53 protein-coding genes are annotated in these 55,750 nt (G+C 53.4%); 32 read left to right on the top strand and 21 right to left on the bottom strand.

From position 1 onward, the window contains the following. Nucleotides 1-378: 378 nt before the first annotated feature. Nucleotides 379-2,037, bottom strand: coding sequence for a chaperonin GroEL (groL, locus tag U2W12_RS05125; RefSeq protein WP_326499592.1), 1,659 nt, complete (start codon nt 2,035-2,037; stop codon nt 379-381). Between the two features lie 51 nt (nt 2,038-2,088). Then, nucleotides 2,089-2,376: a co-chaperone GroES gene (gene groES, locus U2W12_RS05130; RefSeq protein ID WP_326499593.1), complete on the bottom strand. Its 288-nt coding sequence runs from the start codon at nt 2,374-2,376 to the stop codon at nt 2,089-2,091. Nucleotides 2,377-2,511: 135 nt separating this feature from the next. On the opposite strand from groES, the gene U2W12_RS05135 reads away from it, so the two are divergent. Further along, nucleotides 2,512-3,261 carry a molybdopterin-synthase adenylyltransferase MoeB gene (locus U2W12_RS05135; RefSeq protein ID WP_326499594.1) on the top strand — a complete coding sequence of 250 codons (750 nt, stop codon included), beginning with the start codon at nt 2,512-2,514 and terminating at the stop codon, nt 3,259-3,261. Between the two features lie 100 nt (nt 3,262-3,361). Here the strand turns inward: U2W12_RS05135 and U2W12_RS05140 are convergent, their stop codons facing one another. Continuing rightward, complete coding sequence (locus U2W12_RS05140; RefSeq protein WP_326499595.1) at nt 3,362-3,568, bottom strand: hypothetical protein; 207 nt, start codon at nt 3,566-3,568, stop codon at nt 3,362-3,364. A 353-nt stretch (nt 3,569-3,921) separates the two neighbouring features. Here U2W12_RS05140 and pqqA point away from each other — a divergent pair, with 353 nt between their 5' ends. The 4 genes from pqqA (at nt 3,922) to U2W12_RS05160 (ending at nt 6,496) form a co-directional block, all read left to right on the top strand. After that, nucleotides 3,922-3,996: a pyrroloquinoline quinone precursor peptide PqqA gene (gene pqqA, locus U2W12_RS05145; RefSeq protein WP_006892363.1), complete on the top strand. Its 75-nt coding sequence runs from the start codon at nt 3,922-3,924 to the stop codon at nt 3,994-3,996. A gap of 119 nt (nt 3,997-4,115) precedes the next feature. Next, nucleotides 4,116-5,027 carry a pyrroloquinoline quinone biosynthesis protein PqqB gene (gene pqqB / locus U2W12_RS05150; RefSeq protein WP_326499596.1) on the top strand — a complete coding sequence of 304 codons (912 nt, stop codon included), beginning with the start codon at nt 4,116-4,118 and terminating at the stop codon, nt 5,025-5,027. Between the two features lie 10 nt (nt 5,028-5,037). Next, nucleotides 5,038-5,769, top strand: a complete 732-nt coding sequence (gene pqqC, locus U2W12_RS05155) for a pyrroloquinoline-quinone synthase PqqC (RefSeq protein WP_326499597.1) — start codon at nt 5,038-5,040, stop codon at nt 5,767-5,769. Nucleotides 5,770-6,109: 340 nt separating this feature from the next. Next, a complete protein-coding gene (locus U2W12_RS05160; protein WP_326499598.1) occupies nt 6,110-6,496 on the top strand; it encodes a hypothetical protein in 387 nt (128 codons plus the stop codon). Nucleotides 6,497-6,582: 86 nt separating this feature from the next. On the opposite strand, the gene U2W12_RS05165 is transcribed toward U2W12_RS05160, so the two are convergent. The 8 genes from U2W12_RS05165 to zwf form a co-directional block, all read right to left on the bottom strand. Next, nucleotides 6,583-8,031 (bottom strand): response regulator, encoded by a 1,449-nt coding sequence (locus U2W12_RS05165; RefSeq protein ID WP_326499599.1) that lies wholly within the window; start codon nt 8,029-8,031, stop codon nt 6,583-6,585. 14 nt (nt 8,032-8,045) lie between these two features. Next, nucleotides 8,046-8,408 (bottom strand): response regulator, encoded by a 363-nt coding sequence (locus U2W12_RS05170; RefSeq protein ID WP_326499600.1) that lies wholly within the window; start codon nt 8,406-8,408, stop codon nt 8,046-8,048. A 9-nt stretch (nt 8,409-8,417) separates the two neighbouring features. Then, complete coding sequence (locus U2W12_RS05175; protein WP_326499601.1) at nt 8,418-10,355, bottom strand: MHYT domain-containing protein; 1,938 nt, start codon at nt 10,353-10,355, stop codon at nt 8,418-8,420. A gap of 33 nt (nt 10,356-10,388) precedes the next feature. Then, entirely contained in the window at nt 10,389-11,237 is an 849-nt protein-coding gene (locus U2W12_RS05180; protein ID WP_326499602.1) for a response regulator receiver protein, read from the bottom strand. Between the two features lie 10 nt (nt 11,238-11,247). Next, nucleotides 11,248-13,041, bottom strand: a complete 1,794-nt coding sequence (locus tag U2W12_RS05185; protein WP_326499603.1) for a hydrogenase maturation protein — start codon at nt 13,039-13,041, stop codon at nt 11,248-11,250. A 352-nt stretch (nt 13,042-13,393) separates the two neighbouring features. Beyond that, nucleotides 13,394-14,401, bottom strand: a complete 1,008-nt coding sequence (locus U2W12_RS05190; protein WP_326499604.1) for a GlxA family transcriptional regulator — start codon at nt 14,399-14,401, stop codon at nt 13,394-13,396. Between the two features lie 776 nt (nt 14,402-15,177). Continuing rightward, nucleotides 15,178-16,998, bottom strand: a complete 1,821-nt coding sequence (edd, locus tag U2W12_RS05195; RefSeq protein WP_326499605.1) for a phosphogluconate dehydratase — start codon at nt 16,996-16,998, stop codon at nt 15,178-15,180. Between the two features lie 150 nt (nt 16,999-17,148). Then, nucleotides 17,149-18,615: a glucose-6-phosphate dehydrogenase gene (gene zwf / locus U2W12_RS05200; RefSeq protein WP_326499606.1), complete on the bottom strand. Its 1,467-nt coding sequence runs from the start codon at nt 18,613-18,615 to the stop codon at nt 17,149-17,151. A 656-nt stretch (nt 18,616-19,271) separates the two neighbouring features. Between zwf and U2W12_RS05205 the strand changes: the two genes are divergently transcribed. The 4 genes from U2W12_RS05205 (at nt 19,272) to speD (ending at nt 21,610) form a co-directional block, all read left to right on the top strand. Then, on the top strand, nt 19,272-19,454 hold the full coding sequence (locus tag U2W12_RS05205; RefSeq protein ID WP_326499607.1) for a hypothetical protein: 183 nt from the start codon (nt 19,272-19,274) through the stop codon (nt 19,452-19,454). Nucleotides 19,455-19,638: 184 nt separating this feature from the next. Then, nucleotides 19,639-20,001 carry a hypothetical protein gene (locus U2W12_RS05210; RefSeq protein ID WP_326499608.1) on the top strand — a complete coding sequence of 121 codons (363 nt, stop codon included), beginning with the start codon at nt 19,639-19,641 and terminating at the stop codon, nt 19,999-20,001. Between the two features lie 375 nt (nt 20,002-20,376). Next, entirely contained in the window at nt 20,377-20,796 is a 420-nt protein-coding gene (locus U2W12_RS05215) for an OsmC family protein (RefSeq protein ID WP_326499609.1), read from the top strand. A gap of 4 nt (nt 20,797-20,800) precedes the next feature. Further along, nucleotides 20,801-21,610 carry an adenosylmethionine decarboxylase gene (gene speD / locus U2W12_RS05220; protein ID WP_326499610.1) on the top strand — a complete coding sequence of 270 codons (810 nt, stop codon included), beginning with the start codon at nt 20,801-20,803 and terminating at the stop codon, nt 21,608-21,610. Between the two features lie 84 nt (nt 21,611-21,694). Here speD and U2W12_RS05225 read toward each other — a convergent pair whose 3' ends face one another. Next, nucleotides 21,695-22,885 (bottom strand): (Fe-S)-binding protein, encoded by a 1,191-nt coding sequence (locus U2W12_RS05225; protein WP_326499611.1) that lies wholly within the window; start codon nt 22,883-22,885, stop codon nt 21,695-21,697. Beyond that, nucleotides 22,878-23,354: a hypothetical protein gene (locus U2W12_RS05230; protein WP_326499612.1), complete on the bottom strand. Its 477-nt coding sequence runs from the start codon at nt 23,352-23,354 to the stop codon at nt 22,878-22,880. The genes U2W12_RS05225 and U2W12_RS05230 overlap by 8 nt, the downstream gene beginning before the upstream one ends. A gap of 225 nt (nt 23,355-23,579) precedes the next feature. Between U2W12_RS05230 and U2W12_RS05235 the strand changes: the two genes are divergently transcribed. Beyond that, nucleotides 23,580-24,050, top strand: coding sequence for a hypothetical protein (locus U2W12_RS05235; protein ID WP_326499613.1), 471 nt, complete (start codon nt 23,580-23,582; stop codon nt 24,048-24,050). A 59-nt stretch (nt 24,051-24,109) separates the two neighbouring features. On the opposite strand, the gene U2W12_RS05240 is transcribed toward U2W12_RS05235, so the two are convergent. The 5 genes from U2W12_RS05240 to U2W12_RS05260 form a co-directional block, all read right to left on the bottom strand. Then, nucleotides 24,110-24,862, bottom strand: a complete 753-nt coding sequence (locus tag U2W12_RS05240) for an HAD family hydrolase (RefSeq protein WP_326499614.1) — start codon at nt 24,860-24,862, stop codon at nt 24,110-24,112. Nucleotides 24,863-24,934: 72 nt separating this feature from the next. Next, the gene (locus tag U2W12_RS05245) at nt 24,935-25,435 is read right to left on the bottom strand and encodes a pyridoxamine 5'-phosphate oxidase family protein (RefSeq protein ID WP_326499615.1); all 501 of its coding nucleotides are present in this window, start codon (nt 25,433-25,435) and stop codon (nt 24,935-24,937) included. A gap of 124 nt (nt 25,436-25,559) precedes the next feature. Further along, complete coding sequence (nth, locus tag U2W12_RS05250) at nt 25,560-26,198, bottom strand: endonuclease III (protein WP_326499616.1); 639 nt, start codon at nt 26,196-26,198, stop codon at nt 25,560-25,562. Between the two features lie 550 nt (nt 26,199-26,748). Then, on the bottom strand, nt 26,749-26,949 hold the full coding sequence (locus U2W12_RS05255) for a cold-shock protein (protein ID WP_348529887.1): 201 nt from the start codon (nt 26,947-26,949) through the stop codon (nt 26,749-26,751). 136 nt (nt 26,950-27,085) lie between these two features. Then, complete coding sequence (locus tag U2W12_RS05260) at nt 27,086-28,042, bottom strand: DMT family transporter (protein WP_326499617.1); 957 nt, start codon at nt 28,040-28,042, stop codon at nt 27,086-27,088. 152 nt (nt 28,043-28,194) lie between these two features. On the opposite strand from U2W12_RS05260, the gene U2W12_RS05265 reads away from it, so the two are divergent. Beyond that, entirely contained in the window at nt 28,195-28,557 is a 363-nt protein-coding gene (locus U2W12_RS05265; protein WP_326499618.1) for a hypothetical protein, read from the top strand. Here the strand turns inward: U2W12_RS05265 and ampD are convergent. Continuing rightward, a complete protein-coding gene (ampD, locus tag U2W12_RS05270; protein ID WP_326499619.1) occupies nt 28,538-29,131 on the bottom strand; it encodes a 1,6-anhydro-N-acetylmuramyl-L-alanine amidase AmpD in 594 nt (197 codons plus the stop codon). The genes U2W12_RS05265 and ampD overlap by 20 nt on opposite strands. 107 nt (nt 29,132-29,238) lie before the next feature. Between ampD and U2W12_RS05275 the strand changes: the two genes are divergently transcribed. The 20 genes from U2W12_RS05275 (at nt 29,239) to U2W12_RS05370 (ending at nt 50,603) form a co-directional block, all read left to right on the top strand. Continuing rightward, the gene (locus U2W12_RS05275) at nt 29,239-29,376 is read left to right on the top strand and encodes a hypothetical protein (protein ID WP_326499620.1); all 138 of its coding nucleotides are present in this window, start codon (nt 29,239-29,241) and stop codon (nt 29,374-29,376) included. Nucleotides 29,377-29,571: 195 nt separating this feature from the next. Next, entirely contained in the window at nt 29,572-30,663 is a 1,092-nt protein-coding gene (locus tag U2W12_RS05280) for a lytic murein transglycosylase (protein ID WP_326499621.1), read from the top strand. 56 nt (nt 30,664-30,719) lie between these two features. Continuing rightward, nucleotides 30,720-31,550: a carboxylating nicotinate-nucleotide diphosphorylase gene (gene nadC, locus U2W12_RS05285; RefSeq protein ID WP_326499622.1), complete on the top strand. Its 831-nt coding sequence runs from the start codon at nt 30,720-30,722 to the stop codon at nt 31,548-31,550. Beyond that, nucleotides 31,547-32,029: a flavin reductase family protein gene (locus U2W12_RS05290; protein ID WP_326499623.1), complete on the top strand. Its 483-nt coding sequence runs from the start codon at nt 31,547-31,549 to the stop codon at nt 32,027-32,029. The genes nadC and U2W12_RS05290 overlap by 4 nt, the downstream gene beginning before the upstream one ends. Before the next feature lie 99 nt (nt 32,030-32,128). Then, on the top strand, nt 32,129-32,725 hold the full coding sequence (locus U2W12_RS05295; protein ID WP_326499624.1) for a Uma2 family endonuclease: 597 nt from the start codon (nt 32,129-32,131) through the stop codon (nt 32,723-32,725). Nucleotides 32,726-32,751: 26 nt separating this feature from the next. Beyond that, on the top strand, nt 32,752-33,336 hold the full coding sequence (locus tag U2W12_RS05300) for an isochorismatase family protein (RefSeq protein WP_326499625.1): 585 nt from the start codon (nt 32,752-32,754) through the stop codon (nt 33,334-33,336). Further along, entirely contained in the window at nt 33,333-34,664 is a 1,332-nt protein-coding gene (locus tag U2W12_RS05305) for a nicotinate phosphoribosyltransferase (protein WP_326499626.1), read from the top strand. Before U2W12_RS05300 ends, U2W12_RS05305 begins: the two co-directional genes overlap by 4 nt. A 161-nt stretch (nt 34,665-34,825) precedes the next feature. After that, the gene (locus U2W12_RS05310; RefSeq protein ID WP_326499627.1) at nt 34,826-35,986 is read left to right on the top strand and encodes an ABC transporter permease; all 1,161 of its coding nucleotides are present in this window, start codon (nt 34,826-34,828) and stop codon (nt 35,984-35,986) included. Between the two features lie 2 nt (nt 35,987-35,988). Beyond that, entirely contained in the window at nt 35,989-36,696 is a 708-nt protein-coding gene (locus U2W12_RS05315) for an ABC transporter ATP-binding protein (protein ID WP_326499628.1), read from the top strand. A gap of 33 nt (nt 36,697-36,729) precedes the next feature. Continuing rightward, on the top strand, nt 36,730-37,713 hold the full coding sequence (locus U2W12_RS05320) for an HlyD family efflux transporter periplasmic adaptor subunit (protein ID WP_326499629.1): 984 nt from the start codon (nt 36,730-36,732) through the stop codon (nt 37,711-37,713). Continuing rightward, complete coding sequence (locus U2W12_RS05325) at nt 37,710-39,140, top strand: efflux transporter outer membrane subunit (RefSeq protein ID WP_326499630.1); 1,431 nt, start codon at nt 37,710-37,712, stop codon at nt 39,138-39,140. The genes U2W12_RS05320 and U2W12_RS05325 overlap by 4 nt, the downstream gene beginning before the upstream one ends. 400 nt (nt 39,141-39,540) lie before the next feature. After that, entirely contained in the window at nt 39,541-42,177 is a 2,637-nt protein-coding gene (gene gyrA / locus U2W12_RS05330) for a DNA gyrase subunit A (protein WP_326499631.1), read from the top strand. A gap of 2 nt (nt 42,178-42,179) precedes the next feature. After that, complete coding sequence (serC, locus tag U2W12_RS05335; protein ID WP_326499632.1) at nt 42,180-43,259, top strand: 3-phosphoserine/phosphohydroxythreonine transaminase; 1,080 nt, start codon at nt 42,180-42,182, stop codon at nt 43,257-43,259. Between the two features lie 24 nt (nt 43,260-43,283). Further along, entirely contained in the window at nt 43,284-44,369 is a 1,086-nt protein-coding gene (pheA, locus tag U2W12_RS05340; RefSeq protein WP_326499633.1) for a prephenate dehydratase, read from the top strand. Nucleotides 44,370-44,509: 140 nt separating this feature from the next. Further along, nucleotides 44,510-45,622, top strand: coding sequence for a histidinol-phosphate transaminase (gene hisC / locus U2W12_RS05345; protein ID WP_326499634.1), 1,113 nt, complete (start codon nt 44,510-44,512; stop codon nt 45,620-45,622). Beyond that, complete coding sequence (locus U2W12_RS05350; protein WP_326499635.1) at nt 45,615-46,490, top strand: prephenate dehydrogenase/arogenate dehydrogenase family protein; 876 nt, start codon at nt 45,615-45,617, stop codon at nt 46,488-46,490. Before hisC ends, U2W12_RS05350 begins: the two co-directional genes overlap by 8 nt. A 1-nt stretch (nt 46,491) precedes the next feature. Continuing rightward, nucleotides 46,492-47,814 carry a 3-phosphoshikimate 1-carboxyvinyltransferase gene (aroA, locus tag U2W12_RS05355; protein WP_326499636.1) on the top strand — a complete coding sequence of 441 codons (1,323 nt, stop codon included), beginning with the start codon at nt 46,492-46,494 and terminating at the stop codon, nt 47,812-47,814. Continuing rightward, entirely contained in the window at nt 47,814-48,497 is a 684-nt protein-coding gene (gene cmk, locus U2W12_RS05360; protein ID WP_326499643.1) for a (d)CMP kinase, read from the top strand. Before aroA ends, cmk begins: the two co-directional genes overlap by 1 nt. Nucleotides 48,498-48,568: 71 nt before the next feature. Continuing rightward, on the top strand, nt 48,569-50,227 hold the full coding sequence (gene rpsA / locus U2W12_RS05365) for a 30S ribosomal protein S1 (RefSeq protein WP_326499637.1): 1,659 nt from the start codon (nt 48,569-48,571) through the stop codon (nt 50,225-50,227). A gap of 70 nt (nt 50,228-50,297) precedes the next feature. Continuing rightward, on the top strand, nt 50,298-50,603 hold the full coding sequence (locus U2W12_RS05370; RefSeq protein ID WP_326499638.1) for an integration host factor subunit beta: 306 nt from the start codon (nt 50,298-50,300) through the stop codon (nt 50,601-50,603). A gap of 342 nt (nt 50,604-50,945) precedes the next feature. Here the strand turns inward: U2W12_RS05370 and U2W12_RS05375 are convergent, their stop codons facing one another. Continuing rightward, a complete protein-coding gene (locus tag U2W12_RS05375; RefSeq protein ID WP_326499639.1) occupies nt 50,946-51,425 on the bottom strand; it encodes a peptidylprolyl isomerase in 480 nt (159 codons plus the stop codon). A 104-nt stretch (nt 51,426-51,529) separates the two neighbouring features. Beyond that, nucleotides 51,530-53,191, bottom strand: coding sequence for a DUF87 domain-containing protein (locus U2W12_RS05380; protein WP_326499640.1), 1,662 nt, complete (start codon nt 53,189-53,191; stop codon nt 51,530-51,532). A gap of 639 nt (nt 53,192-53,830) precedes the next feature. Between U2W12_RS05380 and U2W12_RS05385 the strand changes: the two genes are divergently transcribed. Beyond that, nucleotides 53,831-55,531, top strand: coding sequence for an SbmA/BacA-like family transporter (locus U2W12_RS05385; RefSeq protein WP_326499641.1), 1,701 nt, complete (start codon nt 53,831-53,833; stop codon nt 55,529-55,531). The last annotated feature ends 219 nt before the right edge of the window (nt 55,532-55,750 follow it).

Genomic DNA, 55,750 nt, shown 5'->3' on the forward strand with positions numbered 1-55,750 from the left:
GCAGTTGACCTGATGGTGGGGACAAGTGAATAGCAACAAGTTCATTGGCATTTCTTGAGCTCTCTAAGTCATTGATTTGCTATTCACAGGTTGCAAACGAACTTCTCGCGAAGCACTTAATACAGATTAAAGACTACAGCGAAGTCACCCGGACATAGGCTTTAAGTTTAGACCAAATATGATTGGGCAGGATGATTCGTAATGATGTTGAAGCTTATTAGGCTGTACGGGTTAATCTATCTATTTGTGTCCATTAGCACCGCCGACAAGCGCCGATTTATCCCGTTAAGCACAAGATAGAAACAAAAAAGCCCCGGATGGACATGCGTCCAACCGGGGCTTCGAGCTTAAAGCAAAAAGGCTTTAAAGGCGGGGTGATTACATCATGCCGCCCATGCCGCCCATACCACCCATGCCGCCCATGCCGCCCATGTCCGGCACGCCGCCGGCTTTGTTGTCGGCAGGGGAGTCAGCGATCATCACTTCGGTGGTCAGCATTAGGCCTGCCACAGATGCCGCGTTTTGCAGCGCGGTGCGGGTCACTTTCGCCGGGTCCAGAATACCCATTTCGATCATGTCGCCGTATTGGCCGGTGGCCGCGTTGTAACCGAAGCTGCCCGAACCTTTTTTGACTTCGTTGAAGACGACGGATGGCTCGTCGCCAGCGTTCGAAACGATTTGTCGCAGAGGCTCTTCGATCGCGCGGCGCAGAATGTTCACGCCGACGGTTTGGTCGTGGTTGATGCCTTGCAGATTTTCCAACGCGGAAATCGCACGCACCAGCGCGGTACCTCCGCCGGCGACGACGCCTTCTTCAACCGCAGCACGGGTTGAATGCAGCGCGTCTTCGACGCGGGCTTTCTTTTCCTTCATTTCGATTTCGGTTGCCGCGCCGACTTTGATCACCGCAACGCCGCCAGCCAGTTTCGCCAGGCGTTCTTGCAGTTTTTCCTTGTCATAATCGGAGGTTGCGTCATCGGCTTGCGCGCGGATTTGCGCGACACGGCCTTTGATCTTGTCTTCGGAACCGGCGCCGTCAATGAGGGTGGTATTATCTTTGGTTACCAGGACTTTCTTCGCGGTGCCCAGCTGCGATAGTTCCGCTTTTTCGAGCGACAGACCGACTTCTTCTGCGATTACGGTGCCGCCGGTCAAAACCGCGATGTCTTCGAGCATCGCTTTACGGCGGTCGCCGAAGCCAGGGGCTTTAACCGCAGCAACTTTGACGATGCCGCGGATCGTGTTTACGACCAGAGTCGCCAGCGCTTCGCCTTCGACGTCTTCGGCAATGATCAGCAACGGACGGCCGGATTTTGCGACCGCTTCCAGGACCGGCAGCATTTCGCGGATATTAGAGATTTTCTTTTCATAAATCAGAATCAGAGGATCGTCCAGTTCGACGCTCATGCTGTCTTGTTTGTTGATGAAGTACGGAGACAGGTAACCGCGGTCGAATTGCATCCCTTCTACGACATCCAGTTGGTTATCCAGGCCTGAACCTTCTTCAACGGTAATTACGCCTTCCTTGCCGACTTTTTCCATCGCTTCGGCGATGATGTTACCGACGGATTCATCTGAGTTGGCGGAGATCGTGCCGACTTGCGCGATTGCTTTGTTGTCGGTGCATGGGGTGGCGGAGGCCACGATCGCTTCAACCGCTTTGGTCACGGCCAGATCGATGCCGCGCTTCAGATCCATCGGATTCATGCCCGCGGCAACCGCTTTCAAGCCTTCGTTGACGATCGATTGCGCCAGAACGGTTGCGGTGGTGGTGCCGTCTCCGGCGACATCGGAAGTATGAGATGCGACTTCCTTGACCATTTGTGCGCCCATATTTTCGAATTTGTCTTTCAATTCGATTTCTTTTGCAACGGATACGCCGTCTTTAGTGATGGTCGGCGCGCCGAAACTCTTGTCCAGGATCGCGTTGCGGCCTTTAGGACCCAAAGTCACTTTTACTGCGTTTGCCAAAATATTAACGCCTTTTGCCATACGGCTACGTGCGTCATCACCAAAATATACGTCTTTTGCTGCCATTTTAATTCCTGACTGATGTGTTAAATGATTATGATAATGTTACGGGGAGGCTTAGCCTAATACACCCATAATGTCGTCTTCACGCATCACGATAAGTTCCTCGCCGTCAATCTTGACTTCGTTGCCGGAATATTTGCCGAACAACACCTTGTCGCCGACCTTGACTTCCAGCCGGCGAATGTCGCCGTTTTCAAGCTGTTTGCCGGTGCCGACCGCCAGAATGACGCCTTGGCTGGGTTTTTCGGCGGCTGAACCGGGCAGCACGATGCCGCCTGCGGTTTTGGTTTCTTCCTCAACGCGTTTGACTATCACTCTGTCGTGTAACGGACGTATTTTCATCAATCTCTCCTAAAAAAATTAAAGGTTAAAAATTTATTAGCACTCGCGTTTAATGAGTGCTAATAATAAACAGGTTTTGCAGTCTGTCAAGTTCTTTGGCATCATCCCCGCTACCTTAGCCGATTCATATGACTCATGAATGACAACCAACTCTTACGCTACAGCCGTCAAATCATGCTGCCGCAGATCGATGTCGAAGGCCAGCAGCTTTTGCTTGCCGCCAAGGTGCTGGTCATCGGCGCCGGGGGGCTCGGTTCGCCCGCTTCGATTTATCTAGCCGCGGCCGGCATCGGCAATCTGACGATTTTCGATGATGACGATGTCGATTTATCCAATTTGCAGAGACAGATTGCTCACTACACCGACGATATAGGGATTGCGAAAGTTATTTCAACCCGGCAAACCTTGAACCGTTTGAATCCAGATGTAACCGTTCGGGCGGTCAAGCAACGGCTTAGCGGCGCGGAGCTTGCGGACGAAGTCGAAGCCGCCGATGTGGTTCTCGACTGCAGCGACAATTTCGCGACCCGATTTGCAATCAATCGGGCCTGCGTCCAACACGCAACGCCGTTGGTCTCGGGCGCGGCGATCCGCTTCGAGGGTCAGGTTTCTGTGTTTACGCCGGGCCGGGGAGACAGCCCTTGTTACAACTGCCTGTACCGGATGGACGGCGAGGAACCGCTCAATTGTGCAACGAACGGTGTTGTGGCGCCTATTACTGGCATTATTGGCGCGATTCAGGCGATGGAAGCGATCAAGCTGATCATCGGCATCGGCGAGGCATTGACGGGGCGCTTGTTGCTTCTGGACGGATTGACGATGGAGTTTAATACGATGAAATTGAGAAAAAACGCGAAATGCCCTGTCTGCGGTGTGGAGGGTTAAAGGGATGGCAAGCGCAAACCCGCCAGGTTTTCAAAGCCTGACGGGTTTAATTCTCAAGATTGCGTGCCTCTATCGAATAGGTCGTAAACAATGGCGATTGCTATTTGCTTCCGGCAAAGCCTTTGATCATGCCGATGACTTTTTCGGCGAAATCGTTGATCGCCGAAGGACTGTCGCCATGCGGTTCGGTTTCTCCGAAAGGTTTGCCATTGACCTGTGTAAATTTGTATATGAAATAGCCGAGCGGTGCGAAAGCCCCGGCGGCGATTATTAGCATCACCACAAACAATTCTGTAACTTCACCCATAGTGCCTCCTCATGATTTTATAGTGTGTTATATTCGCTTTTAGGTGAAATTTGATCATACTCTTTTTCCGGATGAAAAAACACCTGTAAAAATGTGACAATTGCGCGTTCTCTGCGCGGATGGGCGATTTTCCGTAAATGTCTGATCGGCAATTGAAATATGCGGTGTTATATTTTTCGTGCGCCTTGTCAATGACTTAAAAAAACACACAATTCGCCTTCGAGAACAAAGCAGAACAAGAGGCGAAGCCGGCGCTGGCAAAATGTTGCGTTAGCCCGGAGATCATCGTATACTTCGGCTTGGCTTACTTGATCAAGCTGGCATAAACACAATAACTTCTGGAGGTTACTACTATGAAATGGGAAACACCAAGCTACACGGACCTGCGTTTCGGTTTCGAAGTCACCATGTATATCTACAACCGTTAATCAGCACTTCGGTCTGGTTAGAAAAAAGGGGATCGCAAGATCCCCTTTTTTTTGCCTGATAAATCCGATTCCCTTATAGTATGCGGTATTTTTCGGTCACAGCAGGATAGTTTCGTCTCATGAAGATCAGAGTTCTCGGCGCCGGCGCCGGCGGCGGTTTTCCGCAATGGAATTGCAATTGCAACAACTGCCGCAGGATTCGCCGCGGCGAAATGAACGGCAAGGCCCGCACCCAGTCATCGATCGCTGTCAGCACCGATAGTCGTAACTGGCTGCTGATCAATGCCTCGCCCGATATTCGCGCACAACTGGAAGCGTTTCCGGCGATTCAGCCGAGAGAGGGCATACGCGATACCGGCATCCAGGCGATTTTGCTGATCGACAGCCAGATCGACCATACGACCGGCCTCTTGATGCTCAGGGAAGGCAAGCCGCTCGACATCTATTGCAGCGAGATGGTCCGGCAGGATTTGACCACCGGCTTTCCGGTATTCAACATGCTTTCGCACTACTGCACGGTCAATCATCATCCGGTGCCGACCGATGGCGGCAGTTTCACGATTCCGGGCATCGACGACCTGCGCTTTTACACGCAGGCGCTGAAAAGCAAGGCGCCGCCGTATTCGCCGCACCGCCACGATCCGCATGACGGCGACAATATCGGCCTGATCGTCGAGCAGATTTCGACCGGCAAGAAGCTGTTCTATTCGCCGGGGCTCGGCGAGATCGAACCGCATGTGCTGGCGGCGATGCAGGCGGCCGACTGCCTGATGGTCGACGGCACCTTCTGGACCGACGACGAAATGTGCGCTCAACAAATCAGCCAGAAGCGGGCGCGGCAGATCGGCCACTTGCCGCAATCGGGCGAGGGCGGCATGATCGAGGTGCTGAAAGGCGTCGGCAAGGCGCGCAAGATTCTGATCCATATCAACAATACCAATCCGATCCTGGACGAGGATTCGGCCGAGCGCAAGATCCTCGATGCGAACGGCATCGAAGTCGCCTACGACGGATTGGAAATCGATTTATAACGGAGACCCCATGAACCAGAACGAAAATCAGCCCTGGAGCCGGCAGGAATTTGAAGCCCAGTTGCGCGGCATGGAGAAGTATTATCACATTCATCATCCGTATCACATCCTGATGAATGAAGGCAAGTTGACCAAGGAGCAGATTCAGGGCTGGGTCGCGAACCGCTATTACTATCAGGTCAGCATTCCGTTGAAGGATGCGAACATCCTGGCCAATTGCCCGGATCGCGAGACCCGCGCGAAGTGGATTCAGCGCATCCTCGACCATGACGGCCATCCGGGCGATCCCGGCGGCATCGAGGCCTGGATACAACTCGGCATCGCGGTCGGTCTGAGCCGCGAGGAAATCACTTCCGAGAAATATGTGTTGCCGGGCGTGCGATTCGCGGTCGACGCCTATGTCAATTTCGCGCGCCGCGCCGAATGGCACGAGGCGGCCAGTTCGTCATTGACCGAATTGTTCGCGCCGAAGATCCATCAGCAGCGCCTCGACAACTGGCCGGAGCATTATCCCTGGGTCGAGCAGGAAGGCTACATCTATTTCCGCAAGCGCCTGACCGAAGCCCGCCGCGATGTCGAGCACGGCCTCGAGATCACTCTGGACTGGTATAAGACCCGCGAGCAGCAGGAGCGGATGGTCAAGATTCTGCAATTCAAGCTGGATGTGTTGTGGACAATGGCCGATGCGATGTATATGGCTTATGTTCACAAGATGCCGCCGTATTTCAATATAGGCGCATAAAGGGGCGCATTAGCTGTGAATGCGGGTTTGAGATGCTCGTACATTTTTTTATTATCCTTCAATTTGATAAACGCCGATCATCGCCTATCAATCGGACTATCGCAAGGTGCACGGCGTTGGACGGATGATTGACTCGCAGCTTTGCCGGTTGAACATGGCTCGGAAAGGTGAAATTAAGCCTTGCCATGAGAACTCGAGGTCACGACTGCGAGTTTTAAAATTTATGTGATAGAATAACCTACTTATATAGTCGGTTAAGTTGAGTTTGCGCTTTTGTGCTTAAAGTCTCATGTTGATGGTTATATAAAACTATTATTCTCAATTTTTTAGGTTTAAATGCATGAATTCTTTCAAAAATATCCTGGTTTCTTTGCTAATGGCGGCCGCCCTTTCTAGCGTGTCAACAGCCGCATTTTCCAAACCAGCCGGCGAAGAAGCGGTAAAGTCTGCCCTTGAAGGCACCATTTCCAGCCTTGAGCAAGCCGTGAGTTTGCTGGAACAAGGCGGAGATAGCGAGGCCATCAATAAAGCCATCGGCAAGGCGCGCCAACAACAAAAAGAGTTTCGTTTCGAGGTAACCGAGCGTCAACGTGAAAAAACCGTTAAACAATTAGTTAACGCCCAATCCGATTTTAAGAGCGGCAATGTCCAGCCGGCGGAACAAGCTTTAAGAGGTGCGTTAGCTTCTTTTCAAGAAATGAAAGCAATCTACGACAAAACGCATTAAATAGCTGCCTTGGCAGCGAGGCTGGTACCCGCCGGCACATTGAATGTGAGTTAGTGCGGATTGAATCCCATCAGGAACCGAATAGGTCAGCTTTTCGGAAAGGTGACCGTAAAGTAGGTTCCTGAACCCGGTTCGGAATCGACGGTCACTTTGCCGCGCATCGCCAGCGTGACCATGTTGTTCACGATCGCAAGACCTAAACCGGTGCCACCTCGGCTCCGACCGGTCGTAAAAAACGGCTCAAATATTTTAGCGATATGTTCGCTGTCTATACCCGCGCCATGATCGCGGACCGTCAGCATGAATATGGGTTCATTTTGCTGTTGATCGAACCCGTCGGTCACGGCGATTTCGACTTTGCCGCCATGTCCCTCAGGATAAGCATAGCGTTCGATATTTTGTAAAAAATTCAGCAGGATTTGTCTCAAATAACCCGGGTAGCCGCGCCAATTCGCGTTTTTCTGAATGCCGGAAACATCGACCGCAATATCGAGTTTGGCCTGCCGGGCGCTAAGTTTGAAAAGATCGACTGCGTCTTGTACGACTTCTGGCAAGTTGACCGTTTCCTGTTGCTCAACCATCTGATCGACCGCGATTTTTTTAAAGTTTTCGACCAGCCGATGTGCATTGTTGACATGTTTGATCATCAAAGCGGAGGAATCCAAAATGTCCTGCAGCAATTCTTCGTCTTCCGAGTCTGTTTTAAATAAGGCTTGAATCTTTGTCCGAGACAGGCGGTTCTGAATCACGCTGAGTGCCGTGCGCACGATGCCCAAAGGCGTATTGATTTCGTGCGCGACGCCAGCTACGGCCTGAGTCAAGGTGCGATGGCGATCCAATGCGGCCTCCGCCTGCATGGCCTGGCTGATCAGGTTCATTTCCTGGTCGCGTAGCCGGTTCTTCTCCAGGCTGGCGCCGATGCGGGCTTTTAATAAGGTCGAATTGAAAGGCTTGGGTAGATAGTCTTCCGCGCCCAATTCGATGCCTTTGATCACCTGGCACATTTCAGTACAGGCCGATATCAAAATGATCGGAATTGGCCGGCGTGTATTATCGGCCTTGAGCCTTGTCAGGACGGTAATGCCGTCCATTCCAGGCATGATTACATCGAGCAGGATCAGGTCGAACGCTTCGTCGGCAAGACGCGCCAAGGCACTGACACCGTTATCGGCGGTTTCTATCCGGTAACCCTGGCATTGTAAGAGCCGCGATAAAAGCTCCCGATTGTGTCGGTCATCGTCAACCACCAGAATACGTTCGTTGCCGTTTTTGTTCACCAAGGCGGTTTCAGGGATCGCGCCGGTGGCTGTTGGAGGTAAACTGCATTCGTTGCAGGTCGCATTGGCAAGAGGCGCACAGGAGAAAATGTCTTCGAGGCGTTGCGCCATGCCTTGTGCTGCGCATCTTATGACGCCGAGATCGTCGCATTGTTGTTGCCGGCCTTCGTTGCTGGCATCTTCGGCAAGCAACTCGGCATATCCGGTGATCTGGTTTAAGGCATTGAGCAAGTCATGGCGAATGTTTGGGTCGATCATCGTAGTCTGTTTCCTCATGTCACAAACAGTCGAATTTTGGTAAGGAGCCGCGTCAGGTCGATCGGTTTTGTATCGTAATCGTCACAGCCGGCATCCAGGGCCTTTTGCCGGTCTTCACCCATGGCATGTGCGGTCAACGCGATGATCGGAATGTCGCGGGTTACTGGTTCGGACTTGATCAGCGATGCAGCCTGCCAGCCGTCCATCACCGGCAGACTCATGTCCATCAGGATCAAATCGGGTAAAAGCGATCGGGCAAACTGTACGCTTTCCTCACCATTGACTGCAATCAGGACCTCGTAGCCTTTCTTAATTAGCCGCCTCGACAGCATGTCGCGGTTCAACTCGTTGTCTTCTACTAGCAGGATTTTGGGCATTTTTTGTCCTTAATAACACAAAGTCAGCGGCAGCCTGACCACAAACAGCGATCCTCTGCCGGGTTCACTGTCGATCGCGATCGTGCCGCCCATCATTTCACAAAATTTCTTCGTGATAGTTAGGCCCAAGCCTGTGCCACCGTATTTGCGCGTGGTCGAGTTGTCGGCTTGGGTAAACGCAGCAAAAACCTTGCCAACCTGGTCCTGGCTCATACCGATGCCGGTATCGCGCACCGCGAACACGATCCAGTTGTTTTCTGGCTCGGCGTCCACCGCAACGCTAAAATTGATTTCGCCCGCATGCGTGAATTTGCCGGCATTGCTGAGCAGATTCAATAGGATTTGTCTTAATTTGACAGAATCGGTTGTGATGGCCGGCACGTTTTCGGGGCAGTCGATGCAAAATGTGTTTGCGTTTTTATCGATGATCGGTCGCACGGTATTGGTCACCTCCTCAATCACCGAAAGTAAATGGACCTCTTCAAGGCACAACTCCATCTTGCCAGCTTCGATCTTGGACAAATCGAGGATTTCGTTGATGATGGCCAGCAAATGCACCGCCGAGGAATGAATTTTCAACAAATCACCGATAGATTGATTTTGTCCCGATTCTTTGGCTTCCTCGAGCAGCATCTCGCTGTAGCCGATGATCGCATTCATCGGTGTTCGTAGTTCGTGTGACATATTGGCCAGAAAGGCACTTTTGGCGCTGTTCGCTTCTTCGGCGACCGCCCGCGCCTTTTGCGCTTCAGCGATCGCTTTGGACAATTCGATTTCGGTTTGCTTGAGTTCGGTGATGTCGGTCCGGATCGCGACAGTACCGGTATTCCATACACGCCTTTCGCTGACCCGCATCCACCGGTCGCCCTTGAAATGCTCGATAAAGTTTTCCCGCGGTGTGCGGTGCCGCGCCATCCGTTCGGCCAGCCACTCTTCCTCGCAGCCGTCAGCGTCGAGAATCATCTTGGCCTGGGCAGCTCCGCGCATGATCGTTTCAAAAGACATGCCCGGTAGGATCGGTACGCCGAAGTTCATAATTTCGCGATAGCGCTGATTGCATTCGACCAGGCGGTCTTCCATGTCGAACAGGCAAAAACCGTCAGGGATGCTTTCTATGGCTTCCCGCATGCGAAAGCGGCTGACTGCTTCATCAATTGTTGCTTGCTGAATCCGGCTGTCGACGATCGTGATGAAAATCGCCAGTGAGGCAATCAATACAGAGGTGAATGACACCCAGAAAACGAGTGCGGCAGTATTTAAAGAGCTTTGTGCCCAGACTGGCGAGGTATCGCCGGCAAAAAAATAGGTTGCCGCCATACCCGAATAATGCATGCCTGAAACAGCAAAGCCCATCACCATGGCAGCGCCGATTTTAGTCCATATCGCGCCGGAGCCTTTTTTATTGCGCCCCATTATAAAGTCGATTGTCAACGCAACACCCGATAGCACCACGGCTGTCAGCACGGAAAGCGCTACCAGCTTGGGTTCGAACAACATGATTAAGCGGTGGGAGATGCCTTGCATGGCGGCCATGCCGATATAATGCATCGCGCCGATGCCGAACCCCATTAGCACGCTGGCCAAGATGATTAATTTGCTGATTTTAGAACGGCTGATGACTTCCAGCATCACGTAGCTGGATAATATGACCGGTGCGGTGGACAAGATCGTGATGGATATGTCATAGCTCACCGCAATCGGCAACTTAAGCGCTAGCATCGCGATGAAATGCATCGCCCAAACACCGCCGCCCATCGTCAATGAGCCGGCCAGCAGCCAGACTCGACGTTTATTGCCGGAATCGGCGGCGCGGATGCGCCCCGCGACGCTGAGAGCCGCATAAGACGCCAGACTGACGATCGCGATCGACAGTGCGACCAGACCTGCGTCGTAATGGGCTTCCAGTGCCAGGCTCAAGTCTCTGCCGTCGTAGAAATAATGGTTCATCGCGGCTTAGGCGGATGTTGTTACACAAATTGACTAAAGATCCGCTCGGCTCTGCCGCCAAATCATCGCGAGTTGTCTGACAAAGCCATGCATCAGGCTCACGATCAATTCGGGCGGGCTAAAACGGCTTTTAAACAAAAACGCAACCTTTGCCTGGGAAGGGCTGCCACGTACTTCGATCAGCCAGTAACCTTGATCATCCCGAATATAGCGGTCGCCCGCGGGATTCAGCGGCACGCCTTCCTCAGCGCCAAGCCGCTCCATCAATAGCATGCCACGGTCCGCATCGATTTCATCGGCAAACAGTACCTGGCCGTCAACGATCAGCCAGCGCGGCGTTTCGGCCTGTTCAGGACTGAGGCCGCCAATCGGCGAAAGTGTATAAAGTAGCTTTCTTTGTGATCCCGCAGCCTCGACCAGATTGTTCGACAATTCGATGGTCGCCAGTGCCATGCCGTAGGCGAGATATTGGCGGATGCTGCTTTTAATCAACGAATACAGCTTGTCTTCGGTTGCTTCGACCTTCGTGAAATAGCCGTTAATATCGTAGCGATCGATAACCTCGCGTTCCGGTGCGATACCCGGCTGGCCGGTGCGGATATAGATTTGGGTTAGTTTATTGCCAAGGTTGTTGCGGATAAAATCGCAGAGTTCAAGCCCTGCTCGTTCGGTTTCCATTACCACATCGAGCATGGCGACAGCTAAAGAACAGCCAACTTCAACGTCGTCATTGATCAGCCAAATCGCTTCCTGTTTACTGCACGCGGTATAAATTTTTAGCGGCAAGCCATAGACTTCGAAATTTTTCATCGCCAGCTTTGAAATCGCCAGCACATCGGGTTCATCGTCGACTAACAAAACCGGCCAGTGTTTGAAAAACATGACGGCCTCCTTAATAAGCCAAAGGTTGTCTTAATTCGCTGAGTTTGGCAGCGTCTAGACGCATATGCTTGGCCAGATAAGCCGCGGTTTCCTTCGGTCTGACTTTATGCACGAAGTTGTAGCGGGCTTCATGATAATTGACTTCGCCGCCGTAAAATTTGCCCGAAAAGTTGATTTTCATTTTCTGCAATTCGGCGGCGCGATAGGCGGCCAATGGTTTTACGCGCTCGTCCTTTTGGCGGATTTTAAGCTTTTCTTCGAGCAATCGGGGGTATTGAGGGTCCGCCGCCAAAGCTTCCGCTTTTTGGCGGATCTGCAGCAGAAATTCATCATAGTGGTCGGACAAAATCTCATCGATAAAGCCGATTGCCTTAGCCTTTTTGGTGCCGATAGGCAGCGGAGTCTCGGTCAGTTCCAGGGCCTTGACCGGCCCGACCCGCTTCGGTAGAGAATAGGTCCAGTATTCGGAGCCGTATAAACCCATCGTTTTATAATGCGGATTGAATATCACCCCTTCGCGCGCCCAGACCTTGTCGGCAGCCAGAATTGCCATCGCGCCGCCCGCGCCGCAGCCGCCCCAGACCGCGGATATGGTCAATTTGTTTTCGGTGGTCAAAATTTCATAAACGAAATCGTCGATCGCATTGATATTGCGCCAGGATTCGTTGGCCGGATTCTCTGCTGCTTCGATTGCGTTCAGATGAATGCCGTTCGACCAAAAATCGCTGCCGCCCATTAAAACAAGGACTTTAGTTTGCCGCGCCAGCGCCTGGCGGTAGGATTCGGCCAACCGTCGGCATTGCGAGGTCGACATTGCGCCGTTATGAAAATTAAAATGGAGATAGCCGACCTGATTTTTTTCGTCATACCAGATTTCCTTGAATGTTGCCTCCGTGCCCGTGAATAATGGATCGATCGGCGATTCTGGCGTGTCAATTAATACGCTGCCCAACACTTTTGCTGCCGGCAGCTTGAAATCGAAGTGTTTGTCATGCGACAGAAAGCGTTTGTAGAACGGGATTTTGACGATGTTCTTGCGCTTCAGATGCGAAATCCAGACCGCTCCATCGATCGCTGCGCGGCAGATCGCGCCATGGCGTTGCGCAATGATCGCGCCCGGCTGCCAGCCTTGCAGCATGCTTTCTTCGTGTGCGCCGTAGAGATAATATTCCTGGCCGTCTATCACATCGAGTACGCCGGGCGCACTATCGGCTGCGTTGATTTTTTTGAGGATCGTCGCGACATGGTCATGTTCCCAATCGATCCTGCGTTCATGCTGTTTCATCAAGGGTCGAAGTTCGCCGCGCACGTCGGGTTTTGAATAATCGAGCGGTTCAGGCCGGTAGCTGCCGGATTCGACGCGCTTGACGGCTAAAAGCATCGCTTTGATCGCAGCCTGGGTCAGCTCGCGTCGGTAGATCCCCGCCTTGCTGGCCGGGCGCATCGTAAAAGTCTCGCTCGCCCAGATATCGCCGGCGTCCATGTCCTCAACCGCCTGCAACACGGTGACGCCCCACTCCTGTTCCTCGTTCATGATCGCCCAGTCCAGCGACGACGGCCCCCGGTCGCCCTTGATGCCAGGATGGATAATGAAGCAATGGTTCTTGCTCCACACGTCTTCCGGTATTTTTTCCTTTAGGAACGGACAGATAATCACATCGGGTTGAAACAAGGTTACGCCTTTTCGGACATCGTCCGGACTCAATGCCAGCGTGATCGAAATGTCATGGCCCAAGGCTTCCAGCTCCACATGCGCGCGTTGGCACAAGCCGTTGTAGGATGATGAAATCAGTAAAATTCGCATAATGGCTTCTCCTCTATTTTTGTTATGGCGGGCCAGGCTTTTAGCCTGGCATCCGCTTCGTTCTTCCCGAAAGGGGGCGCGCACAAGCTAGCCCGCAAAGTCAAACGATTGATTTTCCATGGTTCCGGGCAGCGAGGCAAATTCGCTCCGCTACCGAATACGGAAAACAACCGACGCTTTAGGGGGGGCGCTAGCCCTACGGTACACAGGTATGATGAGCCTGTCCGTGCGAGATTTTTTGCTTATGAAGCGTGTCTGGGGCACTTGCATAAGCATGACGGTCGTTATGATTCGTGAGCACCTCCTCATTTGGCCTGCGAGAGTCGGTTCAGCCCGATACGTGCTGCCTGGTCTATTTAAAATTCGCCCTATACTCCTGAGGCGTAATATTCAAAAACCGTTGAAACGTACGGCGCATTTGTTCTGCGTTATTGAAACCACATTTGCCTGCAACGCTTTCCATCGGTTGATCGGAGCGCAGTATCATGTTGCGCGCCGCTTCGAGGCGAGTGCGCTCGACAAATTTTGCCGGGGTCATGCCGATTTCATGGCAAAAAACGCGCGAGAAATTTCTGGGGCTCATCGCCATGCGGTCGGCGAGTGTTTCCACGCTCAAGTCTTCCTCGGGATGGCTGGCGATCCAGGCTTGCAATTCGCGGAAATCCTTACGGTTTTTCGCCTCGTTAAATGCAAAACTGCTGAATTGCGATTGGCCTCCAGGCCGGCGCATGAAGATCAGCATGCCGCGCGCGACGCTTGCGGCAGCTTCCCAGCCCCAGTCTTCTTCGACTAGGCTCAAGGCCAAATCGATGCCGGCGGTGACGCCGCCGGATGTGTAAATACTGCCGTCGCGGACGAAGATTTTGTCAGGCAGAATCTGAACCTTCCGGTATTGCCTCGCCATTTGCTCGCAATACAGCCAGTGAGTGGTGGCTTTGCGGTTGTTCAACAATCCGCCTTCGGCCAACAAAAACGCGCCGGTGCATATCGACACCATGCGCCTGACCTTGGGCATCATGCACTGCAGCCACTGGACCAGCTTTTGATCGGTCCAGGAATCAACCGAAAATGGCGCTCCGGTCACCATCAAGGTATCGATGCCGTCAGGAACGTCGTCATAAGCAAAATCCGCGAGAATGCGCATGCCGGATGCGGTTTTGATCGGCCCCGCCTGTTCCGCGATCAGCGACAACGAATAGACCGACTCGGTTTCGGCAATTTGTCCCGCCATACGCAGTGCGTAATTCGCGAAGCAAAACACATCCATGGGTCCTGCTACGTCCACGATTTCGCAGTCCGGGTAGACCACCATCGCGATGTGGCGATGCTGCAAGATGATCGATTGTCTGGCATGAGTCATGGAAATCGTCCCCCCGTGGCTTTTGGAGTAGCTGTTAGATTGTTACTTTTTTTTGCCGGATAAAAGACAAAAATCCCGCAATTTCGGACAATCTTAAGTCGGGGGGCATTTCAAACCAAGCGCATTTTTAATCTGCGATAGTTGTTTGTATGGGCTGGAGAGAGGGCGCGGTGAAAAATTCGAGCCGGGCGGGATTATAAATCCTGCCTGGTTCCCGTTACCATTCGAGATGATACGAATAAGGGCATTCGAGGGAGTTATTTTGAAGGCCGTGTTATGCGCCTGGGCTCTTATGGATCGGAGCATGGGCATTGCCCTTCCAATGCTTTCCATCAAATGGAACAATTTTGATCGAACGGGGTTTTTCTTGTAAACACCTGAGATTGACATCTACCCCGTCGGGATTGGATCTGGGGATGGAGAATGATTTGATTCAGCAAACCTGACAAAACGTGTGCCGGGCGATACCGCTATTGAAACGATGGGCGGTGATCGCGGCTTGTCCCGACAGCAGTTTGAATTTTGAATGCGGGACGATCAGGCGAGGGAAGCCTACCATTGTGCAGATCGCGCAATTACAGTCTTCAACCTCAATGTCTCCGGTGTTTCGACTGTAAATTGAACTCTGTCGCAGTGGCAGCCGCCATGATAGATTACTGCATTCATCTCGATCGAAAAAATAATAAACGATGCGCATCGCCTGGAGTCAGGCGGGATATTCATCCCGCACGCTCCAGGTCGAATAACTTTCCTTCTCGATAGGAAGAAGGATTGTCTTAATCGTAAACGAACACGTTCGTCGCACCGGTTTCGGCGGAGGAAGCGTTCAACCGGAAGCCCGCGAACAGTTCGCGGCCCATGCCGTGATGGTGATCCTTGGCGCTGTTGACCGCGGGTTTGCGCGCATTGAACTCGTCCTTGTCGACCAGCACGTTCACTTCGCCGGTTTCGGTGTTCAAATAAATCATGTCGCCGTTGCGCACTTTCGCGAGCGGGCCTCCGTCGGCGCATTCCGGGCACATGTGGATCGCCGAAGGGATCTTGCCGGAGGCGCCGGACATCCGTCCGTCGGTGATCAAGGCGACCTTGTAGCCTTTGTCCTGCAGCAGACCCAACGGCGGAGTCAGTTTGTGCAGCTCCGGCATGCCGTTCGATTTCGGCCCCTGGAAGCGGATCACCGCGATGAAATCCTTGTCCAGTTCACCGCGTTTGAAGGCAGCCATCATGTCGTCCTGATCGTCGAACACGACGGCCGGCGCCTGCACTTCGCGGTGATCCTTGCTGACCGCGGACACCTTCGAGACGCCGCGGCCCAGATTGCCGTGCATTACATGCAGGCCGCCCGATGCGTCGAATGGCGAGGCGACGGTTCTGAGCACTTCGGGGTCGAGCGAGGCCGCTGGGCTGGGTTCCCACACCAGGTGGCCGTCTTTCAGTTTCGGCTCCTGGGTGTAGTTTTTCAGGCCCTTGCCGTTCGCGATGGTCAGAATGTCTTCATGCAGCAGGCCGTTGGCCAGGAGCTCGGCGATCAGCACGCCCATGCCGCCGGCGGCATGGAAATGGTTCACGTCCGCCGGGCCGTTCGGATAGATGCGGGTCAATAGCGGTACGATCCGCGACAGCGCATCGAAATCGTCCCAGTTGATAATGATGCCGGCCGCGCGCGCGATCGCGATCAGGTGCATCGTGTGGTTGGTCGAGCCGCCGGTCGAGAGCAGGCCGATAATTGCATTCAGAATCGCTTTCTCGTTAATCACATGGCCGATCGGGCGGAAATCGTTGCCCAGTGCGGTGAATTTGAGTACTTGCTGTGCGGCAGCCTTGGTTAGTTCGTCGCGTAGCGGCGTGTAAGGATTCACGAACGAGGAGCCGGGCAGATGCAGTCCCATGATTTCGACCATCATCTGGTTGCTGTTCGCGGTGCCGTAGAAGGTGCAGGTGCCGGGGCCGTGATAGGACTTCGATTCGGACTCGAGCAGCTCCTGGCGGGTGATCTTGCCGTCGGCGAATTTTTGCCGGGCGCGCGATTTTTCCTTGTTGGTGATGCCGCTGGTCATCGGTCCGGCCGGCACGAACACGGCCGGCAGATGGCCGAAAGTCAATGCGCCGATCAACAGGCCCGGCACGATCTTGTCGCAGACGCCGAGATACAGCGCGCCGTCGAACATGTTGTGGCTGAGGCCGACCGCGGTCGCCATCGCGATCACGTCGCGACTGAACAGTGACAATTCCATGCCGGGCTGGCCCTGGGTGATGCCGTCGCACATCGCCGGCACGCCGCCCGCGAACTGGGCGACGCCGCCGGCTTCATGGATCGCAGCTTTGATCAGCGCCGGGGCATCCTTGTATGGCTCGTGCGCGGACAGCATGTCGTTGTAGGAGGAAATGATCGCGATGTTCGCTTTTTGCGGGCCGGCCAGATCGGCTTTTTCGGCCGCGGAACAGGCTGCGAATCCGTGCGCGAGGTTGCCGCAGCCAAGCGTCAGACGGCGCGGGCCTTGTTCGACCGCCGAATCTACGCGGGCAAGATAAATCGCGCGGCTTTCGCGGCTGCGTTTGACTACGTCACGAGTGACTTTTTCAATGACTGGATGCATAGTGAGTACCTGCTGAGCGGCGATCTCTTAAAGTTCGCCAATGATAATGAATAAATCTTATGAGCTAAAAGCAAGCTGGATCGTTCCGAAAGCGGGTGGATAAGCGAAGCGCGCTGGTGCCCTGCGGCTATTCGCTCCGCGCCGCTACCCTCAGCCTTCCCAGGCCCGGCCGTCGCGGTCGAGCAGCAGATCGGAAGCAATCGGTCCCCAGGTGCCGGCTTGATACGGCTTCGGTTTTTCAGGGGATTTCGCCCAGGCGTTTTGAATCGAATCGATCCAGGTCCAGGCCTGCTCGATTTCCTCGCGGCTCAAAAACAGCGTCGGATTGCCGCGCATCGCTTCGAGCACGAGTTTTTCATAGCCGCCGAAAATTCGGCTCTTTTTGAAGGCCTCGGAAAAACTCAAATCGAGCTTGGTCTTTTGAATCTTCAGGTTTTCATCGATGCCGGGAACTTTGTTCAGCATCTCGATTTCGACGCCTTCGTTCGGTTGCAAATGAATGACCAGTTTGTTCGGCGGCAGGCGTAGATAGCTGTCCTTGAAGATGTTGTGCGGCACGCGCTTGAAATAGACCACGATTTCGGTGCGCTTGTTGTGCATGCGCTTGCCGGTGCGGAGATAAAACGGCACATCGGCCCAGCGCCAATTGTCGATATCGACCCGGATCGCGACGAAGCTTTCGGTTGTGCTGGCGGTATTCGCGCCTTCTTCCTCGAGATAGCCGGGTACCGGGCTGCGCTTCACATAACCGGCGCTATATTGGCCGCGCACGGTTTTTTCATCGACATTCTTGGCCGTGATCGGGCGCAGCGCTTTCAGCACCTTGATTTTTTCGTTGTGGATGCTTTCGGCTTCCAGGTTGGCAGGCGGCTCCATTGCAATAAAGGTCAGGATTTGCAAGAGATGATTCTGCACCATGTCGCGCAACTGACCTGTTTTGTCGAAATATTCCCAGCGTCCCTCGATGCCGATGTCCTCGGCGACGGTTATCTGAATATGATCGATCGTATTGTGGTCCCAATTGGTCGTGAAGATCGAATTCGCGAAACGCAAGGCGAGCAGATTCAGCACCGTTTCCTTGCCGAGGTAATGGTCTATTCGGTAAACCTGGTCTTCGTTGAACACCTTCGCGACTTCGTCGTTGATTTCCTTCGACGACTTCAAATTATGGCCGATCGGCTTTTCCATCACCATGCGTGCTTCGGGCGTCAAGATGCCCGACTGATCCAGTCCCTGGCAAATACTTTTGAATAAAAACGGCGCGACAGCAAAGTAATTGACCAATACCCGTTGCGTCTGGTCGATCACCTCGTGCAGGCGTTGATACTGCTCCATTTGAGTCAAATCGATTTGCAGATAGGACAGACGCTTGGCAAAACGTTTCCAGACGTCCTCGTCGAGTTTTTCATTCAAAAACTGCTGCAAACTCTTGTGCGCCACGTCGATATAGAAAGCGCTTTCGCCGGCATGACGGTCGACGCCGATGATGCGCGTATCGGGCTCGAGCAAATTGGCGTTTTCGAGGCGGTACAGCGAAATGAGCAGCTTGCGTCGGGTTAAATCGCCGAGGGCGCCATAGATGACCAGATCGCAGGGTTTGAATTTTTTGTCCTTCATTGGAGATGCATTTAACAAGTCAAGTGGGGATTAAACGAGCGGCCGTATTATCGCAGAAAACCGCCATTACCGCCGTACTCATTGCAATGCGCGCTTAAATCGCCAAGGCCGTCACGTGGGGACGCAGGCTGACTTGCAAGTCAGTTCGGGAAGTGCGAGCAGTCGATTGTCAGGGGAAAAATTGACTTTCTATAATTTCGACTCGAAATTTATTGACACGGCAGGTGACTACAACTATAGTATCGATTCACTACTATTGGAGTTGGCGATAGTTTTCGCTGTGTGGGTCGTGGCAGCATAATTGCTGAAAATTAAGATATAAATGTTTGCCTCGATAGGAAAATCGAGTCGGGATGATTCTTGGGCTGAAAACAACCCCATTATGTAGTGAGCGCCAGATCGGCGTCAATGACGCGTTGCAGCGAGATGATTCAGGAAGTATTGATCCTGGAGAGGGTCGTTTATATGCTGCAACCCCGCAAGGCTGGATGCCGGCGTAGCGCAAGGAACGCTGAGGTGATTGGGTGTACAAATGGTTGCCAAACACGGATCACCGGGATGTGATCCGATCTGCAACCAAGTCGGTTGATTGTTGAAGAAAGACGCTACAGGCGGATTTAAGGCACAATAATTATTATATTTTCGAGGTGGACAGCATGAGTAGCATAAGCGAAGAAGTACAAGTTAAAGACCGGTTCTGGATATACGTAGGTTGCGCGGTATTTGTGATCGTGACCGGCATCCTGATGGTCAAGCAGAGCGAGAACGAAAAATATGCGCCGATCAAACAAATGGCGGATGATGAAAAAGTCTCCATGAATATCCGAGTGTTGAATTAATTCTCGATACATTGTCGTTGTGCTAGCGGAAAAAACGCGCCAATTCAGGCCTGCAATGATGGAATGGATTGGTGCCTTAACGGTGTGCGACGCATTTGGCTGCATGCGCGTTTTATTGATCGGCTTCACGTTCGGTCAAGATGGAGCGCAGTTTAGCTCTTAAACATTCCGAACAGGAGAAACTATGAAACGTAATTTTACATGGCTGATCGTCGCCTTAACCGTATTTTCGGGCGGCGCTTCGGCATCCGAATATATTTTTAGGGATTTGATGGGGAACACGTTGCCTTCACCTGGCTGCGCTGTCGAGTCTGAAGCGGTCGCTAAGGCGACCAAGCCTTATAACATTAATAACTACAGCAAACGTTTTTGCCAAACTCAGGGCTACGGTTGGTATGTTTCCGAAGTCAAAGACAATGGCAAGGCTGTTTGTGAGGATTGTAAAGGCGCCGATGCGGGTAAAAAACAATGTCATGTTGAAGACGTTGTCGTGACCTGCAAGCGTCTGAAGCCAGGCACGGCGGGTCTGATTCCGGGCAAGAGCTAAGTCGCTCCGGTTTACCGGTTAATTTTTCCCGCCCGCAGTAATCGGCGCGGACTCATTTGCATTATTCCCCCTAATGTTCAATGAATTCGCGCCGATCCTTTATACCATCTCGTAAAGCCCTCGGTTTGAGTCCGCAATCGGCACAGCGGCTTGTCTTCTTGCTGGTCGAGTGGATATTTCATTCTTCTGTCATTAATCCCGGTTACCATATCAACCTGCGTTGACCGTAAACTTGACGCCTTCCGTCCCGATTCATTGCGTTATCATGTCAGGATGCGAGAGGGGATTTTTTACAAAAAAATCAACATCGAATCTCTGCCAATCCGCATTTCTGTGCTACTCTATGCGTCTTTTTTTATCGGGGAAACAAAAGCAATGAAAGCGACTGTCAAATGGGTTGACGGCGTGATGTTTGTCGGCGAATCCGGCAGCGGTCACGCGGTCGTGATGGACGGCCCCCCCGACCACGGCGGCCGGAATATGGGCTTGCGTCCTATGGAAATGTTGTTGTTGGGCGTAGGCGGTTGTTCGGCATTTGATGTTGTACAGATTCTACAAAAGGGCAAGAATGACATCGTCGATTGCGTGGCGGAACTGACTGCCGAGCGCGTCGATGCGGTGCCTGCCGTGTTTAGCAAAATCCATCTGCATTTTATCGTCAAGGGTCGCAATTTAAAAGATTCGCTCGTTGAGCGGGCGGTCAAACTGTCGGCGGAAAAATATTGCTCCGCGTCGATAATGTTAGGTAAGGCGGGGGTGGAAATCACCCATGATTTTGAAGTGATCGAGGTTTAATGCGTTGAAAAATAAGTTGCAATTACACGGCTTTAACAATCTGACAAAGTCGCTGAGTTTCAATATTTATGATGTTTGTTATGCGCCGGCCGAGCAGCAGCAGGCTTATATCGAGTATATCGACGAGGCGTATAATGCCGATCGTCTGACGCAGATTTTGAAGGATGTAGCCGACATCATCGGCGCGCAAATTCTGAATATCGCGCATCAGGATTACGATCCGCAGGGCGCGAGCGTAACGATGCTGATTTCGGAAGGCGATGTGACTCCGCCTGCGAATATGAACAGCCAGACGCCGGGTCCGTTGCCCGACACAGTATTGGCGCATCTCGATAAAAGCCATATCACGGTGCATACCTACCCCGAAAGCCATCCCGATAACGGCATCAGCACGTTCCGTGCGGACATCGATGTGTCGACCTGCGGTCGCATTTCCCCGCTGAAGGCGCTGAATTATCTGATTCACAGCTTCGAGTCGGACATCGTTATCATGGATTACCGAGTGCGTGGTTTTACGCGCGACATCACCGGCAAGAAGCATTATATCGATCACAACATCACTTCGATCCAGAACTATATCGCGAAGGATACGCAGGAACTGTATCAGATGATTGATGTGAACGTGTATCAGGAAAACATCTTCCACACCAAAATGATGTTGAAGGAGTTCGAACTGGAAAATTACCTTTTTGAAAAAGAAAGTAATTTGAATACTATGCAAAAAACGGAAATCGAAAAGAAACTGCAAACCGAAGTCACTGAGATTTTTTACGGACACAACTATCGCCGTAAGAAGATCAGGGTGGCCGATTAAGAGCTTTGGCGTTCTCATGTTCTGCGTGAGAACGCTGTCTTCCACGCCCTATCGGGGGCGCTTGTTACGGCAATTCCGTAATCGTCACCGCAATTGTTGCGCCAGCAACTCCACCGGGTGTAACACCTTCATGTTTTCTCCCCTTTCCCGCAATCCGGCCGCGATATGCAGCGAGCAGCCGATATTTGATGTAATCAGCGTGTCGGCTTGCGTGGCGATTGCCGCGTTTAGCACCTGATCAACCAGTGCATTCGCCATCTTAGGGTGTTTCAATACATAACTGCCGGCCGCTCCGCAGCAAAGCGTTGCTTTGGGCAATTCATCAATGCTCAGTTCAGGAATCTGCCGCAATAAGGCCAACGCGCCTTCTTCGTCGCGCATCACGTTTTTCAGCGAACACGGAGAATGCAGACAGACTGTGGCCGCAAGCGGGGCCAGGCGGTTCGAAAAATCGGCATTTTGGGATAAAAATCGGCTTACATCGACAATTTTTACCGCTAAATCGGCATTTTGATATTCTTTCAACTGCGCGCCGCATCCCGATGCGATTGAAACGATCGCGGTTAGATTCGGAATCGCAAAGGCGCGGCAATTCTTTTCGGCGAGTTGGCTCGCAACATCCGCATTGCCGTCATGCTGCGCGAGCGCGCCGCAGCACGTTTGTTTGGCAGGGACGTGAACATTGAATCCGGCCGCGGTCAGACATTTGATTGCCGCTTGCAACGACGATTGATCCAGCAGCGTTCCCATGCAGCCGGTGAACAGGCCGATATCGCCTTTAGCATTTCCATGTGCGGTGTAGTAGCTTTGCAAGGGCTCCACCGAGTCGCTCAGGGAGGGCAACAGTCGATTCATTGCGTCCAGATTTAGCAAGCGCAGCAGGCCGAGCCGTTGTAGCGAATGGGTTTGGTAAAAACGAAGTCCCGCCTGCGCCCAGCGGTGAAGCGTGTGATTGGCCGCGATCCGTTTGAGCAGCGCCACGGCTGGCGAAAAAGGCTGCAAGGATTGGGTTCGAGCGCGAAAACGGTCGATTAGCCGGCCATAGGGAACTTCGGCCGGACAGACTTTTTCACATGATCTGCATAACAGGCAATTGTCGATGTGGGCGAGCAATGCAGGGGTTGCGTCGAGATGGCCGTCGGCATAGGCCTGAATCAGCGCAATACGTCCGCGCGGCGATTCGTTTTCATTGCAGGTTTCTTGGTAGGTCGGGCAATGCGGCAGACACAGGCCGCATTTCACACAAAGGTCGGCATCCTGTAACAGTTCATTCACCATCTTTGCGAGCGAGCGCTTCGACGATGTTTAGATACTCCGAAGGCTTGGGGCGGTACAAAATGAATCCGAGCGCGGCCAGGCCGGTAAAGATATATAACGTATTGTACCCGTCGCCGAGCAGAAACAGCGCCACGCCCAAGAGGCCGATGTTTTCAACCAGCGCCATCGATACGGCGACAGCCGCCAGATAGCGGCGCTTTGCGGGTTTGTCTCCGGGCATCGTTTGACACAGGCGAATTTGAATGTAGCGGATCAGATTCGTCAGTGGAAAGATGATGATCGCAAGCGCATAAAACAGCGTACGATACGTGATCAGGCGCTCTTCGGGCCAATGCAATTGCCACGGTTCGCCTTGCAGGATGCAAGCTGCGACGACGGCCGCCAAGCCGGTCGCCATGATCACCATGACCGTTCGGTGAGCCATCAGATCCGAGTTGATTTGAGCATTATCGAGTTGCGGCTGCATTCATATTCCTGAACATTGATCGTGTGCCTATGATACCAGACCTTCTTGCCGTTGGCCGGTTGGCGGGGCGTATTCTGCGCATGGATTTTTTATCGGCGAGGAAAGTAGATCAAGCTTTGAGAAAGTGATAAAGTTCAGCATTTTTACAGAACGGCTTGCCAGGATTCAGCCATGGGTGGTCAGGCGCCTTCACGACTATAATAACGAAACCACGAAGATCTCAATATGAAAAACTCTACACCGAATCAAAATGCCTGGATGGCCGTCTGCGCCGGGCTTGCTCTAGCCTTCATGCTGACCGCTTGCTCGGATGACGAGGGCAAACAACCGCCGAACGCGGCCGAAGCCAAAAAGTTGCAGACAGCCGGCGATGTGCACAATCCGTTTGATCATACTCATGATGAGCCGGTCACCGATGTGCAAAAACACAAATTCGAACACGATTTCGCGGCGCAATGCGTCGAAAGGGAATTGAAAAATTCGACCGACAAAGAAGCCGATAAAGCCCGCTGGGAGCGGCCCTGCATGTGCATCGCGACCTTCATGATGAAAAACCTGACCGCCGACGAAGCCGAAAAATTTATCGACGAGCATAAAAACACCCAGTCGCTGGTGATCAAATACGAAAATGCGGCATACCATTGCTTGCAGGCGAAGCAACAGCCTAAAGAGCCGCAGTTATTTGGAAGGCAATAAGGTTTTTGAAGACTATCGCTGCTGTAGGAGGCGGGAAGCAACCCCTACAGCAAGTGCTCTCACGTTTCCAGAAAATCCTCAAGTCGTTGCAGCCTAAAAGGCTGAGTGGCCGCAAGCGTCCTGTCCTCAGGGGTGTTGTAGCCCCATAACGCGAAAATCAGTTCGACAGGATCCAGTTCAGGGTATTTGCGCACGTTCAGAAGCGTCGGCAGCCGGTCTTCGGCAAAATAAATCGTTTGCGCCGGATGACTTTGCAATAGCTCCTTCAGCACCTCGGGCTTACTCATATTGCGGTCCAGGCCGAAAATCCTCTCGTCCGCCAGTTCAATTGCATGGGCTTGCAAAATCTGTTTGACGAAACGCTCCTGCTTGGTGGTCACGACATACCAGGGGCTTCGCCGACCGAGTTTTTGCAGTTTTTCCTCGATACCGTCAAACAACGGATTCATTTCGATCCATTCGGCCAAATCGGCCTCAATCCAGCGGTCGCGGGTTGCGCCGAATCGTTTTTTCAGTTCGTCGGTGCCGACTTGCGACTCTTTCAGCAGGTTTTGGCTTTTGGCGGCGTAATCGCTGTAAATGTCGGAAACGGTCTCGCCGAGATATAACTGCCGCATTGCCAATATCGCCTCGAAGCCGGTTTCGATCAGCGGTCGAACCGCCCGGAAATGTTCGATCATGATGGGCGTAACCTCCATCGGCATATCGTTCCAGAGTTCACTGGCGGCTTTCCAGCCGGTCATCGCGGTTTCCACCGCGCTGTCGCAGATCACGCCGTCAAAATCGAGCGCATAGACAATTGAGTCATTCATGGTGATGTCAAAAATTAAAGGGATGAAGCGGCCTGCATGGGCGGGTATGAAAATGCATGGATGGTATCGGCGCTAGCCGCCGAAAGGGCGAAGGACGCCGGTTGATAAATCGATCGCATAAGCCTTGCCGAAGCCGGCGACATACTGGCCGGTTTCGGGAGTCAGTTCGAGCAGATGAAAATCGGGCAGGGTGCGTAAAAGCGCCAGCACAGTGCCGAACTTGTCTTCCAGCGCTTGCAGTCGGCGGTCATGGCCGGGCTCGCCGGGCGCAATGGCTCGGACGCGGCACTGCAACACCACGCGCGCACGCGCAAACAGATTGCGGCAGCCGGCTTCAGGTTCTATGAACAGCGCCGACGCTTTGGGATTTTGTAGCAGGTTAAGGGTATGCTTCGCCAATTCGCTGATGAAAATATAAAAATGTCCCTGCTCATCGCGCACGAAGGGCGCATAGCTGATGTCCGGTTGCAGATTGGTCGAACAGGTCGACAACAACAAGGTTTGCTGTGCGTCGATCAATTGCCGGTATGCTTCAGCCGCATGGAGCAAATCGGCGTGCTTGTTTTCGGTCATGAAGGCTGTTGCGTGGATGGGCTGCGGAAAATGCAATCATAAACGGATCGATTGCCGCTTGCCAATTGGATTTGCAAGACGCGGCGAATCCGTATTCTTGAATGCCGTTATCCATCCGTTCTGATCAGATAATGACGGTTTTTTCGCGATATTCGCACAAGTCTTTAATCACGCAGCCTGGGCATTTCGGTTTTCGGGCCGTGCAGGTATAACGTCCGTGCAGAATCAGCAAATGATGTGCATCCTTCTTGTGTTTTCCGGGCGTCCATTTATCCAGTTTTTGTTCGACTTCGAGCACGTTCTTGCCGGGCGCAAGACCGGTCCGGTTCGCGACTCTAAAGATATGCGTGTCGACCGCGATCGTCGGCTGACCGAAAGCGGTGTTCAGAATCACATTGGCGGTTTTGCGCCCGACGCCGGGAAGCGCTTCCAATGCTTCCCGTGTTTTGGGTACTTCACCGCGATGCTGGTCGAGAAGTTGCCGGCTTAGCGCGATGATGTTAGCGGCCTTGGTGTTGAATAGTCCGATCGTTTTGATGTGGTTCTTCAGTTCGTCCAAACCGAGCGCCAGAATGTCTTGCGGGGTGTTCGCGGTCCGAAACAGTTTGGCGGTGGCTTTGTTGACGCCCTTGTCGGTCGCCTGGGCAGACAGGACGACCGCGATCAATAACTCGAACGGCGTACGGTATTGCAGCTCGGTAGTCGGTTCGGGGATCGCTTCGGCTAGGCGGTCAAAAATCGCCAGTCTTTTGCTTGCATTCATGGGATTTGGCTGTGTTCGATTCTGGCGTTCGCGGGTTTTCCGTTCCATGAGTCGCAATCATCAGTCTTTCCGCTACACGGTGAGCCGCAAAATACGGTCATTGTACAGCATATCCGCGCGCCTTCTCAGCATCTGTCGAAGTGCATTGGATGTTTCCTCCGGTGCATGCGTTATTGCGCTGGCGCTATCGGTAGGCGCGAGAATTAGTTTCTTGAGGGGCAGGTGACTTTTTGGGGTGGAGTTTTCGGGGCAAGCCGAACCCGGCCCGGGAGTTTGCACTATCGATGCGCGCGCCGCTGCGCATGTCGCCAAGCGCAATGCATTGGTGGATGAGGAAACGGCCGGTCTATCGCCGTTCTTGCGGGATATTCGCTTAACGGCGCACCTGATCCATCTTTGTTCGAGACAGGAGGATCTACAGGTGTATAAAACCCTGCGGCATCGGCGCATCAGCCGATGCCGCAGGCGGCTAGCGAATCAGCGGACCGAGAGGTTGTCAAACCATAATAAAAAACCCGCCTAAGAGCTTCCTAGGCGGGTTTGATCTGGTTTAGACCGGCGTTACATTCTCGGCTTGTGGCCCTTTTTGGCCTTGAGTCACTTTCATCGTGACTTTTTGGCCTTCGCGTAACGTTTTCCGGCCGCTGCCGTTAATTGCGCTGTGGTGAACAAAAACATCCTTGCCGCCTTCCTGGGCGATGAAGCCAAAGCCCTTCTCATCATTGAACCATTTAACGGTGCCTGTAACCAGATCTGACATAAAATACTCTTCTGAAAAACCGCCAATTGTCTTGGCGCAAAACATCCGAACGGATAATCCATCCGGCTCATTCTTTGTAGAAAGCCAATAGTAGCACTAAATGCGGGAATTGGGCAGAACTATTTCACTAACGGTATCTACTAGATCGTTTGACCGCAGGCCGGTTGCCGTCGGCAGGGATATCGGCGTCCGCATGGAGCGCCTTCGTGCGGCCTCCGGGCTGGTGTTGACCGCCGTATTCGTGCAGCAACAGTGCGGAGAATATCGATAGCGCGCCGGCCAGCACATTCGGCGTGATCGGTTCGTGATTGACCGCATGGCCGAGCAGCAGCGCCAGGACCGGAGAAATCAGCGTGATCAGCGCCACGCGTGTCGCCGAGAGCTGAGTCAGCAAATAATAATACAGCACGAAACCCGCGGTCGTTGCAATCACGCCCAGGTAAACGATCGAAACGACGCTCGGCAGCGTGAAGCGCCCTGGCCATTCGCCGTCGAAAACGCCCCAGGTCAGCAAATAGGCAGGCAGCGCGACCAACAGGCCGCCTGCGACCTGAGCCAACGCCGGGACCCCGGCATCAATCCGTTTGATCCATAACGCGCTGAACGAATGCAAAAAAACGCCGAAAATGACTGCGGCGATTCCCAACACGGCGTCCCGGCCCAGCGTCAGGGCCGAGCCAAACATGATCGCGAGTCCGCCGACGCCAAGCAGATAGCTGAGCAACTTACCGAAATTTAGCTCGCGCTGCCCAAGCCAAAGGCTTGCGAGCAATGCGGTGATCAGCGGCGTGAGGCCGAACAGCACCGAAATCCAGCCGGAGGGAATAAACTGCGCGGCCCAATACACCACGACCATCGATCCGTAGATCTGAAGCGCGGCTGCCAGATATGTCAGACGGGCCTTGCGGCGCCATGTCAGGCGCTGTTTCATGATCAGCAATAATATGACGATGCAGAAGGTGCCGATTACCATGCGCCCGGTCACGCCGAACAGAAAACCGGGACCTTCGGCGCTCCATTTGATTGCCAAGGGGGTCGTGGCCCACAACAAAACAACACTGAGATAGGCGATTGCAATACGCATGAATGTAGAAAATGGTTTGTGTAATGAGTCAATGGTATGATGGACTGGAAACTTTTACCTGCATTTTACGACTAACCTGTTAGGAAACATCCTGTTCGGGCACTGCCGTAACGCATGGCCGACAGACTTAATGACTGGCTTAGGAGTTCACCATGGGCGAATCGACGACACCAAACGATGCTGAAAAGATGGCGTCTTTAAAAACGCTGACGGGGATTGTTTATTTATGTCAGGTATTGGCGTTCGGATTTGCCGGCCTGACCTTGCTGATAGGGGTCGTGATCAATTTCATGAAGCGGGACGAAGTCAAGGGAACCTGGCTCGAGTCGCATTTCGAATGGCAGATCAATACGGTGTGGATTACTTTGGCCGGATTTGCTGTGGCCGGGTTTTTGATGTTTTCCGGCATCGGCTATTTTCTTTTGTTGCCAATTATCTTGCTGCTGATTTACCGGATCGTGATCGGCTGGATGGCATGGACTGCTGAAAAACCGGTCAAGCATCTCCTTCAATAGGGCTATATTCCTGCGGCGGCTTGGCAGGGGGGGGATCCAGTAGTTGCCGCAGCTTTGCCCAATCAAACGTCGCGCCGGGATCGGTCTTGCGTCCTGGCGCAATATCGCTGTGTCCGGCGATGCGTTGTTTCGATAGTTTCGGGTAGGTTTCCAATAAGGCGGTTATCGCCGCCGCCAATTGCCGGTATTGCGCGTCGGTATAAGCGGTCGTCTCCGTCCCTTCCAGCTCAATCCCGATCGAAAACTCATTGCATCTCTCGCGTCCCTGATACGATGATGCTCCGGCGTGCCAGGCGCGTTTGTCGAAAGGCACATACTGCGTGATTTCCCCGTTGCGTTTGATCAGCAAATGCGCCGATACCTGCAATTGATGAATACTCTCGAAATACGGGTGCGCCGCCGCATCCAATCGATTGAGGAATAATTGATCTATGTAGGGGTGGCCAAACTCGCCCGGCGGCAGGCTGATGCAATGAATTACGATCAGCGAAATATCGTCAGCGCCAGGTCTGTCATCAAAATTGGGCGATTCAAGCCGGGTAACTCCGGACAGCCAGTGCCGATCGATTATCATGGGAAACTATAATGTGAAAAAAGTAAGCCGCTTGCCGCAGTTATCGCCGATCGGCTTTTCTATTATTTCTCGAAAACCGTGTCAAAGCTAGTCCAACACAACACTAAATGAACAAAAATAATGCAATTTCGGTAAGAAATCCGTGCCGCGCAAAGGGAATAGGGGCTGGCAAAACCAGGCTGCCTGAAAATAGGTTGTTGGTTGGCAAAAATGATGAAAAAATATCCATAATGATTGCCGGTTAATCGGCAGGATCGCGCCTCGGCGAGGCGCCGGGTAAAAATGGCCCCCACTAGGTTTTGGCACCCTAATTTGGCGGGAACGGACTGACCCCGGATGGAATCTAACTTTTTTTTGCGCTGAACGAAGCAAGCCGAAAAAGTCCGATATCAAACTTTTCAATCGCCTGCCTGAAAAAATTACATGCATTGAGGATCATCTTGACTACTCGAATTTTGAAGCATTTCTCTATCGCGGCATTGGCCGTGTTGTTCGCCGGCTGCGCAAGCGATGCGCATAAATCACGCGAGCAGTACAGCTATCAAGGACCGCAAGCGCCGATTGCGCCTTACCCGAACCCCGGCATGCAGCCGCCTGTCGCGCAATATCCGGCGATACCCAGCCAGCCGTCGTCCTACCGTGGTTATTCGTCGACGGTGCTTGCCGGTATTTACGCCAATTATCCAGCCGTGCGCGGCTTTATTCGCGACATGGTGAGCAAGCACGGGTTTTCGGAAAGCTATCTGAACGGGCTATTTTCTCGCGCCAATCGTCTGGATTCGGTGATTCGTTTGGAAAGCCCCGCGCCTTCGCAGACCCCCTCCACGCCAAGACCTGGCAGTTGGACGCGCTATCGAAACAAGTTTTTGACCGAGCAGCATATCCAAAACGGCGCGAACTTCTGGCTCGATAATGCGGACGTGATCCGCAGAGCCAGCGCGACATACGGCGTCGATCCGGAATACATCGTCGCGATCATTGGAGTCGAAACCTATTTCGGCCGCAATTTCGGCAAGACCAATATCTTCGATTCGTTGACGACGCTATCGTTTGATACTTATCGGCGTTCAAACTTTTTCAAATCCGAACTCGAAAGTTTTTTGCTGATGGCGCGCGAAGAAGGCTTCGATCCGCGCGAACCGGAAGGCTCCTGGGCCGGCGCGATGGGTTACGGACAATTCATGCCGAGCAGCTTCCGCCGTTTGGCGATCGATTTCAACCACGATGGACAACGGGATCTTTGGCATCCGCATGATGCGATCGGCAGCGTTGCTCATTATTTTTCGAAAAACGGCTGGCATTATAACGGCCAGGTCGCCAGACCGGGCAATATTGCGCGAAATGATGATGCGGTAATCGAACTGAGCACCTACGAAGGCAACGAATACTGGCGTATCTTTCCTAATTTCAAGGTGATCAAGCGCTATAACAACAGCAACAAGTATGCGATGGCCGTGCATCAACTGGCGCAAGCCATCAAACAGCGCGTGGAGAGTTCGAAGGCGGTCATTCGTTCATCCAGTGCGCGATAGCCTTCTTTTTACATTCCCACGCACTGCGCGGAAACGCGCTTAATTCTAAAGCTTGAATGACTTCACTAATAGTGTTAGATATAAAGCCCTATCTCGAAGAAGACATCGGTTCCGGCGACATTACCGCCGCGATTATTCCCGCTACCGTCGCCGCCGAAGCGGAGGTCTTGACCCGCGAGGCGATGGTGCTGTGCGGACAAGCCTGGTTCGATGCGGTCTTCAAGGAACTGGATCCGCGCGTCCGGATCGCATGGTTGTGCGGGGAAGGCGAGATGGTCATGGCCGGCGCAACCTTGTGCAGGCTCGACGGCGCTGCCCGAGCCCTGCTGACCGGCGAACGCACCGCGCTGAATCTGCTGCAAACCTTGTCGGCCACCGCGACCGTCGCGAGGCAATATGCCGATGCAGTGACCGGAACCGGCTGTAAGGTGCTCGACACCCGTAAAACCATTCCGGGGCTCAGGCAGGCGCAAAAATACGCGGTGTCTGTCGGCGGCTGTCATAATCACCGCATCGGTTTGTACGACGGCGTCTTGATCAAGGAAAACCATATCCTGGCGGCAGGATCGATCGGCCAAGCGATCCGGATCGCACGCGAGTTGACCACTGCGCCTGTCGAAGTCGAGGTCGAAACCCTGGAGCAATTGCAAGAAGCGCTCGCGGCCAAGCCCGACCGCATCATGCTGGACAATTTCAGATTCGAGGACCTCCGCGCCGCGGTTAAAATCGCGGCCGGTCGGGTCGAGCTTGAAGCTTCCGGCAACATTGGCCTGGACAATATCCGCACCATCGCCGAAACCGGCGTCGATTTCATCTCGATAGGCGCGCTAACCAAGCATGTCAAGGCGGTCGATCTGTCGATGCGGATCAAGCTGGCGCACGGATGATCGAAAATCCTTCCGGACTTGCAAAACTGATCAGTCACGGCGTCTATGTGATCGGCGTCAGTGATGGCGAACACCAAAACGCCTTCACCGCCGCCTGGGTGATGCAGGTCTCCTTCGATCCTTTTCTGTTGGCGATCAGCATCAATCCCGAGCATTATTCCTATCAACTGCTCAAGGCGGGCGGCATCTGCACGGTCAACGTGCTTGGGCGGGATCAATATGCTATCGCTGAACATTTCGGCCGCTCTATTAAAGACAAGATGGCCGGTTTCGACTGGCGCACCGCTGTTACCGGCGCCCCCGTCCTGAGCTGCGGCTTGGGTTATTTCGATTGCAGAGTTAGTCATTATGCCGATGCCGGCGATCACAGGATCGCGGTATGTAAGGTTCTTGCCGGCGCTACGCTGCATGCGGGGCAGCCGCTGTTTTACAACCAAACCGGCGACCTGGACGGCAGCCGCGAATTTTATAAGACATAATACAGCGCGCTGCCGGTTTACCCCCCTGCCAGTATTCTTTCGAGTCGCCAGAGGACTATAATCGCGGACAAAACTCAGTCGAGTACAGGAGATCGGACCATGACCTTGCAGAAGTTACACGAAGAAATTGATCTGACCGAAGAAGAGTATCTCAAATCCGAACTGACTTCCGACATCAAGCACGAATTCATCGACGGACGGATTTATGCGATGGCCGGCGCGGGGTATAACCACAATTGCATAGCCGGCAACGTTTTCGGCAATTTGAGAAACCATCTCAGAGGCAATCCCTGTACGCCTTTCATGGCCGACATGAAAGTTCGGCTCGGCAAGGATTACGTGCACCCGGACGTGGTCGTCGATTGCAGCAAGATGAGCGGTGCCGATACCTACTCGGAAAATCCGCTGCTGGTTGTCGAAGTCTTGTCGCGGTCGACCCGCAAGACCGATGCGACCGTAAAACTGCTGCGCTATATCAATCTGCCGTCCGTACAGGAATATGTGATGATTGAATCGGACTTCGTGTCGGTGCAAGTGCTGCGCAGACATAATCATTGGCTGTCCGAATATTATTTCCTGGGCGACTCGGTGACGTTCGAATCTATCGGACTGACGCTGACGGTCGAAGAAATCTATGACCGCGTGGACAATGCCGATATGAATGAATTCCGGCAGGAAATGCGGTCTAAGGAATAGATGATGTTTCCAATCGCCTTCACAAAATGAAATCAGACGCTATCGAGATCGGCGATGCCTTGCTGGTCATCGATATTCAGAACGACTTCCTGCCCGGCGGCAGCCTCGCGGTATCTGGGAGTGAGCAAATCATTCCTGCCATTAATCGTTGCATCGAGAAATTCAATGCTATCGGCAATCCGATCTTTCTGACGCGCGACTGGCATCCGGTCGACCATTGGTCTTTTGCAGCGCAGAGCGGGCCTTGGCCGGCGCATTGCGTCGCGGGGACATTCGGCGCCGAATTTTCGGCGAATCTCTTGCAGCCGGAGAAGGCTCAAATAATTTCCAAAGGCGTGCGGCGTGAAAGCGAGGGGTATTCGGATTTCGAGGCTCCGGATTTACAGGCAAGACTCGAACGCGCCGGCATCAGACGGCTATTCGTCGCCGGCTTGGCGACCGATTATTGCGTCTTGTACACCGTGCTCGACGCGTTGAAATTGGGCTATCAGGTTTTTTTGTTGCAGGATGCGGTGCGGGCGGTCAATGTAAAGCCCGGTGACGGGGACATGGCCTTGCAGACGATGCGGCAAATCGGTGCCCAATTGATCAGCTCGGACCTGATTTCATGATCGCAAACGATGCGCTGTTGACCGATCTGTACCAGTTGGCGATGATGCAAGGCTATTACGATCAGCGCATGCAGGAAACCGCCGTTTTCGAATTGTTCGTGCGCAGGCTGCCGGCCAGCCGCAGTTTTTTGGTCGCGGCGGGGCTTGAACAGGCAATCGATTATCTGCAAAATCTGCGCTTTACGTCCGCCGAATTGGACTGGCTACAAGGTACGGGATTTTTCAACACGGATTTTTTGCAGTGGCTTGAAAATTTCCGCTTCACCGGCGACGTGCATGCGATGGCGGAAGGCACCGTGTTTTTTCCGAACGAACCGATACTGCGCATCACCGCGCCGATCGCCGAAGCGCAATTCGTCGAAAGCCGGCTGATCAATATCCTGCATTTCCAGACCCTGATCGCCTCGAAAGCGGCGCGTTCGGTGCTGCTCGCGCCGGACAAAAAGCTGATCGAATTCGGATTTCGCCGCGCGCATGGCGGCGAGGCCGGGCTGTTGGCGGCCAGGGCCTCTTATTTGGCCGGTTTCAGCGGCACCGCGACGGTCGCCGCCGGCCGGCATTTCGGCATTCCGGTGTTCGGCACGATGGCGCATTCATTTATCCAGGCGCATCGGAGCGAAAGCGAGGCTTTCGAGCATTTTGCACTCGCCAATCTCCGCAATGTGGTGCTGCTGATCGATACCTACGATACCGAAGCCGGCGCGCAGAAGGTCGTCGAACTCGCGCCGAAACTCAAGGCTTTGGGCATCCCGATCAAGGGCGTGCGGCTCGACAGCGGCGATTTGGCTTCACATGCGCGCCACGTGCGCGAGATACTCGACGCGGCCGGACTTGCCGACACGACAATTTTTGCGAGCGGCAATATCGATGAATACAGTCTTGAAAAATTGATCTTGGAACGCGCGCCGATCGACGGCTTCGGTATCGGCACGCATCTCGACACCTCCGAGGATGCGCCGTATCTGGATTGCGCTTACAAACTTCAGCAATATGCCGGCATTCCGCGCCGCAAGCGTTCCGAGGGCAAGGCGACCTGGCCCGGAGTCAAACAAGTCTATCGGCGTTTCGATGCCGACGGTTTGCTGACCGACGACACGATTACGTTGGTGGATGCGCCTTGTACAGGCGGGCCGCTGCTCAAGGCGATTATGCTGGGTGGCGAGCTGGTCGAGACGCTGCCAACGCTTGAGCGGATCAGGTTATATGCCGAAGATCAATTAAATCGCTTGCCGGAAAATTTGCGAGTATTAAAAAATGCGCAGCCTTATCCGGTGCGGATTTCCGCCGAGCTTTGCGCCTTGACTGAAAGCATGGATAAAAATCAATGATTTTTATCCGGACGGGAAACCAATCGCGCCTTTCGCAAAAAACGCATGAGAGAGCGCTTTTGGCCTGTCGGCAGAAAACGGCTGCCCGAGTCCGGTCAGGGGGCTTATCCATGCTGTATCAAGCTTGTTATTAGTGTCAAAATCCAAGCCCGCCAAAGGATATGAATTACATCGCGCTTAAAATGTTGATTGGGGACAGGGGGAAGTATCTTGGCATCGTCATGGGGCTGACGTTCGCCTCGCTGATCATGACCCAGCAGCCTGCCATTTTCCTGGGCCTGATGTCGCGTTCCTACAGTTTTGTCTCCGATGTCGGCCTGCCCGATATCTGGGTGATGGACCCCAAGGTGCAGTTTGTCGACGACGTCAAACCGATGCAGGACACCGAGCTTTATCGGGTGCGCGGCGTTGCCGGCGTGGCGTGGGCCGTACCTTTATACAAGGGATTGATCAAGGCGCGCCTTTACGACGGCACGTTTCAAACCTGCAACCTGATCGGGCTTGACGACGCGACCTTGATCGGCGGCCCGCCGGCCATCCTGAGCGGCAAGCTGGAAGACTTGCGCCGCAGCGATGGCGTCATCGTCGATATCGAGGGCGCGAAAACCAAGCTCGCCAAGGCGCCTGAATCCGCGGGCGGCAATCCCATCCCGCTGACAATCGGCGACACCCTGGAATTGAACGATCGCCGGGCCGTCGTCGTCGGCATTGCGAAAAACACACGCACCTTTCAATCTCAGCCGGTCATCTATACGACCTATAACCGCGCCCTGCTTTATGCGCCTCGGGAACGCAAGCTCTTATCTTTTGTAATCGTCAAGGCCAAACCGGGCCAAAACATCGATGAACTTGCCCTCCGCATCAACCGCACGACCGGTCTGGCCGCCTACACGCAGGAGCAATTCAAGGCGTTGACCTACAATTATTTTTTAAAGAATACCGGCATCCCCATTAATTTCGGCATCTCGGTTACGCTGGGTTTTATCGTCGGCGCGGCGATCGCCGGTCAGACATTTTACAATTTCACGCTGGAAAATCTCAGACAGTTCGGCGTGCTCAAAGCAATGGGCACCAGCAACGGCGTGTTGCTCAGAATGATTCTGCTGCAGGCGGTGCTGGTCGGCAGCATCGGCTACGGAATGGGGGTCGGACTGACTGCTTTATTCGGCTATGCGATGCGCAATACGATTTTGGCTTTCAAATTTCCATGGCAATTGCTGGTGTTCAGCGGCATGGGGGTCAGCATGATCTGCGTATTCGCGGCCTTATTGAGTATCCGCAAGGTGATCATGCTGGAACCGGCGGTCGTGTTTAAAGGATGAGCATGATTGACAAGTCATTGGCCGTATTCTGCCAGCAGATTGTGAAAACCTACGACACCGGCTCGCAAAAAATTACTGCGCTGCAAGGCATCGATCTCGAAGTTCATCTAGGCGAATTGATGATGCTGGTTGGACCATCGGGATGCGGCAAGACGACGCTGATTTCGGTCATGGCGGGCATACTCGATCAAGACTCCGGTATTTGCAGCGTCTTCGGCGAGGATTTATTGAAATTGAAAAACCATGAAAAACTGAAATTCCGCGCCCGAAATATCGGCTTCGTGTTTCAGTCCTATAATTTGCTGCCGACCCTGAGCGCGGCAGAAAACGTCTCGATTCCCTTGATCATCAACGGCATGAAGCGTCAGCAAGCCGCCCGCAAAGCCGCCGAGGTATTGGCGCTGGTCGGTTTGGCGGATCGGACGGAGTCGTTGCCGTCCGAGCTTTCCGGGGGGCAGCAGCAGCGTGTCGCCATCGCCCGCGCCATGATTCACAGCCCCCGGTTGATCGTATGCGACGAACCGACCAGCGCGCTCGATCATGAAACCGGACAGCATGTGCTCGAGTTGCTGAAGTCTGTGGCGTTAGACAGTTCCAGAGCTTTGGTCATCGTCACACACGACGCCCGCATTTTTGAATTCGCCGACCGTATTGCGCAGATGGACGACGGAAAAGTCATCCGGGTGCAGCAATCTCGGGTTGAACATTGATTGACTCAGCCTTTTTCGTTCACGGAGCTAACGATGTTACCCAAATATACCATGCCCGTCCTGGCAGCAGCCGGCTTCCTTTTCGGCGTATTTCAGGTCGTGAGCAGCAACAAACCCGTGCCGATTGCCCCGGCGGCGGCCGAACCCGCCGCGTCGCCCTATCAAACATTCATTGCCGGAGCCGGCATTGTCGAGGCGAAAAGCCAGAATATCTCGATTGGATCTCCGCTGGCGGGAATAGTCAAGTCGGTTAAGGTCAAGGTGGGCGATCGGGTCAGACTCGGCGATACGCTGTTTTTCGTTGACGACCGTGCCGCGCTCGCCGACCTTGCTGTACGCGAGGCCGATTTGGCGAAAGCCAAAGCCGCGATCGGCGAAGCGGAAGCGGGACTCCATGACGCCAAAGTCTTGCAGCATTTGGCCGATTCGGTCACAGACCTGCGTGCGATCAGCACCGAGGAACTGAAACGGCGCCGTAATGCGACGCTGATAGCCAGGAGCAAACTCGTCAGCGCCGATGCGCAGGTGCAGCAAGCGCAAGCCGCCGTAAAAATGAGCTTGACCACGCTCGATTTGCTCAATGTCAAAGCTCCCGTGAACGGCGAAGTCCTGCAGGTCAACGTGCGGCCTGGCGAATTCGCCCAGGCGGGTCCATTGGCGACACCTTTGATGATTGTCGGCAATCTGGATGAACTGCATATCCGTGTCGATATCGATGAGAACGACGCCTGGCGCTTTCGGCCGAATAGCAAGGCGGTCGCTTACCTGCGAGGTAATCGCCGTTTCCAGACCGATTTGACGCTGGCCTGGGTGGAGCCTTTTGTCGTGCCCAAAAAATCGCTGACCGGCGACAGTACCGAACGTGTGGATACGCGAGTTTTGCAGGCGCTTTACAGTTTCGACCGAAAAAAATTGCCCGTTTTTGTCGGCCAGCAAATGGACGTCTTTATCGAGGCGCCCGGTTTCGATGAGGAGTCGGCGCCGGTTAACGCGAAACCGTCGACCCCGCCGGCATGACCAGAACTTTATTTCTCATCTGTTTATCAGGCCTGGCCGCAGGCTGCACCGTCGGGCCCGACTATGTTCGACCCAAAGTGCCGACGCCTGCCAAATGGAGTGAAAGCCAAAATATACAGGCTAAAACTGATAACTATAACGCGTGGTGGAAAAATTTTGATGACCCGGTATTGAACCGCTTAATTGATGACGCAGTATCAGCAAACCTGGATCTTAAGCAGTCCGCCGAACGCATCCGCATCGCGCGGACCCAGCGAACCGTGGCGATCGCGGCGGGGCTGCCGACCCTCTCCGCGCATAGCAACGCATCGCGGCGGTTGAACAGTATTTCCTCGCCAACCGGTTCTACGGGAATCTCCAGCAGCGGCACGTTTGGCGGCGGCGCGTTCGGCATCGGCAACAACCTGATCAATATTTTCCAGTCGGGTTTTGATGCGCAATGGGAACTCGATCTATTCGGGGGCATACGCCGAACCGTGGAAGCATCGGAAGCCAACATCGAAGCCGAAATCGCAAACCGCCGCAGCATCAAGGTCAGTTTACTCGGCGAAGTGGCCGGCGAATACATTACCCTGCGCGCGAACCAACAACTCCTTGCCGTCGTTCGCGAAAATCTTGCCAATCAACAAGACACGCTTCATCTGACTGTGGAACGGCAACGAGCCGGTCTCACGTCTAATCTGGAAGTTGCGCAAGCCGAAACGCAGGTAGCGGCCACGGAGTCGCAGATGCCTGTCTACGAAAACGAAGTGAAGTTGGCTATTCATGCGCTCAGCGTATTGCTGGGCAGAGCGCCCGGCGAGCTGACCGCACGCTTGCAAACGGCCGCACCGATACCGGTCGCGGCAAATCCGGCCGAAGCCGACCTGCCGTCGGAATTATTACGCCGCCGGCCCGACATCCGTAGCGCCGAACGGCAACTCGCGGCCGCCAATGCAGAAATCGGCGCGGCGGTCGCCGCGCAATATCCGCGCATCAATCTCGCCGCTTTCATCGGCTTACAGAATACCGATATCACCGATTTCACGGTCCAGGGCAAATCCTGGTCGATGGCCTCAACGCTGGCTTTCCCGATTTTCAACTGGGGCAGCATTAAAGCCAATATTCAAAGTAAAAAGGCTCGCCATGAAGAATTATTGCTCGCCTATCAGGCCGCCGTATTGAACGCGTTTAAAGAAGTCGAAGATGCGTTGGCTTCTTACGAACAGGAACGGCAGCGCCGGCAACAGCTGAGGAAAACCGAGGCTGCCGAACGGCTGACCCTGGATCTGTCTAGAGAGCGCTATCTAAAAGGCTTGACCAGTTTTCTGGACGTACTGATCGCGCAACGCACGCTTTTCGCAACGCAAAGTGATCTGGTGGAGAGCCAGGCCAAACTTTCGTCGCAAATGGTTGCTTTATATAAGGCGCTGGGAGGCGGATGGTAACTGAAAGGTCAAGGAAATCGCGCCGATGGCGCCTGAAAGGCCTGACAGCGCCTTTTCACAGGCAAGATAGTGTGCCATAGCGGAGGGTATTATCTGCCGAGACGTGACAACTTGAGCGGGACGGGGTGTTGTTCTGTTCCAAACTTTTGGAAAGTTCCGATAAGCTTGGATTGTTCGTGCCCGAGCTCTCAAATATCCCGTTCGGCGCCAGTTGCAACTCTTTATGATGGTGTACAAACTTCGACGCAGAAAGCGAAATTTGCTACAATACACAGGTTTATAACCAATTCAACCTGATCTTTCCGCAGCACATCGCCGGCGTGTCTGGGAAGGACTGTAGGAATCAGCAAGGGCCGGTCCGCGCTAACAGCGTAGCGGCTTTGCTTAGAATAAAATGGCCATGTCAAACTACGCGAAAGAAATCATTCCTGTCAATCTTGAAGACGAGATGCGTCAGTCCTATCTCGATTACGCGATGAGCGTGATCGTCGGGCGCGCCTTGCCGGATGTCAGGGACGGCCTGAAGCCGGTGCATCGCCGCGTGTTGTATGCGATGAGCGAACTCGGCAACGACTGGAATAAGCCGTATAAAAAGTCCGCTCGCGTGGTCGGTGACGTGATCGGTAAATATCACCCGCACGGCGACACTGCGGTCTATGACACGATCGTGCGGATGGCGCAGCCGTTTTCGATGCGCTACATGCTGATCGATGGGCAGGGCAATTTCGGTTCGGTCGATGGCGACTCTCCCGCCGCGATGCGTTATACCGAAGTGCGCATGGCGAAAATTTCGCATGAATTGCTCGCCGATCTGGACAAGGAAACGGTCGATTTCATTCCGAACTACGACGAGTCCGAATCCGAGCCGAGAGTACTGCCGACCCGGATACCGACGTTGCTGATCAACGGATCGTCCGGCATCGCGGTCGGCATGGCGACCAATATCCCGCCGCATAATCTGACCGAAGTGATCGGCGCCTGTCTGGCGTTGATCGATAATCCCGAGACCACGATTCGCGAACTGATGGAGCACCTGCCGGGCCCCGATTTTCCGACCGCCGGCATCATCAACGGCGCCTCCGGCATTTACAGCGCTTACACGACCGGACGCGGCAAGATTTATCTGCGCGCGCGCTGCCATTTCGAAGACATCGGCGACAGCAGCCGGCAAGCGATCATCGCGACCGAGCTGCCGTATCAGGTCAACAAGGCGAATTTGCAGATCAAGATCGCCGAACTGGTCAAGGAAGGCAAGATCGAAGGAATTTCCGCGATCCGCGACGAGTCCGACAAGGACGGAATGCGCCTGGTGATCGAACTGCGTCGCGGCGAAATGCCCGAGGTCGTGCTGAACAATCTGTACAAGCAGACCCAGTTCCAGACCGTGTTCGGAATCAACATGGTCGCGCTGCTCGACGGGCGCCCGCACTGCCTGAATCTGAAAGAAATTCTGAGTGCGTTCATCGACCACCGCCGCGAGATCGTCACGCGCAGAACGGTCTACAACCTGCGCAAGGCGAGAGAGCGGGCGCATATCTTGGAAGGCCTCGCGGTCGCGCTGGCGAATATCGACGAGATGATCGAATTGATTAAAACCTCGGCCACCCCGGCAGAGGCGAAGGCAGGTTTGTTGGCCAGAAACTGGAATGCCGGCTTGGTTGCTTCCCTGCTCGAACGCGCCGATTCCGACCGTTCGCGGCCGGAGGATCTGCCGCCCGAGTTCGGAATTGTAGGCGGTATGTATCGCCTTTCCGAAGCGCAGGCGCAGGCGATTCTGGAATTGCGGCTGCACCGTTTAACCGGGCTCGAACAAGACAAGATCGTCGACGAATACAAGGAATTGTTGAAGTTAATCGACGAGTATCTGGAAATCCTGGGTAGCGACATCCGCCTGATGGAAGTCGTGCGGGAAGAACTGGTCGAGATTCTGAACAATTACAGCGACGAGCGGCGCACCGAAATCATTCTGGATCGCCTGGATTTGTCCGAGGAAGACCTGATCACCGAAGAAGACATGGTAGTCACGATGTCGCACGAGGGCTATGTGAAGGCGCAGCCGCTCAGCGACTACAAGGCACAGCGGCGCGGCGGCCGCGGCAAAATGGCGACCGCAACCAAGGAAGAGGATTTTGTCGACAAATTAATCGTCGCGAACAGCCACGATACGATTTTATGTTTCTCATCGCTCGGCAAGGTGTATTGGTTGCGGGTGTATCAATTGCCGATCGCCAGTCGTACCTCGCGCGGCAAGCCGTTCGTAAATCTGTTGCCGCTGGAGCAGGGCGAAAAGATCAATGCGATGCTGCCGGTTCAGGAATTCAGCGAAAATAAATACATTTTCATGGCGACGTCGTTGGGTACGGTCAAGAAGACGCCGTTGAACGAATTCGAACGCCAGCGCACCGGCGGCAAGATCGCGGTCGATTTGCAGGAAGGCGACCGGTTGGTCGGCGTCGCGATTACCGACGGCCGTCAAAATGTTTTACTGTTCAGCAGCGACGGCAAGGCGGTCTGCTTCAACGAAACCGATGTGCGGCCGATGGGCCGGAACGCGGCCGGTGTGCGCGGCATGCGTCTTGCCGAAGGGCAACAGGTCATTTCGTTGATTATCGGCACCGAAGGCACGGTCTTGAACATCACCGAAAACGGTTTCGGTAAGCGCACCCGGCTCGAGGAATTCCCTTGTCACAACCGCGGCGGCCAAGGCGTGATCGCGATTCAAACCTCGGCGCGCAACGGCGCTGTGGTCGGCGCGGTGCTGGTCAACGAACTGGATGAGATTATGCTGATCACCGACGGCGGCACCCTGGTGCGCACACGGGTGGACGGCATTTCGGTCGTCGGCCGCAATACGCAGGGTGTCACGATCATTCGTCTGGATAAAAAGGAAAAAGTGATCGGTGTCGATCGTATCGAGGGGCTGGCCGGCGAAGAGGAAGACGGCGACGGCATCGAGCCAGATGGTAATGAACAAGACGCCGCATCGGATCGGGATGCGGATGATACAGACAGTGAATTGGAATCAGGAGAAGAGTGATCATGTCACGAGTTTATAATTTTAGCGCCGGACCGTCGGCATTCCCCGAAGATGTGCTCACCCAAGCCCGTGATGAACTGATCGAATGGCGTGACAGCGGCATGTCGGTGATGGAAATGAGTCATCGCGGTAAGTTTTTCTCGCTCATCGCGGAAGAGTTGGAGCAGGATCTTCGGGAGTTGATGGCGATTCCTCAGAATTACAAAGTGCTGTTCCTGCAGGGCGGTGCGACCGCGCAGTTTTCGATGATTCCACAAAACATCCTGCAAGGCAAGAGCAAGGCCTGCTATGTGAATACCGGCGCCTGGTCCGAAAAGGCGATCAAGGATGCAGGCAATTATTGCGAGGTGGTGCTCAGCGCGAATGCCGAAGCATCCAAATTCACGACGATTCCGGATGTGGCCGGCTGGGCCATCGACCAGGATGCGGCTTATCTGCACTATACCTCGAACGAAACAATCCACGGCGTTGAATTTCAGTCAATTCCGGATAGCAAGGGGCTGACCCTGGTGTCGGACATGTCGTCGAACATTCTGTCGCGTCCGGTCGATGTCAGCAAATTCGGCATCATCTATGCCGGCACGCAAAAGAACATGGGGCCAGCGGGCGTGACGGTCGTGATCGTGCGCGACGACCTGATCGGCCATGCGCCGAAATCCGTTCCGCAGGTTTTCGATTATGCGGTTCAAGCCAAGAACGACTCGATGTTGAATACGCCGGCGACCTACAACTGGTATCTGGTCGGCCTGGTCTTGAAATGGCTGAAGGCCCAGGGCGGCGTCGCCGCGATCGAACAGCGCAATATCGCGAAGAGCGCGCTGCTGTATGACCTGATCGAGCAGTCGTCCTTGTATAAGAACCCTGTCGATGAACCCTACCGCTCGCGCATGAACGTGCCGTTCATCCTGAAAGACGAGGCGCTCGACAAGCCTTTCCTGACTGCGGCGGAAGCGAACGGCCTCTTTGAATTGAAGGGCCATCGCTCGGTCGGCGGCATGCGCGCGAGTATCTACAACGCGATGCCGGAAGCCGGCGTGAAAGCCTTGTGCGAGTTCATGGCCGAGTTCGAAAGAACGCACTAAACGCAGGTCGAAGCCGGAATCGTCATGTCATCTGTCCGACCTCTTGCGGAAATCAGAGCAGAAATCGATGCGATCGATGCGGAGATTCTGCAATTGATCAATCGGCGCGCGCAATGCGCGGAAGAGGTCGCAAGGACTAAGATCGCCGAAGGCGAACAAGGTACGTTTTACCGGCCCGACCGCGAGGCGTTAGTATTGCGGCGGATCAAGGAATTGAATCAGGGGCCGCTGTCGGACCATACCACGATGCGCTTTTTCCGTGAATTGATGTCAGCCTGTCTCGCGCTCGAAAAACCACTTGAAGTGGCTTTTTTGGGGCCTGAAGGCACTTTTTCGCAGCAGGCGGTGTTCAAGCATTTCGGTTCCTCGGTGAACACGACACCTGTCTCGGCAATCGGCGATGTGTTCAACGCGGTCGAATTGAACAAATGTCATTTTGGCGTGGTGCCGGTTGAAAACTCGACCGAAGGCGTGATCAATCATACCCTGGACCGCTTTTTGACGTCGCCTTTGAAAATCTGCGGCGAGGTCGAAATCAGGGTCCATCAAAACCTGATGGGGCTAGCCGAGTCGCTGGCCGAGATCAGCGAGGTTTACTCGCACCAGCAATCGCTGGCGCAGTGCCGTAAATGGCTCGACAAGCATCTGCCGCATGCTAAGGTGACCGCCGTCAGCAGCAATGCGGAGGCCGCGCGACTGGCGTCGTTGAACAAGCAGACCGCCGCAATCGCAGGACTGGCGGCAGCCGAGGTTTATCAACTGCCGGTGCTTGAAAATAATATCGAAGATCAGGCCAACAATACGACCCGCTTCATCGTGATCGGCAAGCAGGATTCCGCGCCGACCGGCAAGGACAAAACCTCGCTGGTGTTTTCGACCGGCAATCAGCCGGGCGCGCTGTACCGGGCGCTGGAGTCGTTTGCTAAGTTCGGTATCGGCATGGTTAATATTGAATCGCGGCCGTCGCGCCAAGGGCTATGGGAGTATGTCTTTTTTATTGACATCGAGGGTCACAGCGAAGATTCGAAAGTTTCCGAGGCGCTGGATCTCTTGAAGGCCAATGTAAATATGCTCAAACTGCTCGGTTCCTACCCGAAGGCGGTGCTGTGATTATTTGTGGGTTGGGCTGTCGGCTTTAGTGCAACCCAAACAATGAGAGCTTCGACGTGTTGGGTTATAACGGAAAGCGATTAACCTAGCCGACAAGCTAAAAACTTTTAGTTTCCGTGCTGACCAAACGACGAGACATCATGACTACTCCACCCTCTCTGTACCAGCTTGCCGTTGCCGGCGTTCAACGACTGGTCCCTTATGTACCCGGCAAGCCGATCGAAGAATTGCAGCGTGAATTGGGGCTCGATCGCGTGATCAAGCTCGCATCGAATGAAAATCCTCTGGGTCCGAGCAAGAAAGCATTGGCCGCTATGCAAAAGGTGTTACCGGAATTGGCGTTGTATCCGGACGGTAGCGGTTTCAATTTAAAAAATGCTTTGGCTAAGAAATTCAGCGTCGAGCCTACACAAATCACGCTCGGCAACGGTTCGAACGAAATTTTGGAACTGGTCGCGCGCGCGTTTCTGGCGCCTGGCTTGAATGCGGTTTTCTCCCAGCATGCGTTTGCGGTCTATCCGATCGTGGTCCAGGCGGCCGGCGCCAAGTCGGTCGTTGCGCCGGCGGTGAATTACGGGCACGATTTACAGGCATTCCGGGAAAGTGTGAATGCCGAGACGCGCGTGGTGTTCATCGCGAATCCGAACAATCCGACCGGTACGCTGCTGTCGCAGTCGCATTTGGAAAACTTCATCAAGTCCCTGCCGGTTACTTGCGTCTGCGTGATCGATGAAGCCTATTATGAATTCGTGCGGCGGAAGGACGAGCAAGAAACAATCGACTGGCTCGGCCAATGTCCTAATCTGATCATTGCGCGTACTTTTTCGAAAGCCTATGGGCTGGCCGGGTTGCGCATCGGATATTGTTTCTCGAGCCCCGAAATGGCAGATATTCTGAACAGAGTCAGACAGCCGTTCAACAACAATTCTTTGGCGTTGGCGGCCGCCGAAGCGGCGCTTGATGACGGCGAGCATTTGCAAAATACGATCAAAAACAATACGCTCGGCATGAAGCAATTGACCGAAGGATTTAGCAATTTGGGGCTGAACTGGATCCCGTCAGCCGGCAATTTTGTTTCAGTCGATTTGAGCGAGCCTGCCTATCCGGTCTATGAGGGCTTGCTTCGCAAAGGCGTGATCGTCAGACCGGTCGCGAATTACGATATGCCGAATCACCTCCGCATCAGTATCGGCACCCCGGAAGAAAACAACCTGTTTTTGCAGGCATTGACCGATTGCCTTAATAATGTTTGAAAGGCTGTGCATTATCGGCGTCGGCCTTATCGGCGGTTCCATTGCGCGTGCCGCGCGAAGCCATGGATTGGCCGGATGCATCGTCGGTTATGGCCGGGAACAGGAACGGCAAAATCTTGAAACCGCCAAACGGTTAGGGGTTATCGACGATTTTTTTCTCGACATTGAGCCGGCGCTCAATGGGGCGGATGCGGTCGTGGTTGCGGTGCCGGTCGGCGCGGTCGAAGCGGTCTTTGCGCTACTGAAGCCTTATTGGTCAAACGAATGTGTCTATAGCGACGTCGGTAGCACCAAAAGCAATGTGGTTGCAGCCGCCGAGCGCGTGTTCGGTTTCGTTCCAGACAACCTGGTGCCCGCGCATCCGATCGCGGGTGCCGAAAACAGCGGCGTCGAGGCCTCGCTGCCTGATTTGTTTTTACACCGTCGCCTGATCATCACCCCGCTGCCTCATACCGAACCCGCCGCATTAAGCAAAATCCAGGCATTCTGGGAGCGCATGGGTTCGTTCGTCTCGGTTATGAGCGCGGAGCACCACGACGCAATCCTGGCCGCGACCAGCCATTTACCGCATTTGCTCGCGTTCGCGCTGGTCGATATGCTCGGACGGCAAGACGAACAGTGCGAAATCTTCAAGTACGCGGCCGGCGGTTTTCGTGATTTTACCCGAATTGCCTCGAGCGATCCGACCATGTGGCGGGACATCTGCACCGCGAATAAGGACCAGTTGATCCCCTTGCTGCATCAACTGAAGAGTGAATTGGACAAGATTGAACAACTGCTGGCGGATAACGACGGCCGGCGCCTTTTTGAAACCTTCTCGTATGCCCGAAATGCACGGCAACGCTTTTTAGATCAGTTAGAAAATTAATATGAGCAAATCCATTACTTTCAAAGTCAATCCGGGCGGCAGTTTACAGGGCGAGGCACGTGTGCCGGGGGATAAATCGATTTCACACAGATCGATCATGCTGGGTTCCTTGGCCGATGGGGTTACCCATGTCAAAGGCTTTCTCGAAGCGGAAGATGCGCTGGCGACCCTGCAAGCATTTCGGGACATGGGCGTCAAGATCGAAGGCCCTGTCAACGGCGAGCTGACTATTCACGGCGTCGGCAAGCATGGCTTAAAAGCGCCGGAAAAAGAACTGTATCTCGGCAATTCCGGTACCTCGATGCGATTGCTCAGCGGCCTTCTGGCCGGTCAGGCGTTCGATTCGGTGCTGACCGGCGACAAGTCCTTGTCGGGCCGGCCGATGAAACGAGTCACCGAGCCTTTAAAAACGATGGGCGCTGAGATCAAAACGACCGAAAAAGGCACCGCGCCATTATATATTACCGGCAAGGCCGGGCAACTGCAGGGTATCGATTACACGATGCCGATGGCGAGTGCGCAGGTCAAATCCTGCCTGCTCTTAGCCGGCATGTATGCTCAGGGCGAAACTTCGGTGACCGAGCCGGCGCCGACGCGCGATCACACCGAGCGGATGTTGTCCGGCTTCAACTATCCTGTCAACAAAGAAGGCAACAAGGTTACGGTCAATGCGAACGGTAAATTGACCGCGAGTGAAATCGACGTGCCGAGCGACATTTCCTCGGCCGCATTTTTCCTGGTCGGCGCGTCGATTGCGCCGGGTTCCGATCTGCTGCTGAAGCATGTCGGCATCAATCCGACCCGTACCGGTGTGATCGACATTTTAAAATTGATGGGCGCGAATATTGAAGTGTTGAATGAACGTATCGTCGGCGGAGAACCGGTCGCCGATTTGCATGTCACATATAGTCGATTGAAAGGCATCGATATTCCGGAAGAGCTGGTGCCGCTTGCAATCGATGAGTTTCCGGTGCTGTTTGTCGCGGCGGCCTGCGCGGAAGGGCAGACCCGCCTGACCGGTGCGGAAGAGCTACGCGTCAAGGAATCCGATAGAATTCAGGTGATGGCCGATGGTCTCAAGATTTTGAGCGTCAATGCGGAGCCGACCCCGGACGGGATGGTCATTCAAGGAGGCAATCCTATCGGCGGCGGCACGGTCGAATCGCATGGCGATCACCGGATTGCGATGGCGTTTTCGATCGCGGGTCTGCGTGCGAACGCTCCGATCACGATCCTGGACTGCCTGAACGTGAATACTTCGTTCCCCGAATTCAAAGACTTGGTCAAACGGCTCGGTCTCGACATCAGCGTCATGGAGGCATGATGTCGATTCCGGTGTTGACGATCGACGGGCCGAGTGGCGCCGGCAAAGGCACGGTCAGCCGACTGGCCGCAAAAAAACTCGGCTGGCATTATCTGGACAGCGGCTCGATTTACCGTTCGCTGGCGCTGGCCGTGGCGAAACAGGGAGTGGACCTTGCCGATGAAGCGGCGATCGTTAGTGTCGCAGAAAAGATGCATCTCGAATTTGAATGTGAGATTGATCTGACCGTTAGACTGAATGGTATCGACGTGACCGCCGAGATTCCATTGGAAAGCACAGGCGCGATCGCATCGACAGTCGCCGCGATTCCCGACGTTCGCCGCGTATTGTTGCAAAAACAGCGCGATTTCAAACAGTTGCCAGGACTGGTCGCGGATGGCCGGGATATGGGCACCGTCGTGTTCAAGGAGGCGCCTTTCAAGGTGTTTTTGACCGCGAGCGTCGGCGAAAGAGCGATGCGGCGGTATAAACAGTTGATAGAAAAAGGAATTGATGCTAACCTAATACAAATAACAAACGAGATAGAAGAGCGTGATCGCCGCGACAGGGAACGGGCAACGGCCCCACTGGCGATGGCGAGCGATGCGCTTTACCTCGATTCTTCCGATATGACGATAGACTCAGTCGTCGAGGAAGTTCTGAATTTAGTCCGCACCGGATTAAACGAACGATCGCAATCCTGAGATTTGCGGTTTTTTTCAACTTTAACATTTATTAATGCCGGCCGTTTTTTGGTTGGCGGGATACAAACAAAATGAGCGAAAGCTTTGCTGCGTTACTTGAAGAAAGTTTAAACAAGACCAAAATGTCGCCCGGCGACATGCTGATCGGCACCGTCGTTGATATTGAAAATGACATGATCATTGTCAGCACGCATGCCAAATCGGAAGGCGTGATTCCGAAGTGGCAGTTTTTAAACAATGATGGCGAATTGGAAGTCCAAATCGGCGACGAAGTTGAAGTCGCGCTGGATCTTTTCGAAGACGGCTTGGGAGCTACTCTTCTGTCGCGTGACAAAGCGAAGAGAAATAAGGCTTGGTTCGAACTAGAAAACGCCTTCGAGAAAGGCGAGACCGTTGTCGGCCGCATCAATGGCAAAGTTCGCGGCGGTTTTACCGTTGCGGTCGGTGCATTGCGTGCTTTTTTGCCAGGCTCGCTGGTCGACGTGCGTCCTATCCGCGACACCACTTTCCTGGAAAACCGTGACCTCGAGTTCAAGGTTATCAAGATCGACCAAAAACGCAATAACGTCGTGTTGTCTCGCCGCGCGGTCGTTGAGAAGGAATACAGCGTCGAACGGGAAGAGTTGCTGAAGACGCTCGAAGAAGGCGCGATTGTGACCGGTGTCGTGAAGAACTTGACCGATTACGGCGCGTTCATCGACCTCGGCGGCATTGACGGCTTGCTGCACATCACCGACATGGCGTGGCGTCGTGTGCGTCATCCTTCCGAATGCGTCGAGATCGGTCAGGAAGTCAAGGTCAAGGTTCTGAAATACGACAAGGACAAGAATCGCGTGTCGCTGGGCATGAAGCAAATGGGTGAAGACCCATGGCAAAACATCGGCCGCCGTTATCCTGCCGGCCACCGTGTATTCGGTAAGGTCAACAATCTGACCGATTACGGCTGCTTCGTCGAGATCGAAGAAGGCGTCGAAGGTTTGGTGCATGTCTCCGAAATGGACTGGACCAACAAAAACGTCAATCCGTCCAAGCTGGTGCAGTTGGGTGACGAAGTCGAAGTGATGATCCTCGAAATCGACGAAGAACGCCGCCGTATTTCACTGGGTATGAAACAGTGCAAGATCAACCCTTGGGATGAATTTGCAGCGACCCATAATAAAGGTGACAAGATATCAGGCAAGATTAAATCGATTACCGATTTCGGCATCTTCATCGGCCTGGATGGCGGCATCGACGGTCTAGTGCATATGTCCGATATTTCGTGGGCGGACGACGGCGAAACCGCAGTGCGCGACTACAAGAAAGGCGATGAGCTCGAGACCGTGATTTTGGCGGTCGATCCTGAGCGTGAACGTATCTCGCTGGGCATCAAGCAATTGGAGCAAGACCCGTTCCAAAACTTCTTGGCGACGAATGAAAAAGGCAGCTTGGTCAAAGGTGTGATCAAGGAAGTCGATGCGAAAGGCGCGGTAGTGACATTGGCCGACAATGTCGAGGGCTATATCCGCGCTTCCGAAATTCAACGCGACCGCGTCGAAGATGCGCGTACTCTGTTGAAGGAAGGCGAAACGATCGAAGCCAAATTCATCGGCGTGGACAAGAAGAGCAAGTCGATTTCTTTGTCGATCAAAGCCAAGGATCAGGACGAAGAATCTCATGTAATCAAGGATTACACGCAACAATCGGCGACCCCGACGTTGGGTGACTTGTTCAAGCAGATTGAAAAATAAACACCATCGATCAGGGGCGCGCCGCTTGGCGCGCCCCCATTCATGCTATTAATTTTTCGCGGGATTGAATGTGACAAAATCCGAATTAATCGAAGCGTTGGCCAGACAACAGCCGCATTTGGCAATCAAGGATGTCGAACTGGCGGTCAAATGCATCATCGAAAAAATGAACCACGCCCTGTCAACTGGCGATCGGATCGAAATCAGAGGCTTCGGCAGTTTTTCACTGCACATGCGCCCGCCGCGCATGGGACGGAACCCGAAAACTGGCGAATCGGTCGCTCTGGCCAAGAAGTTTGTACCGCATTTTAAGCCCGGCAAGGAATTGCGGGATCGCGTGGACAGTTTCTCCGACCAATTTGAAATTTCCGGCTAACCGTTATCGGTTTGCCAAAATCCTTACCGTTTTTTTAATTCAACTGAGTCGTTTTGATTCGTCTTGAAGCTGGAGCGTCTATATACGACGCCCTTCTTTTGTTGTCGTAGGATAGTACGCATCGCGTACCTTCTAGAGTTCTATTTTAATGCCAGGCGTCTTCGAGTCATGCTATCAGTGTCTGCTCCCTCTCCCTCAGGCCTATAGGGCATAACGGAGAGGGGTTTTGACGCTCGATCTGTCTTTGCAACCTCAGGGAAAGCGAAAGCAGTAGCCCTACTATTCAGCTATCGCAGGATGCGGCGGACTACGGCAGCACCTGCAGGCTAATGCTATATCCGCTTAGTGATGGCAGCTAGGGCCGTGAATATGACCATGGTCCAGTTCTTCGGAGGTAGCCGGTCTGATATCGACGATTTCGACATCGAAGGTCAATGGCACACCCGCCAGCGGATGATTGCCATCTATCGTGATCTCGTCGCCGTCGATATCCACGATGGCGACAACGCCTGGGCCTGAGCTGACATCGGCATGAAACTGCATGCCGACTTCGAGATGGTCGACGCCTTCAAACATCGAGCGAGGAATGACCTGCACCCGTTCCGGCATGAATTCGCCGTAGGCGTCTTCCGCCGGAATGCGTACGGTAAATTGCTCGCCGACCTCTTTTCCGGCCAATGCCTGCTCCAGGCCGGAAATGATGTTGCCTTTGCCGTGCAGATAGACCAGAGCGTCGCTACCGATGGAGCTGTCGATCACTTCGCCTTCGTCATTGGTCAGCGTATAATGAATCGAAACCGCCATATTGTCAGCTACTTGCATGTTGTAAACCTATAAAGATAAAAAAGTTTCTATCATATCGGTTTAATCTGCATTTGTCAGGAAAATATTGCGATATATCAGTAAGAAAGGTTTTGGCTTAAGAGTTATTTCCGCGTCTGCGTCCGCCACAAATTGACGATGTCCGCCACATCGAGGTCGACCTTACCTTCGCGCCAACCGGTAAAATAATCGACGTCATTACTTTTCGGTTCCGGATTGGGCCGGTAAATCTGCACCCGTGTCGGCAGCGGCGCGGCTTCTCCTACAACCAATGCCTCACCGCGGCCGAGCGAAGTCAGAATGTCGGTCAGGCCGCCTTCCGCTTCCGGCACCAGGCCGCGGATATAGGCCTGGTCATCCGGGTTGGTGGTGCGCAGGCAGATGAATGAACTGCATTGGGCCAACATCGTTTCGGACAGTTCGGTCGGCCGTTGGCTGACCACGCCGATCGATACGCCGTATTTCCGTCCCTCCTTGGCGATCCTTTCCATCATTCTTTTGGTGCCATCAAACTGACCGCCTTTTTCACGCGGAATGTACGCATGTGCTTCCTCGCAAATCAGCGTGATCGGAAATTCGCGCCGGTGTGGGTTCCAGTAGTTGAATTCATAGGCGAGGCGGCCGACCTGCGCCGATACGGCCGGCCGAACGTCGGTCGGCACCGAACTTAAATCGACCACGGTGATATTGCCTTTTTTATCGCCCAGACCGACAAATTCGCGCAGCAAATCGGTCATGCTTTCGGAGTTGTTCCGGCGTTTCGGCTTCAGCAGAAAGTCATAGCGTACATCGTTGAAGCGGCTTTGCATCCGGATCAGAAATTCGTCGAACATCCCGAACAACGCCCCCTGTGTCTTGCCGAAATCCTTTTTTTCCTCGTTCGCGGCCTTGAATTGCATATACATTTCGGCCAGAGAAAAATAAATCGGGGTGTCGATCGATACGGTCGGCAGTCCAAGTCGCTTGCCTTCCTTGCGCTTTAGTTGCTGCAAGATTTCGCGCATATAAGACATCTGGATCGTCGCTCCCTTGTCGTCGCGATCGATGAACAGATCGACCAGTTCGGCATAGGTCATCATCCAATACGGCATCTCCATTTCCATCGCGTCAATGTAATTGACCATGTCGTCAGGAAACGCCGATTGCACCGCGCCGCTTTCGTCTTTCCAGCAGTATTCGCCGTGCAGATCGAGCATGATAAGATGGGTTCTCGGCATCGCCCGGATCGTATTCTGAATTAAGCTGGTCACCGTCCACGACTTACCGGAACCGGATTGCCCGAGAATCGCGAAATGCCGGCCGAACAGCGCGCGCGGGTCGAGGCTTAGATGATAATCCTTGTGTGCCGATAGCTGGCCGATGAAAAACTGATAATCGCGGAATTTGGAAAATATCGCATTGATTTCGTCGAGTCCGATCGCATAAACCTTCGCGCCGGGCGTCGGATAATGGCGCACGCCGCGTATGAACTGGCCGTTGCCCTGAATCTCGCCGACCGGGATCAGCGAGATGAAACGTTCCGACTTGCGAACGCCATCGCCGTTATAGCGGTCCTTTTCCCAAATCTTGAACACCAGCGCCAAAACGCCGATATTCGCCTGGCGAATCACCACATAAGAGCCAATATGACCGGCCAGAATTTCTTCGTTGCCGACTTTAATGATCGGCAACTCGCTGGCGTGTTCCTCGGCGATGCGGGCGTCCATGCCGTCGCCGCGGACTTCGGATAAATAGCCAATATGGATCGGCTGCTGCTGTTCGGTCATTACACAACTCATCTTGATAAGGGATTGCTATCAAGATTAGACCAGTTTGGCGTAGAGTTGAAGAAAAAGGAAGAGGATGAAACCAGTTAGCAGTCTCACGTGCCGATCGGAGCATGTTGCCCCGACCGTTCCGTTTTAGGTACGTTTCCGAATATCAGCATTGTCAAAACTTAGGGGATGGGGTTGCAAACCCCCTCCCGCGAAGAAGAGTTGAAGAAAAGGAAAGGGGTGAAATCATCTCGTGGGCTCGATCGCAGTCATCGAAAGTACAATATTTGTTTCTTTAGTCTGCTTTTGTGTAAAAGTCTCAATTTGAGCTGACATTTACAGAAATAATCTTAGAATTAAATTTGCACTACAAAAATTGAAGGGATTTACTAAAATCGAACGGCTCAGATTGGCCATCAATCGACATCCGAGTGGACGAAGAATTTCATTTGTGAGCGGCTGGCCTGGATTAGTGAGCAGACGCCGGAAAGTTAGTATATGCACCGCTATAGAGCTGCCTGAGAACCTGACAACTCGTTTTTCACCACAGCAAGGCCTGGTAAAACAACGAGATGGCTGCTAATTTCAGTGATTCAGAATGAGGCGTTTTTCATGTTCATAATACTGTTATGTCTCGAGGGATAATCACTGATGAATCATAAAGATAAAGAAAATTTTTTTATTGAGTTTATGAAATTGGCCGGCCCTTATTGGAATTCCAAAAACACCTTAACAATATGGGGTGAGACTGTATTGCTTATCGTACTAACGGTGATGCAAATTGAACTGGCCGTCTATATTACCCAATGGAATGCCGCTCTTTTTGATGCGATTGAACAACGGTCAATGGCCGGTGTAAAAACCCAGGTAGGCGTATTGACACTGATCTTCATTGGCAGTATAGCGGTCACCACGGCCCATTTAATCGTCAAACGGCGTTTATTGATTGGTTGGCGGACATGGCTGACCGAAAAAGTCATTTCCAAATGGATACATCAAGGTCGTCATTATCAGATTACCTTTTTATCCGAAAATGATCATGACAATCCGGACGGTCGCATAGCAGAAGATATTCGTATTGCGACCGAAGATGCCGTAGCGTTAAGCCATTCATTGTTTTATTGTTTATTGCTGTTGGCGAGCTTTACCCAAATACTTTGGGGAATTTCCGGAAGAGTTGAATTTCAGTTCGGAAGCGTATCGGTCCCGGTGATGGGATACCTGATCTGGATTTCGATCAGTTACACAATTTGTGCTTCGATTTTAGGCTGGTGGATGGGTAAATCGATGACTTCAGCCACTCATACAAGACAAACCAAAGAGGCTAATTTTCGGCACGACCTGATCGATATCCAGAAGAATTCTCAAGCCATCGCATTGATTCGAGGCGAGACCATCGAAAAAGAGCGGCTACTCGATTCGTTTCGAGCGGTTATCGCCTCCTATGCCGAAGAAACGACGGCCTGGAAACGGATTCAGTTATTTACCTCCGGCTATTCGATCACATCCATGGCCTTGCCGATTTTAGTCGCATCGCCTCGTTATATAGCCGGTGCTATTTCATTGGGGATGCTGATTCAATCTGTGCAGGCCTTTCAGCACATGGTTTCCGCTTTGTCGTGGCCAGTCGACAATATGACCCAGATCGCCAAATGGCGAACCTCGGTCGAGCGGGTTTTAGAATTCATGAGTGCTCTTGATAATCTGGAACATGACATTTCCCATTCGAATTCACATCAGATACATGTGAACGAAGCCAATGTTTCGGCACTACAGTTCAATAACGTCAGACTGGAAAGCCTGGAAGGTGAAAAGCTTTCGTTAGTTGTCAATAATGAAATCCAAGCGGGCGAGCATGTACTGATTTCCGATCAAACCAACAATGGTGCAAAGCTGTTTAAAGCGATTGCCGGCTTATGGCCCATGGGGTCCGGCACAATTGAAGTCCCGGTTGGCCAGTCGATGTTCTTTATGCCGCCCAAGCCTTATCTGCCTGCAAAGTCGTTATTTGACGCCATTTGCTACCCAAAATCCAAGGACGCTTTTGACCGGGTTGAAGTGGAAAAAATGCTTGAGCAAGTAGGCCAAAAAGCCTTTATCAATCAATTGAACCGAGTCGATACATGGGAAGAGGTGTTGTCAAATGAACAGCAACAGTATTTAGGTTTAGTTCGCGTGTTATTACATCGGCCGCAGTGGATTTTCATTCAAGAGGCTCTCGACTCACTCCCCCCCCATGATGAGGCGAAAATGCTTAAATTATTGGCCTATGAATTACCTCTTACGGGCATTTTGACGATTACCCATCAGCCGGCCGCCCAAGCTTTTCATCAACGGAAACTGAAGATTTAGCAAGTGCGAATATTGCAAGTAAGAACATGCTCAAGGTTTAATGAGATCATATAGTTGGGTAACACGTCAAGCAGTAAATAGCCCGCATCTTGTCAAAACGGGTAAGTGCTTAGCAGAAAGTAAATTGGTATTGAGAGCCAAAACCAGCGCCGATTTCATCGATAGCCTCCTCAAGTTCGGTAGGTGTAAACGATTGGAATGGCAGCCACTCGTATTTCA

It is taken from the genome of Methylomicrobium sp. Wu6 (assembly GCF_035916875.1).
Lineage (GTDB): Bacteria > Pseudomonadota > Gammaproteobacteria > Methylococcales > Methylomonadaceae > Methylomicrobium.

Coding starts and splice junctions, on each gene's coding strand:
- pqqC (WP_326499597.1), top strand. CDS start 5,038: ATGAACCAGAACGAAAATCAGCCCTGGAGCCGGCAGGAATTTGAAGCC.
- U2W12_RS05315 (WP_326499628.1), top strand. CDS start 35,989: ATGATTGACAAGTCATTGGCCGTATTCTGCCAGCAGATTGTGAAAACC.
- U2W12_RS05175 (WP_326499601.1), bottom strand. CDS start 10,355: ATGAACCATTATTTCTACGACGGCAGAGACTTGAGCCTGGCACTGGAA.
- edd (WP_326499605.1), bottom strand. CDS start 16,998: ATGCATCCAGTCATTGAAAAAGTCACTCGTGACGTAGTCAAACGCAGC.
- U2W12_RS05275 (WP_326499620.1), top strand. CDS start 29,239: ATGAACAAAAATAATGCAATTTCGGTAAGAAATCCGTGCCGCGCAAAG.
- U2W12_RS05305 (WP_326499626.1), top strand. CDS start 33,333: ATGATCGCAAACGATGCGCTGTTGACCGATCTGTACCAGTTGGCGATG.
- nadC (WP_326499622.1), top strand. CDS start 30,720: ATGACTTCACTAATAGTGTTAGATATAAAGCCCTATCTCGAAGAAGAC.
- groL (WP_326499592.1), bottom strand. CDS start 2,037: ATGGCAGCAAAAGACGTATATTTTGGTGATGACGCACGTAGCCGTATG.
- U2W12_RS05375 (WP_326499639.1), bottom strand. CDS start 51,425: ATGCAAGTAGCTGACAATATGGCGGTTTCGATTCATTATACGCTGACC.
- U2W12_RS05350 (WP_326499635.1), top strand. CDS start 45,615: ATGTTTGAAAGGCTGTGCATTATCGGCGTCGGCCTTATCGGCGGTTCC.
- nth (WP_326499616.1), bottom strand. CDS start 26,198: ATGAATGCAAGCAAAAGACTGGCGATTTTTGACCGCCTAGCCGAAGCG.
- U2W12_RS05160 (WP_326499598.1), top strand. CDS start 6,110: ATGAATTCTTTCAAAAATATCCTGGTTTCTTTGCTAATGGCGGCCGCC.
- rpsA (WP_326499637.1), top strand. CDS start 48,569: ATGAGCGAAAGCTTTGCTGCGTTACTTGAAGAAAGTTTAAACAAGACC.
- U2W12_RS05170 (WP_326499600.1), bottom strand. CDS start 8,408: ATGCCCAAAATCCTGCTAGTAGAAGACAACGAGTTGAACCGCGACATG.
- U2W12_RS05135 (WP_326499594.1), top strand. CDS start 2,512: ATGAATGACAACCAACTCTTACGCTACAGCCGTCAAATCATGCTGCCG.
- hisC (WP_326499634.1), top strand. CDS start 44,510: ATGACTACTCCACCCTCTCTGTACCAGCTTGCCGTTGCCGGCGTTCAA.
- U2W12_RS05215 (WP_326499609.1), top strand. CDS start 20,377: ATGAAAGCGACTGTCAAATGGGTTGACGGCGTGATGTTTGTCGGCGAA.
- pheA (WP_326499633.1), top strand. CDS start 43,284: ATGTCATCTGTCCGACCTCTTGCGGAAATCAGAGCAGAAATCGATGCG.
- U2W12_RS05185 (WP_326499603.1), bottom strand. CDS start 13,041: ATGCGAATTTTACTGATTTCATCATCCTACAACGGCTTGTGCCAACGC.
- groES (WP_326499593.1), bottom strand. CDS start 2,376: ATGAAAATACGTCCGTTACACGACAGAGTGATAGTCAAACGCGTTGAG.
- U2W12_RS05180 (WP_326499602.1), bottom strand. CDS start 11,237: ATGTTTTTCAAACACTGGCCGGTTTTGTTAGTCGACGATGAACCCGAT.
- U2W12_RS05140 (WP_326499595.1), bottom strand. CDS start 3,568: ATGGGTGAAGTTACAGAATTGTTTGTGGTGATGCTAATAATCGCCGCC.
- U2W12_RS05260 (WP_326499617.1), bottom strand. CDS start 28,042: ATGCGTATTGCAATCGCCTATCTCAGTGTTGTTTTGTTGTGGGCCACG.
- serC (WP_326499632.1), top strand. CDS start 42,180: ATGTCACGAGTTTATAATTTTAGCGCCGGACCGTCGGCATTCCCCGAA.
- U2W12_RS05230 (WP_326499612.1), bottom strand. CDS start 23,354: ATGCAGCCGCAACTCGATAATGCTCAAATCAACTCGGATCTGATGGCT.
- U2W12_RS05385 (WP_326499641.1), top strand. CDS start 53,831: ATGAATCATAAAGATAAAGAAAATTTTTTTATTGAGTTTATGAAATTG.
- ampD (WP_326499619.1), bottom strand. CDS start 29,131: ATGATAATCGATCGGCACTGGCTGTCCGGAGTTACCCGGCTTGAATCG.
- pqqB (WP_326499596.1), top strand. CDS start 4,116: ATGAAGATCAGAGTTCTCGGCGCCGGCGCCGGCGGCGGTTTTCCGCAA.
- zwf (WP_326499606.1), bottom strand. CDS start 18,615: ATGAAGGACAAAAAATTCAAACCCTGCGATCTGGTCATCTATGGCGCC.
- U2W12_RS05320 (WP_326499629.1), top strand. CDS start 36,730: ATGTTACCCAAATATACCATGCCCGTCCTGGCAGCAGCCGGCTTCCTT.
- U2W12_RS05295 (WP_326499624.1), top strand. CDS start 32,129: ATGACCTTGCAGAAGTTACACGAAGAAATTGATCTGACCGAAGAAGAG.
- U2W12_RS05325 (WP_326499630.1), top strand. CDS start 37,710: ATGACCAGAACTTTATTTCTCATCTGTTTATCAGGCCTGGCCGCAGGC.
- U2W12_RS05165 (WP_326499599.1), bottom strand. CDS start 8,031: ATGATCGACCCAAACATTCGCCATGACTTGCTCAATGCCTTAAACCAG.
- U2W12_RS05265 (WP_326499618.1), top strand. CDS start 28,195: ATGGGCGAATCGACGACACCAAACGATGCTGAAAAGATGGCGTCTTTA.
- gyrA (WP_326499631.1), top strand. CDS start 39,541: ATGTCAAACTACGCGAAAGAAATCATTCCTGTCAATCTTGAAGACGAG.
- U2W12_RS05190 (WP_326499604.1), bottom strand. CDS start 14,401: ATGACTCATGCCAGACAATCGATCATCTTGCAGCATCGCCACATCGCG.
- U2W12_RS05205 (WP_326499607.1), top strand. CDS start 19,272: ATGAGTAGCATAAGCGAAGAAGTACAAGTTAAAGACCGGTTCTGGATA.
- U2W12_RS05245 (WP_326499615.1), bottom strand. CDS start 25,435: ATGACCGAAAACAAGCACGCCGATTTGCTCCATGCGGCTGAAGCATAC.
- U2W12_RS05310 (WP_326499627.1), top strand. CDS start 34,826: ATGAATTACATCGCGCTTAAAATGTTGATTGGGGACAGGGGGAAGTAT.
- U2W12_RS05235 (WP_326499613.1), top strand. CDS start 23,580: ATGAAAAACTCTACACCGAATCAAAATGCCTGGATGGCCGTCTGCGCC.
- U2W12_RS05210 (WP_326499608.1), top strand. CDS start 19,639: ATGAAACGTAATTTTACATGGCTGATCGTCGCCTTAACCGTATTTTCG.
- aroA (WP_326499636.1), top strand. CDS start 46,492: ATGAGCAAATCCATTACTTTCAAAGTCAATCCGGGCGGCAGTTTACAG.
- U2W12_RS05240 (WP_326499614.1), bottom strand. CDS start 24,862: ATGAATGACTCAATTGTCTATGCGCTCGATTTTGACGGCGTGATCTGC.
- U2W12_RS05290 (WP_326499623.1), top strand. CDS start 31,547: ATGATCGAAAATCCTTCCGGACTTGCAAAACTGATCAGTCACGGCGTC.
- cmk (WP_326499643.1), top strand. CDS start 47,814: ATGTCGATTCCGGTGTTGACGATCGACGGGCCGAGTGGCGCCGGCAAA.
- U2W12_RS05380 (WP_326499640.1), bottom strand. CDS start 53,191: ATGACCGAACAGCAGCAGCCGATCCATATTGGCTATTTATCCGAAGTC.
- U2W12_RS05300 (WP_326499625.1), top strand. CDS start 32,752: ATGAAATCAGACGCTATCGAGATCGGCGATGCCTTGCTGGTCATCGAT.